The sequence below is a fragment of the Blautia sp. HCN-1074 genome, assembly GCF_037890165.1.
Lineage (GTDB): Bacteria > Bacillota > Clostridia > Lachnospirales > Lachnospiraceae > Blautia_A.
Genome location: NZ_JBBKBP010000030.1, coordinates 1 through 54,841, shown reverse-complemented (window position 1 = coordinate 54,841; position 54,841 = coordinate 1). Strand labels below are relative to the sequence as shown.

The 54,841-nt window shown below is 37.7% G+C and carries 46 protein-coding genes; 10 read left to right on the top strand and 36 right to left on the bottom strand.

The window, feature by feature from the left end; all coding sequences use genetic code 11:
• Positions 1-38: 38 nt before the first annotated feature.
• The 10 genes from WKT11_RS17895 to WKT11_RS17855 form a co-directional block, all read right to left on the bottom strand.
• Positions 39-1,055: a glycosyltransferase family 2 protein gene (locus WKT11_RS17895; protein WP_340285348.1), complete on the bottom strand. Its 1,017-nt coding sequence runs from the start codon at positions 1,053-1,055 to the stop codon at positions 39-41.
• The gene (gene mutY / locus WKT11_RS17890) at positions 1,052-2,110 is read right to left on the bottom strand and encodes an A/G-specific adenine glycosylase (RefSeq protein WP_340285346.1); all 1,059 of its coding nucleotides are present in this window, start codon (positions 2,108-2,110) and stop codon (positions 1,052-1,054) included. The genes WKT11_RS17895 and mutY overlap by 4 nt, the downstream gene beginning before the upstream one ends.
• Before the next feature lie 202 nt (positions 2,111-2,312).
• Positions 2,313-2,612 (bottom strand): DUF3784 domain-containing protein, encoded by a 300-nt coding sequence (locus WKT11_RS17885; protein ID WP_242986865.1) that lies wholly within the window; start codon positions 2,610-2,612, stop codon positions 2,313-2,315.
• A 144-nt stretch (positions 2,613-2,756) separates the two neighbouring features.
• Positions 2,757-4,322 (bottom strand): L,D-transpeptidase family protein, encoded by a 1,566-nt coding sequence (locus WKT11_RS17880; protein ID WP_340285343.1) that lies wholly within the window; start codon positions 4,320-4,322, stop codon positions 2,757-2,759.
• A gap of 249 nt (positions 4,323-4,571) precedes the next feature.
• Positions 4,572-5,912, bottom strand: a complete 1,341-nt coding sequence (locus WKT11_RS17875) for an MATE family efflux transporter (RefSeq protein WP_340285340.1) — start codon at positions 5,910-5,912, stop codon at positions 4,572-4,574.
• 569 nt (positions 5,913-6,481) lie between these two features.
• Positions 6,482-10,576, bottom strand: a complete 4,095-nt coding sequence (locus WKT11_RS17870; protein ID WP_340285338.1) for an NACHT domain-containing protein — start codon at positions 10,574-10,576, stop codon at positions 6,482-6,484.
• A 186-nt stretch (positions 10,577-10,762) separates the two neighbouring features.
• Positions 10,763-11,218, bottom strand: coding sequence for a hypothetical protein (locus WKT11_RS17865; protein ID WP_340285335.1), 456 nt, complete (start codon positions 11,216-11,218; stop codon positions 10,763-10,765).
• 31 nt (positions 11,219-11,249) lie between these two features.
• On the bottom strand, positions 11,250-11,726 hold the full coding sequence (locus WKT11_RS17860) for a hypothetical protein (protein ID WP_340285333.1): 477 nt from the start codon (positions 11,724-11,726) through the stop codon (positions 11,250-11,252).
• Between the two features lie 27 nt (positions 11,727-11,753).
• Positions 11,754-12,155: a DUF6431 domain-containing protein gene (locus WKT11_RS20110; RefSeq protein WP_445291955.1), complete on the bottom strand. Its 402-nt coding sequence runs from the start codon at positions 12,153-12,155 to the stop codon at positions 11,754-11,756.
• On the bottom strand, positions 12,156-12,464 hold the full coding sequence (locus WKT11_RS17855; RefSeq protein ID WP_138277178.1) for a helix-turn-helix domain-containing protein: 309 nt from the start codon (positions 12,462-12,464) through the stop codon (positions 12,156-12,158). It lies immediately after the preceding gene.
• 196 nt (positions 12,465-12,660) lie between these two features.
• On the opposite strand from WKT11_RS17855, the gene WKT11_RS17850 reads away from it, so the two are divergent.
• Both WKT11_RS17850 and WKT11_RS17845 read left to right on the top strand, forming a co-directional pair.
• Positions 12,661-14,085: an HNH endonuclease gene (locus tag WKT11_RS17850; protein ID WP_138277177.1), complete on the top strand. Its 1,425-nt coding sequence runs from the start codon at positions 12,661-12,663 to the stop codon at positions 14,083-14,085.
• 76 nt (positions 14,086-14,161) lie between these two features.
• Complete coding sequence (locus WKT11_RS17845) at positions 14,162-15,010, top strand: hypothetical protein (protein WP_138277176.1); 849 nt, start codon at positions 14,162-14,164, stop codon at positions 15,008-15,010.
• 129 nt (positions 15,011-15,139) lie between these two features.
• Here WKT11_RS17845 and WKT11_RS17840 read toward each other — a convergent pair whose 3' ends face one another.
• Positions 15,140-15,817, bottom strand: a complete 678-nt coding sequence (locus tag WKT11_RS17840) for a recombinase family protein (RefSeq protein ID WP_174235846.1) — start codon at positions 15,815-15,817, stop codon at positions 15,140-15,142.
• A gap of 63 nt (positions 15,818-15,880) precedes the next feature.
• Between WKT11_RS17840 and WKT11_RS17835 the strand changes: the two genes are divergently transcribed.
• Positions 15,881-16,288, top strand: a complete 408-nt coding sequence (locus WKT11_RS17835) for a hypothetical protein (protein ID WP_138277175.1) — start codon at positions 15,881-15,883, stop codon at positions 16,286-16,288.
• A 121-nt stretch (positions 16,289-16,409) separates the two neighbouring features.
• On the opposite strand, the gene WKT11_RS17830 is transcribed toward WKT11_RS17835, so the two are convergent.
• The 5 genes from WKT11_RS17830 to WKT11_RS17810 all read right to left on the bottom strand — a co-directional run bounded on the left by WKT11_RS17830 (position 16,410) and on the right by WKT11_RS17810 (position 22,665).
• A complete protein-coding gene (locus tag WKT11_RS17830; protein ID WP_138277174.1) occupies positions 16,410-17,513 on the bottom strand; it encodes a DUF4238 domain-containing protein in 1,104 nt (367 codons plus the stop codon).
• 126 nt (positions 17,514-17,639) lie between these two features.
• On the bottom strand, positions 17,640-19,271 hold the full coding sequence (locus WKT11_RS17825; protein ID WP_340285320.1) for a TnsD family Tn7-like transposition protein: 1,632 nt from the start codon (positions 19,269-19,271) through the stop codon (positions 17,640-17,642).
• The gene (locus tag WKT11_RS17820; protein WP_138277172.1) at positions 19,268-20,512 is read right to left on the bottom strand and encodes a TniB family NTP-binding protein; all 1,245 of its coding nucleotides are present in this window, start codon (positions 20,510-20,512) and stop codon (positions 19,268-19,270) included. The genes WKT11_RS17825 and WKT11_RS17820 overlap by 4 nt, the downstream gene beginning before the upstream one ends.
• A gap of 1 nt (position 20,513) precedes the next feature.
• Positions 20,514-22,331: a Mu transposase C-terminal domain-containing protein gene (locus WKT11_RS17815; RefSeq protein WP_340285314.1), complete on the bottom strand. Its 1,818-nt coding sequence runs from the start codon at positions 22,329-22,331 to the stop codon at positions 20,514-20,516.
• Positions 22,321-22,665: a TnsA endonuclease N-terminal domain-containing protein gene (locus WKT11_RS17810; protein ID WP_138277170.1), complete on the bottom strand. Its 345-nt coding sequence runs from the start codon at positions 22,663-22,665 to the stop codon at positions 22,321-22,323. The genes WKT11_RS17815 and WKT11_RS17810 overlap by 11 nt, the downstream gene beginning before the upstream one ends.
• Positions 22,666-22,736: 71 nt before the next feature.
• Between WKT11_RS17810 and WKT11_RS17805 the strand changes: the two genes are divergently transcribed.
• Entirely contained in the window at positions 22,737-23,003 is a 267-nt protein-coding gene (locus WKT11_RS17805; protein ID WP_138277169.1) for a hypothetical protein, read from the top strand.
• A gap of 117 nt (positions 23,004-23,120) precedes the next feature.
• Here WKT11_RS17805 and gpmI read toward each other — a convergent pair whose 3' ends face one another.
• The 3 genes from gpmI to WKT11_RS17790 all read right to left on the bottom strand — a co-directional run bounded on the left by gpmI (position 23,121) and on the right by WKT11_RS17790 (position 26,549).
• Positions 23,121-24,662, bottom strand: coding sequence for a 2,3-bisphosphoglycerate-independent phosphoglycerate mutase (gpmI, locus tag WKT11_RS17800; RefSeq protein ID WP_117845607.1), 1,542 nt, complete (start codon positions 24,660-24,662; stop codon positions 23,121-23,123).
• A 313-nt stretch (positions 24,663-24,975) separates the two neighbouring features.
• On the bottom strand, positions 24,976-26,271 hold the full coding sequence (locus tag WKT11_RS17795; RefSeq protein WP_118630557.1) for a homoserine dehydrogenase: 1,296 nt from the start codon (positions 26,269-26,271) through the stop codon (positions 24,976-24,978).
• Positions 26,272-26,324: 53 nt separating this feature from the next.
• Positions 26,325-26,549, bottom strand: coding sequence for a hypothetical protein (locus WKT11_RS17790; RefSeq protein ID WP_340285303.1), 225 nt, complete (start codon positions 26,547-26,549; stop codon positions 26,325-26,327).
• Between the two features lie 173 nt (positions 26,550-26,722).
• Between WKT11_RS17790 and WKT11_RS17785 the strand changes: the two genes are divergently transcribed.
• Both WKT11_RS17785 and WKT11_RS17780 read left to right on the top strand, forming a co-directional pair.
• Positions 26,723-26,914, top strand: a complete 192-nt coding sequence (locus WKT11_RS17785; protein ID WP_334295130.1) for a helix-turn-helix domain-containing protein — start codon at positions 26,723-26,725, stop codon at positions 26,912-26,914.
• A gap of 200 nt (positions 26,915-27,114) precedes the next feature.
• Positions 27,115-28,542 carry an NAD(P)/FAD-dependent oxidoreductase gene (locus WKT11_RS17780; protein WP_117676991.1) on the top strand — a complete coding sequence of 476 codons (1,428 nt, stop codon included), beginning with the start codon at positions 27,115-27,117 and terminating at the stop codon, positions 28,540-28,542.
• Between the two features lie 225 nt (positions 28,543-28,767).
• Here the strand turns inward: WKT11_RS17780 and WKT11_RS17775 are convergent, their stop codons facing one another.
• The 5 genes from WKT11_RS17775 to gap form a co-directional block, all read right to left on the bottom strand.
• Positions 28,768-29,241: a GNAT family N-acetyltransferase gene (locus WKT11_RS17775; RefSeq protein WP_117676992.1), complete on the bottom strand. Its 474-nt coding sequence runs from the start codon at positions 29,239-29,241 to the stop codon at positions 28,768-28,770.
• A 64-nt stretch (positions 29,242-29,305) separates the two neighbouring features.
• Complete coding sequence (rlmD, locus tag WKT11_RS17770) at positions 29,306-30,466, bottom strand: 23S rRNA (uracil(1939)-C(5))-methyltransferase RlmD (RefSeq protein WP_118137354.1); 1,161 nt, start codon at positions 30,464-30,466, stop codon at positions 29,306-29,308.
• 775 nt (positions 30,467-31,241) lie between these two features.
• Entirely contained in the window at positions 31,242-31,991 is a 750-nt protein-coding gene (gene tpiA, locus WKT11_RS17765) for a triose-phosphate isomerase (RefSeq protein ID WP_117676994.1), read from the bottom strand.
• Positions 31,992-32,020: 29 nt separating this feature from the next.
• Positions 32,021-33,214: a phosphoglycerate kinase gene (locus WKT11_RS17760; RefSeq protein ID WP_117676995.1), complete on the bottom strand. Its 1,194-nt coding sequence runs from the start codon at positions 33,212-33,214 to the stop codon at positions 32,021-32,023.
• Between the two features lie 184 nt (positions 33,215-33,398).
• On the bottom strand, positions 33,399-34,418 hold the full coding sequence (gene gap, locus WKT11_RS17755) for a type I glyceraldehyde-3-phosphate dehydrogenase (RefSeq protein WP_008704062.1): 1,020 nt from the start codon (positions 34,416-34,418) through the stop codon (positions 33,399-33,401).
• A gap of 411 nt (positions 34,419-34,829) precedes the next feature.
• On the opposite strand from gap, the gene WKT11_RS17750 reads away from it, so the two are divergent.
• Both WKT11_RS17750 and WKT11_RS17745 read left to right on the top strand, forming a co-directional pair.
• Entirely contained in the window at positions 34,830-35,648 is an 819-nt protein-coding gene (locus WKT11_RS17750) for a histidinol-phosphatase HisJ family protein (protein ID WP_178761711.1), read from the top strand.
• Positions 35,649-35,895: 247 nt separating this feature from the next.
• Positions 35,896-38,067, top strand: coding sequence for an alpha-amylase family glycosyl hydrolase (locus WKT11_RS17745; RefSeq protein WP_117845596.1), 2,172 nt, complete (start codon positions 35,896-35,898; stop codon positions 38,065-38,067).
• 237 nt (positions 38,068-38,304) lie between these two features.
• Here WKT11_RS17745 and WKT11_RS17740 read toward each other — a convergent pair whose 3' ends face one another.
• The 4 genes from WKT11_RS17740 to WKT11_RS17725 form a co-directional block, all read right to left on the bottom strand.
• Complete coding sequence (locus WKT11_RS17740) at positions 38,305-40,866, bottom strand: HAD-IC family P-type ATPase (protein WP_118137356.1); 2,562 nt, start codon at positions 40,864-40,866, stop codon at positions 38,305-38,307.
• A gap of 206 nt (positions 40,867-41,072) precedes the next feature.
• Positions 41,073-41,522 carry a Fe-S cluster assembly scaffold protein NifU gene (nifU, locus tag WKT11_RS17735; RefSeq protein WP_008704067.1) on the bottom strand — a complete coding sequence of 150 codons (450 nt, stop codon included), beginning with the start codon at positions 41,520-41,522 and terminating at the stop codon, positions 41,073-41,075.
• Between the two features lie 24 nt (positions 41,523-41,546).
• Positions 41,547-42,728 (bottom strand): cysteine desulfurase NifS, encoded by a 1,182-nt coding sequence (nifS, locus tag WKT11_RS17730; protein ID WP_117676999.1) that lies wholly within the window; start codon positions 42,726-42,728, stop codon positions 41,547-41,549.
• A gap of 17 nt (positions 42,729-42,745) precedes the next feature.
• The gene (locus tag WKT11_RS17725; protein WP_118137360.1) at positions 42,746-43,222 is read right to left on the bottom strand and encodes an RrF2 family transcriptional regulator; all 477 of its coding nucleotides are present in this window, start codon (positions 43,220-43,222) and stop codon (positions 42,746-42,748) included.
• 236 nt (positions 43,223-43,458) lie between these two features.
• Between WKT11_RS17725 and WKT11_RS17720 the strand changes: the two genes are divergently transcribed.
• Together WKT11_RS17720 and WKT11_RS17715 are read left to right on the top strand one after the other, a co-directional pair.
• Positions 43,459-44,802, top strand: a complete 1,344-nt coding sequence (locus tag WKT11_RS17720; RefSeq protein ID WP_118137362.1) for an oligosaccharide flippase family protein — start codon at positions 43,459-43,461, stop codon at positions 44,800-44,802.
• A 46-nt stretch (positions 44,803-44,848) separates the two neighbouring features.
• Positions 44,849-45,880: a 3-deoxy-7-phosphoheptulonate synthase gene (locus WKT11_RS17715; protein WP_118411339.1), complete on the top strand. Its 1,032-nt coding sequence runs from the start codon at positions 44,849-44,851 to the stop codon at positions 45,878-45,880.
• Between the two features lie 285 nt (positions 45,881-46,165).
• Here WKT11_RS17715 and xerD read toward each other — a convergent pair whose 3' ends face one another.
• The 8 genes from xerD to WKT11_RS17675 form a co-directional block, all read right to left on the bottom strand.
• Positions 46,166-47,050 (bottom strand): site-specific tyrosine recombinase XerD, encoded by an 885-nt coding sequence (gene xerD / locus WKT11_RS17710; protein ID WP_117677003.1) that lies wholly within the window; start codon positions 47,048-47,050, stop codon positions 46,166-46,168.
• Between the two features lie 512 nt (positions 47,051-47,562).
• Positions 47,563-48,144, bottom strand: coding sequence for a hypothetical protein (locus WKT11_RS17705; RefSeq protein WP_117677016.1), 582 nt, complete (start codon positions 48,142-48,144; stop codon positions 47,563-47,565).
• A gap of 157 nt (positions 48,145-48,301) precedes the next feature.
• Entirely contained in the window at positions 48,302-49,861 is a 1,560-nt protein-coding gene (rny, locus tag WKT11_RS17700) for a ribonuclease Y (protein WP_117677004.1), read from the bottom strand.
• A gap of 150 nt (positions 49,862-50,011) precedes the next feature.
• Positions 50,012-50,584, bottom strand: a complete 573-nt coding sequence (locus WKT11_RS17695; RefSeq protein ID WP_178762239.1) for a regulatory protein RecX — start codon at positions 50,582-50,584, stop codon at positions 50,012-50,014.
• A 2-nt stretch (positions 50,585-50,586) separates the two neighbouring features.
• Positions 50,587-51,648: a recombinase RecA gene (gene recA, locus WKT11_RS17690; RefSeq protein WP_117677006.1), complete on the bottom strand. Its 1,062-nt coding sequence runs from the start codon at positions 51,646-51,648 to the stop codon at positions 50,587-50,589.
• Between the two features lie 308 nt (positions 51,649-51,956).
• Entirely contained in the window at positions 51,957-53,411 is a 1,455-nt protein-coding gene (gene glgA / locus WKT11_RS17685) for a glycogen synthase GlgA (protein ID WP_117677007.1), read from the bottom strand.
• Between the two features lie 53 nt (positions 53,412-53,464).
• Positions 53,465-54,271 carry a sporulation transcription factor Spo0A gene (gene spo0A / locus WKT11_RS17680; protein ID WP_117677008.1) on the bottom strand — a complete coding sequence of 269 codons (807 nt, stop codon included), beginning with the start codon at positions 54,269-54,271 and terminating at the stop codon, positions 53,465-53,467.
• Between the two features lie 150 nt (positions 54,272-54,421).
• Positions 54,422-54,778, bottom strand: coding sequence for an HD-GYP domain-containing protein (locus WKT11_RS17675; RefSeq protein WP_117677009.1), 357 nt, complete (start codon positions 54,776-54,778; stop codon positions 54,422-54,424).
• Positions 54,779-54,841 lie beyond the last annotated feature (63 nt).

Here is a 54,841-nt window from a genome sequence, read left to right as displayed (position 1 = left end):
TCACTGAAGTAACGAGAATGCGACGCGCGGTCATTCAATTAATTAAATCCATAGAATTTCTGGCTGATCTTATAGGCTGCCACTGACATCTTTCTTCCACCCTTTCCAGGCAGGTTCATTACTCTTCCAAAAAGACTGTGGCGTAATTTTCTGTATACCAGTTTATTCTGCGTTTTAATATATTCCAGAAGTTCTTTCTTCTTCTGCAGAGATTCCTCTGTATTAGCACGTATCAGCATAATAGAAGAAATCGTTGTTATGATATCCAGATAACTGAACATATACGTTTTCAGGCGTTTATTGATATTTCCGCAATTAATATATGCGTCTACCATCAGCTTATTTACACGAATCTGCTGGTCAATTCGTTTGATCATTACTTTCTCGTTTACGGATTGGTCATCTCTGCCGATAAAGTAGCGGTAGAAATTAACGTCCAGATAATACAGGTTCTTAACATATGGAAGCGGCTCAAATGCAAACAGATTATCTACATAGAATGTATGCTTCGGTAATTCCAGTCCACACTCCTGAAGCAATTTGGTACGGTAGATCATGGAATGCATCAGGAGGTATTTTCCCTTTGGCATATGTTTTACTTCTTCCCATCCGAATACTCTGTCCTGAGGAAGACATCTGCGGTACTGCATTACTTTTTTATGTGTTGCTCCCTGTTTCTCATATACGAAATTGCTGATCAGAAGATCAACTGTCTGCGGTCCTCTGAGTAACTCGTATAAAGTTTCCAGAATCTTAATATACGCTTCTTTATTTACCCAGTCATCACTGTCTACTACTTTAAAATATAAACCTGTCGCGTTTCTGATTCCTGCATTGACAGCTTCTCCATGTCCACCATTCTCCTGATGGATAGCCTTTATGATCGTAGGATATTTCGCCGCATAGGCATCTGCAATCTCTGCAGTTCTGTCCGAAGATCCGTCATCTACTACCAGAATCTCTACTTCCTCTCCGCCTACTAATAATGACTCTATACATTTTTCCATATAATCCTGAGAATTATAGCATGGAATCGCAATACTTAACAGTTTCATCTTGTTGTATCCTCCTTGATATATTTTGCATACGCTCCAAAAGCAGATGGAATTGCGTATTGTTTACCTGACTGTTTCTTATTTGCAAAAATAATCTCTTTGTCCTGTGTTTTTTTCAGAGATGACACCTTTATCCTGTATGCCTGCATTCTCCACTCAATATGAGAAAAAATATGTTTCGCAGGTGGAAGTTTCTCTATATATAAAGGTTCAAGTCCAAGACTCTCTACATAGGAAAGGGCTTCTTTCCTTTCCAGATGTCCCATAACATTTGGCAATTCATATAATCCTGCCAAAAGTCCTTTTTCCGGTCTTTTTCTGATAGCTGTATATTCTCCATCCTGAATGATAAATACTGTTTTATCTTCCAGAGTTCTGGCTTTCTTAGGGGCTTTTACAGGAATACCCTCTACCTTGTCATGTCTACATGCCAGACAGGCAGATACAACAGGACATTCTTCACACTTTGCCTGACCATTCGGGACACATACTACCGCACCAAGTTCCATCAATGCCTGATTAAAATCTCCCGGGCATTCTGACGGCATGATCTGCTGTAACTGCTGCTCTATTTTCTTACGGACAGATTGTTTGCTGATATCTTCCGTACTCTCTGTAATTCTGGAAATTACACGAAGTACATTTCCGTCTACTGCCGGAACTGCAATCCCATATGCAATAGAAGCGATAGCACCAGCTGTATAACTTCCTATTCCCTTTAACGACAAAAGTGCCTGATAGTCTTCAGGCAATCTGCCATTATATTCATTTTTTACAGTACGAGCTGCTTCCTGCATATTTCGGACGCGATTGTAATATCCCAATCCTTCCCATAGCTTCAGAAGCTTCTCCTCCGGACACTCTGCCAGAGCTTCTATATCCGGAAGTTCTGTGATAAATCTCTGGAAGTATGGCTTTACTGCTTCCACCCGGGTTTGTTGAAGCATAATTTCTGATACCCACGTATAATAAGCATTATTCTTATCTCTCCATGGCAGAATTCTTTTATTTTCTCTGTACCATTCTACCAGAGGAGATACAATTTCTTCAAGCATAATTTAATAAGTTTCACCTTTCATTATCTCATTTCTCTTATCTTATCATAAAATTCTCCAGAACGCTAATACATAAAAAGAACCGCATTTGAGCCGGCACGATGCAAACCGGTTATAAAGCGATTCCTTTTATATTTGTTAAATATGTACAACCACTGAATTATTCGCTCTTCTGCCAAAAGTTATATGTTCATAACTTCGTTTATTTCTTACATTTTACTCTTAAGAAATACAAAAGGCCGATAATAATGATTAATAATACCACTATGTATGCAATTTTAAAGACCAGTCCTGTAGTAAACATATCTACCGCTGAAATAACGCCAATCAGAATAAGTGCTATTCCACATCCCTTTGCCATCTTTTTCTCATCATATAGTTTCTTACGGACATCTGCATTTCCACCTTTCATAAAAATGTCTCCATGTCCTGTCAGAAGCATTATGCCAACTATAAAAGCAGCTACTGTCAATATCAGATCCAAAGAATCCATATTACCCATAAATAATCTCCCTTCCGTCTCCAGCCCAAGAACATGTTAATTGCTGAAATGACTGTTTTTTCAAACATACTCTAATCTGGAGAACCATTTTCTTTTTATAAAAATCCGGGACTATTGCTTCTCACAACAGCCCCGAAAATATTATCAATAGAAACATACGATCGGTACATTATAATCAATGATATTATAAAGTTCTGCCGCTTTATCCGGAGGCATATTGATACATCCATGTGAACCACCTTCCATAAAGCGGTCACCGCCAAAATATGGCTGCCAGTTTGCATCATGGAATCCGATGCCACCGTTAAACGGCATCCAATAATTTACTTTCGCCTCATATTCATATTTACCATTTGCAAGCTGTTTACCTCTGAGCACATCAGGACTCTTTTTATAATAAAGTGTATAAATACCTGCCGGAGTCTGACGGTCAGCGTATCTCATATCACCGGAAACAATATCAGATTCAAAAATATCCTCTCCATTCTGATAATAGTACATATGCTGTTCGCTCAGATCAACTTCAATGTAAGTATTTCCAATATCATTATAACCATGTGCATTCGCTGTCATAGAATATACCGGTTCTCTGGTAGTCTGTATTCCTGACTGAATCTCCTGTGTCAGTTCTGCCACCTCGGAAGCCTGGTCTATCTGCCATCCATATGCAGAGCCGTAGACGCTGACTGTTCGTCCGCTTGTTGTCTGGAACTCTCTCTCTGTGCCCACTGTATCATGCGCCGCAGCAAGCTGAGCCACGTAATCTGCAATATGCTGCTGGAAAGATGCATCATCCATAATAAGCTGACCTTTTTCGTCAAAGTTCAGCCAGTCTTTTACTGTATTTCCATCCAGGGTCACCGTCTCATCCCCGAAAGTGTAGGTAATATTTGCTTTCGTAAAATTATTGCATGCATCAAGGGATGCCAGCAGATCTGGATCATCGCTCGTCACATCTGCCTTTACGTACACGTCAGGATTGCTGTCAAAATCAACAGATGCCTCATTTCCGGAAACAGCTTCTGAAAGTGCATTATAGGCTTCCCGAAGGTTTAATTCGCTTCCCTCTGTCTCAGGAACGATTTCAAACTGAGAATCTCCATATGCGACATATGCATTCTCAGGTGCAACCTGATTCTCTTCCTGCGCACAGTTAAGCTCCCTGACCTGTTCTTTCATTTTTTCTTTATCATATGTCGTATTCTCTGCTGTTGTGTAGCTCTTTTTTTCAAATAAGCCACGAATCCATTCGTATGGTTTCTGATCTTTTAGAAGTTTCAATACACTTCCATCGGAAACATAGCTATATCCAATCTGATCTCCGCTTATCGTCTGCGGATCCAGATTTCTTGAATCAACTTCTATGGAATAATTCTCCACTGTCTTTGCAATTAACTGTTCTGCCTCATAAGCAGTTTTTCCGGAACAGTTAATTCCATTGATTGAGGTTCCCTCAAAAAACTTATCTGAATAATAGTATGACATGCCCGCATATGCAGCACCTGCACTTACCAGGATCATTGCAGCAGTAATTCCTGTTATTTTTAAAGCTTTATGCTTCTTCCTGACAGGCGGTTCATAAGGTGCAAGATCTTCATCATTAATCGGTACATAAGTGATTTTTCCCGGCCTTGCAGATTTACGATGTCTGCCTGTTGTTTCTACATTGCCATCCGAGGCTTTGTTACTTCTTTCCTCTTTGTTGCCCATCTATTTTCTCCTCAATATAAGTATTACCGTTCATTTTATTCCGGAAAATACAGCATCCGAAACAAAACTTTTGAACAGTAATCTATAACTTGCCTGTATCAGCTTTCTCATTATAACATAATTCTTCCAGTTTGCATGTACTATTCACTTTTTTCTTAAATTTTTTTAATTTTTTTCTAAACAATCCTATAAAAAAAGATAACCGGAAACTGTTCAAGGTTTTCACAGTCACCGGTATCATTTTTTATTCTATAAATCAAGTCTGCGTTTCATGTCTTTCATGACATAGAAATACATAATGATGAGCAATCCTCCTGCCAATACCCATGCCATCGGACTGGCCATACATGCTCCAAAATAACTCTTATGTGCTGCCGCGATCATCGCAGTGATTCCACGACCTGCAAGCTCAGCTACACCAGCCAGCATAGGGAGCAGTCCGTATCCCATACCTTGGATACCATTTCGCAGTGCATTGACAAAATGTAAAGGAATAAAAAATACTGCAACACATTTAACATAAATATCAACCATCGGAATAACCTCTACTGCGTTATCTGAAATAAACAAGTATGAGAGATATTTTCCAAAGAAAAATATGATCACACCTGTCACGATCGCATAAATAATTCCAATAATATGCGCACAGTTAAATCCTTGTCTTACTCTGTCAAGCTTACGTGCACCGATATTCTGTGCATTGTATGTAGCCATCGTTGTACCGATTGCAACATATGCCTGGGTAAAGATATTTTCAATCTTATTTCCAGCCGTAAATGCGGCTACCGCATAAGAACCAAGAATATTTAATGCAGACTGAACCATCATCGTTCCGATCGCTGTAATAGAATACTGAAGTCCCATAGGAATACCGACAAGAATTTCGTTCTTGGCAATTCCAGAGCGGAATCTCCAGTCATCTCTCTTTAATCTTAATTCCGGCATACATTTTATAATATAAACCAGGCAAAGCAGTCCAGATACTCCCTGCGCTGTGATCGTGGCCCATGCAGCGCCTGCCACACCCATATGGAAAGCAATAATAAATATTAAGTCAAGTGCCACATTCAAAAGTGCCGCAAGTATCAGAAAATACAATGGTGTTTTACTGTTACCTAATGCTCTCAGAATACTTGCCAGAATGTTATATAACACCTGAGCAAAAATACCGCCACAGATAATCATGATATAAGTATATGCATCCTTAAAAATATCCTCCGGCGTATGCATTAACGTCAATAATGAGTGCATTCCCAACATACTGACTGCCGTCATGATAACTGAAATAATGATAGATAACAACGCCGCATTTCCCACAGACTGCCGCATCTCATCCATCTTTCCCGCACCGAATTTCTGTGAAGTGAGAACCGTAAACCCGGCTGTCAGTCCTGTAAGAAATCCTATAATGAGGAACATGATCGTTCCCGTAGAACCTACTGCTGCCAATCCTTTTGTTCCTACAAATTTCCCCACGATTATGGCATCTGCCATGTTGTAAAACTGCTGGAATACATTACCTATAAATACAGGTATCGTAAAATCTAGTATCATCTTCATTGGTTTCCCAACTGTCATGTCTGTCTGCATTCCAATAAACCCTCCAGTCCTTTCTTAAAATTAGTTTTTTCCTGTCTTTTACCTGATCGTTTATCAGATATCAGAGCGATTATAGTTGAAAAATTTTACCATTTCAAGATGTGTTTTCCAATTCTGTAATTTTCTACATAATCACAAAAAGACCCCCGGTAAAACGGAGGTCTTTTTCGTTATATTCACGAATTATTTTTTATCAGAGTCAGGCTGCTCTCTTCACCCTGATGTTTTTGAAAAAGTTGACTATCCTCGAAAGGACAATTCAAATTATCCTTATTCATTTTTCTCAAATCTGCTCCCTTTGCTGATTTCAGCAATCGGGAAACTAAATAAAATCAATATTTTATTTGAAAATCACCGTGTTTTCGGGGTTTTTACTATGTGGGAAAATTAAAAAACCTTGGGATATGAGTAAAATTCCCATATCTCAAGGTTTAATTTTTTCAGCTGGACGCTAATCATTTTTACCTTTTTCAGGATAATGAAGTTTGCCCTTTACATAGTATAAACCTTGCTATGATATTATAGCTAATTTTTATACAAATTTCAATGTTTTATCGCTTTTAATCATACAGCAAAAATTCCACACAATTAAGCATTATATTAAATGTTCTTATGCATATGTTCTTATTTTTCATTTCTCCAAATACCTTAATTAGTTCACTAAAGCCATCATGACCACCTCCCTGCTCCAGAAGATATCTCATCATACTTCCTTTTGCTTTCGGATTTTGTAATGCTGCCACAACCGTCATCCAAAAATTCATGCCATTTGCTGAACCATTTATAGAACTAGGATAATATTGCTTTTTCATCAGGTTCAAAATATCATTTATATTTCCGTTTAAATCAATGCATTTTTGTACAAGCATCTGATTGCTTTCTAAATTGTCAACTCTGATTTCTTGATTCATTTTTTCTATAAACGCTTTTAATTCATCAATGGATTTTACCTTTTTGATCTCATTCAAGCTGTTCAGTTCATTTCTTTTTTCTACAGAATCAAAACTATATTCTTTAGCCTTGTGTACATCATTTTCCATATCATATTTATTACACAAATCTACATAAATTTCATATTCCGCAGAACCTAGTTCTTTCTCCCATCCTTTCTCCTCTAAATGTTCTAATTCTTCACACACCTTTTTAAAACATTCATTTTTTTCATTTTCCGAATAAAAATCACACGTTGCAAGATAAAGATATATTCTTATTTTGTAGTCATTTCCTTCTTTTCCTAATTTACCAAAATAATTGTCATAAGAATCTACCATATTATAGAGAACATTCTCAATATCTTCTATTTTTCTACCTCTATATGCCAATCCTTCAGCAAATCGAAAATGGATTTCATTATAAATCCCTATCTTTCCTTCTATTTCTCTATAATAATATTCAGCCATTTCAAAATCATATTTTAAGAGCATTTCTATAAGTTGTCCATGAACATCATTATCTATATGATATATATCCATTTTATTTGCAATTAAAACAATTCGATCTAAATACTCTTTCAATTGTTGTTCCGAAAGCCAGTTATTTTTAAGAAGTTCCTCCAATCCTTCTAATAGTTTGTAATCTCCAATAGTATCTTTTCTTTCATTCATACGTAGCATTCCATTGCAAATTCCTTGCAATAATATTTCACAGGAAACTTTCTCATCAATTTCAGAAATAATAAATGCTAACATAAACATTACATCACTTGTGCTTTCGTAGCCTATATCCCGATAGTTTTCAGGATCATTCAACACCTTTAGTACAGAATTAGTTGCTAATTTTTTAAATCTGTTCAGATTATGTAACTTCATCATATGATAAACTATATATAATCCACCGTTTTTCATATTATAATTTAAATAATCCATTGTTCCTTTGATCAGAAGATCATCGTCTGAGCATACAGCTAACGCTTTGCCTAATAAAATCCGTATACAATAAATCGCATTCGATTTTCTATTCAAATAATCTCTTACCGCACTAACAAATCCTGAAATTGTAATCTTATTTTCCAACAGACTCATGTATTTCTTATACGCCTCAATATATTGTCTCACACTCGAATCGATCGGAACAATATCTATTAGATCATCAAATATTGATAAAATAAATCCAGTCGCATCAGAACATTCCTTCCAAAAGACGGAAGTTTCCCTAAAAGGATTTTCTTTTAAATAAGAAGACACTTCCGTTTTTTCAATCTCTGATAATGTACCTCCTAGCATTTTTTTCATGCTTAAACATAATGTTGTTCCTAACCCTGATCCTTCTATAACGCAATTCAATTTTTTAGTAAGAGCTTCTTTAATTTCAGAATTTTCATAAATTATAGGTAAGCACTCTGCTTTCACTGCTGCAAATATGAATAAACTTATTTGATTCATACTCATTCGTGAAATAATCTCCGTACATTTCTTTGGATGAAAAAGCAATAAATTATAATAGAATCCTCTTGCAGCATGTATTTCTGTACCTACATATTCTTTCATGATTGAATCTATTTCCCCATTGACATTCTCAATAAAGAAATCTGCATATTTATCTATACTCTCGCTATAGATAACGGTTTCTATATAAAAAATACTTTCCCACACTAAATTATTTTCTTTATTTGATGTAGTGTTGAAGAGAATTCCTTTTTCCATACAAATTTCTTTAAACTCATCATATTTCGCCAGCATTTTATTCAACCATTCATTCTTTTGGAACTTATGTAGTAATGAAATAAGAAGCACAAAATTCAAATAATATTGGTTGAAATCTGAATTGTATTTTGGTTTATCATTTTCTCTGGCGATAGAGATTAACTTTTCTGGCATCAAAGTAAAGAAATTAGAAATCGGAAGACTACTATCTTCTACTAAATTTTGAAAAATGTGATCTGGTAATGCAGCAATCGCATAAACAATCCAAATCGACCAATAGTAAAAATTCTTTTCTACTCCCCATGCCTTATCATTTCCCATATACACATTAAATAAGCCTGCTTCAAAAGATAAGGGTAAATCTTGATTTTTTATCGCCTTACTGTGCAAATATGGGATCAACATATTATCAAATAAATCCTGATTTATTATAATCTTTTTTTCTCGCAAGTAATTCATATTCTTCTGTATTTTATTTTCAATAGACAAAAGAGTGAAATACTCCAAAAATCGTCTATGACGATATGCATATGTCTGCATGTTATCTGTAATTGACGAATCAAAAAAATTATCTGCCAAATATCCAGCAATTTCATTTACTGATTTATAATCACACCTTGGAAATGTTTCACCTATTACTTTATTCAATTGCTGTTGATTAAAGCTAAATTGATCGTTCTCAAACAAATAAAATGCCAACTTTTTATTTAATTCTATAATTTCTGCTTCTTTTGGATTTGGTAAATTTAATGTATCTAAATTTTTTCTATGATGAATATCATCTAATGTAGCATTCACACTTAATTCCATCAGTTCGGGAAAAACATTCGCATCTGTTATTTGAAAAATATATTTCCAAAGCATCGCAAGCGTCAATATATCGGTTACATTGTCGTACAAATGAGGAATTTTTTTATGTAACTCCTTCAATCTCTCTGTCTTTTTTTCATCGTTCTTATTTTTAAAATATTCCTCAATTTCTTTCTGTTCCAGATTTTCAATTGTATATTCTGACACATCCGAAAATGTCGTTTTTAACACAATCTTATTATTACTCGACAATCTGCTAGATATAATAACCTTTTTGGTTGATTCTTTTTCCAGAAGTTCCTCGATAAATAATATTGTTCCCGTTATGGAACTGTTTGGAACTTCATCTAATCCATCAAGCAAATATATAAATTTATTATATTGATTATTAAGTGAATAGAAATTTTTATATGCATAAATAATATTCTCTAGTGAGTCCAACGACGTTTTGTTAAGGCTAACAAATATACATAATGCACCCGTTTCATTTATTACTTTTTGCTGTTCCTCTTCTTTTTCACATTCAAATCCACCATAAATATTAAATAATTTTCGCATACAAACACTTTTTCCCGATCCTGCTGCCCCAGAAAAAAGGTGCAATTTATATGCTGACTTCATTATTTCATTGCTGTAATCGCTTATTTTTATACTTTTAGTTTGCTTTTGCAATTTTAATTCAACATACTCTTTAGACTGCAACAATGTATTAAGTCTTATATCTTTACTATCAGATAATACTCGTATTGCATCTGTCTCACCAAAATAAAATTCTGCTAAATCTCGATTTTTCACATTATTTAAACTGATTTTAAAATTCTCTGGCAAAAACCATTCCACAGATACACCAGCTTTCAAACATCTTTTTTCTATAGCTTGTGCATTTTTACAGGATGTTTGCGCCTCTTGATTTAAATAAATAATTATATGCTTCAAATCCGAATAGTGTTCCAATGCCTTCCCTATAGATGAAGCAATATTATTATAATTTATTTTTTTATCAAAAAATTTTGATTGAAAGCCCCAGTATTCTCCATTTGAATCTTTCACCGGCTCTGTTTCCAAACCAACTTGATTAAAGTCTGTCCGAATTCCTTCTGTAATATTAAATTTACGGCAAAACAAAAAATAACACAATGTTTCAAATGCTTCTGTTGCTTTTGGATTCTTTATTTCAAACTTTTTCCAGTTAATTTCCCACATATTAGTCACTTCCTTTTAAATACAAAACTCTCGTTTTTAGCATATATTTTATAGTAACATAAATAACTATACCTTTCTACTAAATCCTTGCTATAGCATTCAATATACCTAGCCTTTCGCTCCTAACATTAAAAGGGCATACCAACACTGGCACGCCCTCCCTTGTATTATGCTATTTATTTATAATTAGTTCATCTCTCGAATACGAATATGGAATTCACAAGTTCCTTCATAATGTCCTGCTGATCCCTGCGCATCTGGACGTTTTCCCCAGAATGTCATGCTGCTTTCCATAGCTCCTTGCATAAACTGTGCAACTATAGGACTTCCGTTATAAGTAAGATCTGTATTAGACGTTACAATTTCCATATCCATCGGTGCTGCTTCCATATTATTTTTATTCGTCATTTGAACTGTTGGATCTGTATACACTTCTACAAGCTCATTTGATTTTATATCCATCATATTTGATGTGAGCTTATTTTCTTGATTCATGTTGATAGTAGCTGGAATAGATACTATATATGTGCTGTCGATATCGTAAGTCATTGTAGAGGTTGCTGTATCGCCAAATCCTCCATCTCCAAAAGAACCTATGTCCTGTGCATATGCTGTAGTCGATCCTACCACTAGCATACCCATACAAAGTATTGCCGTAAAAACTTTTTTCATGCTATTGTTCCTTCACTGTTAATTTAAAACTTACTACTGCGCTATTAAGCTGCGTTCCATCCTCTTTGTAACATTGGTACAGGAGTTTTCCGGCATATTCTCCAATATTCAACGGCTCATTTAGTTCAATATCATAATAACCATCATTTGGTTTAATGTAACCGGACTCCCATATTTGGCTATCATCTGCATAAAGTTTCAGCTTGAATAAGCAATCATTATTCTCTGGATTGTACAAGTTAACTTTTTGAGTTGTTTGATTTGCATAAAATACAAGGGTTTTAAATCCAAGAATTTCAATTTCTTTATTTTCCCCGTTACTCGGTAAGTCTTGATTTCCCTTCCAATTTTCTGCCAATTCATCAATTGGCAATAAAGGATTATCTATTTTTCCTTGCCGACCAAAGAAAAAAATGAATGCAAAAAGCAGTAGTAACAAAAAACAAACTATAATAAGGATAGATTTTTTTCTTTTCACAATGACACCTCCCAGGTTCATATCATATCAATCTGCTATCTCCTTGTCATTGCAGAACGGGTGTGTCCAACGATAGATTGTGCTTTGATCCATAATATAATAATCGCATTTTTCATTTACAACTATGTTTATAGCATTTCTTGAATATCTTTTGCGTGGAATTATGCAATCTGGTAATTCTAAGTGAATACTTTTGCATGTACTACATTGAAATCTCCTCAAACTAAAAATATATTTTTCTCCGCATTCATCTAAAATTATTCTTTTCCTGCTATCTCGCACTTTCATTTTTTCATTACAATCGGGGCAAGCATTACTTTCCTTCGTTTCTATATAATAGTAATTTTTTTTAATATAATTTCGTAATCCTGTCTTACAATCATATCTTCTCCCATAAAAAAAGAGCCTGAACAAACAGACTCTAATCATTTACTTATTCTTTTTCCGCAATGTATCAATCATATTTTCAATTATAGAAATTTCCTGCTTTGTTAATCCGCTTACATCAACCATATTGTCTGGTGACTTTTCCCTACCAAATAAAAAATCTATTGTCACATTAAATTCATCCGCATATTTTATAAACGTATCTGGCGAAGGTGCTCTTGTCGATTTTTCATAGTAATTTATATTCGATTTGGAAAGATGGAATATATCAGCCAACTGCTGCTGTGTGTAGCCTTTTTGCTTTCTTAATAATCTGATGCGCTCCTGAAAGCCACATTGATTAAAAGTCATCCTCTTACCTCCTTTCCGATAAATACTAATATTTATTATTTAGTTCAAAGATCTTGGACTAACATGTTGACTTAAGTTTATCACCAGATTAGAATTAAATAGTACAGACATAAGCACCATTGTTCTAACATACGCACTTTTTAGGCGAGATAGATTACTAAGCTATCAGCACAAATATGTAGGGGAAAACAGGGAAATGTATAATCAATTTCAAAAAGAACTATATTTATCAGAAATATCAAATTTTAATTCTCAAAGGTCAACGCAAAGAATTTTCAATGCTTCTGAATCCTTAGAGAATTATTATCAAAAGGATATCTGTGACTTTAATAAAGAAGAACTCATTGATTTTTTTGCCCAGAAAACAGGTACAAACGATATTGCTTCTGATAAAAGTTTATTAAAGACATATATAAATTGGTGTATTTCCAATGGAAAAACCATTTTTAGCATCAATTATATAGATCGGATTCATTCTTATGACATAGATAAAAGAACTATATTCCGTGAAAAATATTTATTAAATGGAAATGAATTAGATGACATGCTCAATATTGTTTACGAGGGAATTGATAGCTCCGAAAAAACAGTTGCGGCATCCAAAGAGTTAATCATACGTCTGTGTTATTTAGGATTAGAAAATGAAGAAATTGTACAATTAAAAAAAGAAATGGTTGATTATGAAAACCACATTATATTTAGTGCAATATATCCAGGTTTAAAATATTCTGCTAACGACAAAGTATTAGAATTATGTAAATATTGTTCTGAGCAAACAGAATATATTCTTTCCAAAAGTAATGGTCAAGTCTGCCATGAACCACTTTGTGATAATGATTATGTTATTCGTCGAAGAATTGGTACAGTAAAAAATAATATTTATAATGAACCCTTACGTTTTGGACATGTAATACATAAGATAAAAGAATTTTGCAACGAATATGAAAAAAAGAGTGGAAAAAAGAAGACCTTAACTGCTGATAAACTCCGTGATAGTGGTTTATTCCATTTAATTCACTCTGTAAACGATAAAGAATCTTTTTTATATAATGATTTAACTACAAAGCTGTTGCTAAAAGATCCCGATTTATCCCCTCGTAACCTGAGAGACAAAATAAATCGAATCAAAAAATCTTACGAAATATGGGTAAGAGCTTTTGAATATCCTGAATTTCAGTTCCAGCAAAATCGTCATACACTTAAAAAGCCAGACATATTTGAAGAAATATCGCAGATCTACGAGAAAGAACGTGATAAGGCAACAGTTACACAAGAACACTACACAAGAAATCAGCAAATCATTTCACGCCTAAAAAAAGAATATGGTTTTCGCTGCCAGCTCTGTCAAAAAAATAATTACTTTAACATAGAAACCTTAGACGGATATTATGTAGAAGTTCATCACATAATCCCTAATTCCGAAGGTGTGGACGAAGAAGGCTCTTTAGACCGTCCAGGAAACATGATTGTTGTGTGTCCGAATCATCATAGATATTTACATTGGAATAAAGGTGGAAATTATAAGCTGCAAAAAGAAAATGATTGCTTATATCTTGCTAATGATTCAGATAAACTTGCGATTATAACCGATCTGCATTTATCTAAATACAATAATTTATAAAATGTACGCTTTTTTCTTATAACTTAGAAAGTAATCCGTACAAACACGAGTATATACTAATGAGGTAAATAATAACATGCACAAAAAATCTTTTCTTTATTTTTTTATATTTTGTATAATCATTTCTTTGTCTGGATGTGGCACTTCTGATGCAGATTCAACACCAACAGATGTTGCTACTTCTGTAAGCGAAACTTTTTCAGAATCTACAGCCGACACAACTGCCACCGAAAGTAAAAATGAAATGATTGCATCTTCTGAACCTACTGCCGATCCCGAAGTAGAACTCACCATTCCTGATTTACCAGATGATTTTATTGAATGTACGAAATACATTGGTCAAAATATTTCTGAAATCGGACTAGATTTAACCCAATGGGATTCTAAATCATTTATTCAAGGTGTTGGAAAAAGTTCTTTATATAACAATACTGGAACTGTTTCCATTTTCCTCGGATGGGATAATTCAACAATCACTAATATTACTCTTTCTCTTGATGATAACGAATATATTCAGGGCGATGAGTATTCTAATATAAGTAATAAATTAGAAGAGCTATTCGGTGAAGCTATTCCCGTGTCAGACGGTATAACCAATTATCAAGGAAAAAGCGATTATGCCTTCAGATTACTTAGAAACGGAGCTGGTATAGCTTGGAATACAGAGAAACAAGAACAGTTTGACAAATCTAAGCCTAAAAATAATGAATCCAATGAAAAAGCGACTACCACAGAAGAGCCAAAGCGTGATCCCGAAATCGGAATGACCGCTGCCGAAGTAAAAAATTCCACTTGGGGTGATCCTTCCGATATAAATAAAACCACAACCAAATACGGTGTCAGAGAGCAATGGGTATATCGCTCATCCTCTAAAACTAAATACATATATCTGGAAGATGGACTTGTAACTGCAATTCAAGAATAAAAATTGTTCGAGATCAAAATTTTATATAGTAGACTAAGATAGACCTCGTAGCAAATTGTTCACGCCTAGATGCACTGCAAAAATGTAATTATATCCCCCGATATAAGAGATAGAAAAGGCAAGGTTGTTTTATCCTTGCCCTTTCAATTCCCTTTTGTATTTGTAATAGGTATTTCTTGACAACCCCGTCATTACCATGCACTCATTGTCATTAAGTGATCCACCAAAATCCCTACAATGTTTTCTTATGATTTCTTTCTTTTCAATACTTTTCTTGGTTACGAGCTTTCGTCCTTTTTCAATTCCAACTCTCTTTCCTTCTGCAATTGCACGTTGCACACCTTCTGACGTTCGCTTGTGTAAAAAATCCACTTCGTGCTGTGCAGTCTCAAACGCCGATTTGATTTGATTTTCAGCAAGTTTCATCAAATATTTATTAACGCCTTCTAATATCAAATCTACATCGGTATCAGTCATTGCAATCTGCGTTGTTTTTCGGAAATTTTCTGTATTTAATGTTGATTCTTTCAAAAATATTAGGTTTACTCCACGTTCATACAATTCTTTATATACTTTGAATCCTTCTTCTGCGTCTCTTGACATTCGACTTACTTCATCAAATATAATAGTATCATTGCACTTTACTTTTCTATAAAGATTACTCCATTTTGGACGATCCATCTTAGTTCCCGTAAATGCTTCTGCTATAATTACAGCATCAGGATTATATGCTTTAATATTATCTATCTGTCTTTGAACCTTCTGTTTAGCTCGGCTTACCCTGCAATATCCATACACTATACACATCTCTTTCCCTCCCGCTTTTTCAAATCTTTCCTTGCCATGAATGGATATACTTTAAAAGAGGTTGTGGAAAAGATGAATACAAACCACCCAGATACTCCTACTACAGCCCAAAACATAACAAATAAACTTGCCAGAGAAACAATAAAATTTTCAGAGGTAGTCGAAATTGCAGAACTTTTAGGATATTCCGTAGAATTCATTCCTCACAATCGGAAGGTGTACTTTCCTGCCAGTGAAGAACGAAACAATAAATTAGAGCAAATTGCAATAAAAGCTGAAGAGGATGTTATAAAAATCCCCAGTCCGAATTTCGGTGAAACGATTATCTATGGTACTAACGCACAAGCTGCTGCCGACCAGCTAATGAAACAACCCACTTTATCAAAAAGTGCCGAAATTTTACTGCAACACAGATTACAAAAAGAGTTGAATGTTCTTATCTCCGTTACAAACTCACATGTAAGTCAATGATTATACTTCACTTTAATAAGGCTGTAGAACAAAATCTGCAGCCTTATTTTTACCTTTATTAACTTAGTCAAATTCAGCCCTTATCACTTAGACGCTTAAACCACCTAAAAATGTTCTCGCTTTAGATTCTATCAGATATATTTTCTGATTCACTTATGACAATATTTTTTGATTCAGAAATAATTTTTCGATTTATACATTTAACCTCATCCGATGTAGCTTCAAAAAATTTTCCACTTCTATTATTCACACTGGACTTTCCGATAAATCGAATACAATATTTTGGCGATACTGGAAAAACCATTTCAACTTTAAACTTTCCAATCATTTTCATAACTACACACGGTGATGTAGATGTTATAAAAGAAACGCCGTCTTCTGCTTTAAGCAAATCCATAACATAATTTTGTTCTATCGAATCTATATACTTCTGAAGTCGTTGTTTCTCTCCCCTTGCAACATCCAATAATGTTCCATAAAAAAAGGATTCCGACGCTAACAACCCATCTTCTTTCATTTCCTCTAATTCAGGATTCTCAAACCCCATAGAAGAAAATACCTCTTTAAACATGTTTACTACCGGTTCAATATCATCCGTCATAAAATCATTCACTCTAAGATATTGAATAACAAAAAATTCTAGGAAATCCGCTTTATTACTTAAGCAAAAATCATCACCTAATTTTCTTTGTTTTTCTATTTCTTTCTTGATGTTATTCCATTTGGGTTCTAAATTATTTGCAAAATACGTTTCTTCAACAATTATCCCAATTTTTTCAAATAGATAATCATGTAAGTCCCTTGAAAACATATCATTTTCAATAGCTTTACCATCCGTATCTTTAATCATCCATTTATCTATATCTCTCCAACAACGCATAAGGTCATCATAATTTTTTATTTCAATAATTGGGTACTCTGCCTCTGCTTCCTTATCTTCTGCCAGAAAATCCGGGCATTCGATCTTATAATCTCGCTCTTGCAAAAAATCATTGATTTCATCTGATAGTTTATACAATAATCCAGGAACTTTTTTTATATCTAAATAATAGAAATCTTCTTCCATAAAGTAGGCGTGCTCCTGAGTTATGTTATCAACATCTTTGTAACTTTTACTATTTCCTTTTTTATTTACATCAGATTTATAAAAAACATAAAAACTGTGTTTTGTTCCCGGCGTTTTCCATGAAGAAAAATATGTTGCTGGAACTTTATGTGCTTTCATCCAATCCCTCCTATGCCATTTGGCAAAATTCTTTGTCGTGCTGGTAACTATTGTTTTATTATAGCACAGGATAACAGAAGCTATACTATGATTCTCTTCTGTTTTGATACTTTTTAAAATATTTCTCTACCTCGGACTGATTGCGTCAATAACTTCATCACCTAATTTTTCTCTGAAATATTTATCATGAGCTTGAAAATTTGATGCACTTATATGTGTTTTTTTATGTATATGATTCCAAGTCAACGCCTTTCCCTCTTTTTCAATAATAGAAATTGCCCAGAATATTTTTCTCGCCCAAAATCCTTCTTGAGTTTCTTCATACTTTTCAACTATTTTTCTGCATTTTTTCATGTTATATAAATCCCGATTATTCAACCCTGCTGCCCTATTTATTGCTCCTAACGTGATCCGCTTTGGCATCTCTCCATCCTTTTCCCTATATTCAGAAATGATAGTTTCCATTTTGGGATAATACTCATTATCCAATTTTTTAATCCGTTCGATTTTTACCCGACTCTCTTTTGCTTTCGGATAAAATCTCTCCGTCCATTCATAATCATTCCTTCTCAACCAGTGTAACTCTGATTTGTATTCTGACATATTACATATTTGTGTATATGTATATCCTGGATATTGTGCCATTGTCTTGATCCATATTTTTCTTAATTCAGTTACTTTCTGTTCTTTGTTGTTCCGTTTGTTTGTGACATATCTATCATCTTTATAATTCGGAACTCCGTGTTTGCTCCTAATTAAATTGATAAGTGCATTAGACACCCCTAAATCTCTTGATATTTGATATGCGCTTATATCACTACGAAGCATTTCAATAACTCTATCGTCAAAATCCTCTTCCGGCTTTTTAAATGGCAATCTGCATTCCATTAGCTCTTTTACCGGAATGCCCAGAAATACTCCTATTTGAATTATCTCATACGGATTTATTCTCTCTCCATGTAACACCTTTGAAATCTGCCACTTCATAGAAATCCCGTTATCCAGACTTTCATAAAATTCCATCATCTTTTCATATAGAATCGTTATATTTATAACTTGCCCTCTATTCGATAAATACGGCGTATTATTCATTTGCGACACAAGAAATTCGCCCGGCTGCAAATTAGCATATATTTTTACAGGTGTGCGAACCATTGCCTCAATATACTCTGCAAGTTTTGATTCTAATTCTGTTCCTTTCTCTGATTCTAAATTTGTGATTTCAGATTCAGCCGTTACAAAACCAGACACTTTATGCCTATCATATATAACCGTACTATTAAATAATCTGCATTTATGTTTTGGACATACTTTGATTTCCGGCACTTGATGAATCCGATTCCAGTATGTCTCTCCATATTTTTCTCTATGCTCCTTGACACACATCGGACAATACTTCAAATATTCCGTTCTGTCCCGAATAGGGGTAATCGAAAATAAATTAACATAATTCCCCTTTAGAAGCGTAAGTGCTTGCATTGCTTCCCTTCTTTTTGCAATTTTTAAGTATCGCCCATAATAATTACACAACGTATGATTCCGTAAAAAGGTTTCCCACTTACAATTTTTTGTCAGATAATCAATAATCTCTGTAGACAGATTATTGCAAAATACAAATTCCAGTCTTCTCTCATTCGGATTTTTTAGAAATTCTCCCAACGCCTGAATCTGTGATATATAACCGCCTTTTTCATATGCCCTTGAAAGATAACTGAACATTGTTTCGTCTTCATATATTTCCGACAAATATAAGATCATACGGACACCTCCACAACTGTCAAATTTTTCTTTAGCAGTTCAACTATATCTGCTCCACTCTCTTTTGCTTCTTTAACAAGATCTGCGATTTTGATGTTATTGTTTACGGAGAAATCGCCGTTTGATTGTTGCTTATTCTTTTTCTTTCTGGTTGTTTTCTGAGGCTTCTGTATCGTTGCGAATTCTACATAATCATGCAGTAGCTCCATACGATTGTTATATGCCTTTTCCAATAAATCCAATGTCAACTCTTTCTCACTTGCAAGAATGCCGATTTCCTGTGCATCATGCAAAATCGCTACCACCATAGATACATTGCCGTTTGAATGTTCATACAGCCATTCAATAATCTTATCTGTGATTTCTACATGTCTTTCCATGTACTGATACTGAAAGATTATCTTACAGAATGCAATAAACTCTATTCCATATTCCATAGAGCCATATTGCAGCCCCATTGTTCTTCTAGCAAGATGCATCGCCTTAGAAAAGAACTCTTTACATTCCGGCGTGCCGACAAAACAAATACTAATGCCGGAATTATTGACTAACTGTGTAATACTTCCAACCAAATTTCTTCCATTTTTTGAATTGCATACATTCTGTATTTCATCAAGTATCAATAAACCGATATTATTCAACGCAATCTGGCTCACACAACCAATCAAAGTATCTGTTGTTGATTTCTTTCTATGTGCGTTTTCATAGTATTTCGATCCCAGAATCTCATCAACTCTTCTCAAAATTTCCAGCATTAACCCTTTTGTAGATGCATCAAACGGAGTTTGCACGACCAAAACAGGAATAATCTTTGCATATGGATTTTCCGTTTCTATTACTTCGCTATCTGTCGTTACCTGAATCGCCCGGAAAACAGATGCACTTTTCCCTATCCCGGAACTTCCAATAATCGAAAATGAATCTGAACCGCCGATAATCCCACCGTTATAGGATTTATGCTGCATTGCCTTGAAATTTTCTCTTTGCTGTTGCATAACGGCACTTGTGCATTTTTTCTGCAGTGATCGTATTAAAGCAAGGTACAATTTACTGTATATTTCCTGCGACATCTTTGACGGAACATAGATTCTATATATATCAGATAGTGCCATTAACCGCTCTGCTGCACTTGCATTTACAATCTCTGGATTATACTCTGGCAGAACACTTAAAGCGGATATTAGCTCTTTTCCTGATAACATCGGCGGTAAATTGTCTGTGATATCTTCAATTTTTCTCATCTTATTCACCGTCCTTTACAAAGTTTATATGCGCTCTCTGTGTCTCATATTTTCGTGTTTGGCGAACATCCTTCACTTTTACGTCTGACTTATAGCACACATTATTTGCAATGGTTTCTATATAGCGTGCAAGGTCAATCTGGGCTTGCGTACTCTTTCTATTTTCGCCCGATATAAGCGTTTTCTGACTGCCCCTGAGTATTTGTGCTTCTTCTATATTTTTGCCGTTATATCGCCTTTCTACAAGGTCAAACGTCACATACTGACCGCCAATCAATGCCCACACTGTTGTTACATCATCAGGATTATATGCTACATTGATTTCGCCACCGCTCAAATATTCTTCTGTATATCCTTCACAATGATATCTCATTTTATTGACCTTCAGACCGTACCTGGTAAACTTACCGATTGTTCTAGGCAGCAGAGAATAAATAACCTCGTTCTTTTTAACGGAAATCATATTTGCACCAGGTTGATTTTTCCCCCATTCAAATATACGATTCGCATACGGCAATATATTTTCTTCAATCATCTGATCTGTATATGGGAAATTCTCTATAATACGTTTGGAATTGTAAAAGATGATGCAACGCAATATTACACGCTCAAAATCTTTTATAGTCAAACATGCATCTTTTCTATAATCGTGCGATCCTCTTTCCCTGAAATCCGGGTTTATAACGCCTTTTCCTTTGAGATGCTTTTTATAATATCCTTGCACCAAATCAAAGAATTTCTCCACTGATCCTTTTAATTCTGGTCGGTATGGTGGAAGATTCGTTATTGTAACTCCCAACTCTGCCAATTGTTCAAAGTTCTCTGATTTATATTCCGATCCCATATCCGTAACCAATACACCCGGAAGTTGGCTATTATTCCACTCGTTTTTATCTATGATGATTCCATGTTTTTTGCACCATTCCACCTTGTCTGTGACAACATTTATCATCAGATTTCTTAAACTGTACATGCCACCTTCCCATGTCAATGAATAACCGCAACACAAGCTGCTATAAGCATCTATGCAAGTTGTAAACACTGGTCTTCCTACAAGATTTCCGGCATCATCCACAAGATAAATGTCACAAATGGTTGCATCCAACATACCCACTCCGACATTCGGCGCAAACTGCTGTACACCATCGCCGGTTAATGGGCGGTTGTTCCTTTGATAGCTTTTCAGCCCATCCCTTGAAATATAATAGGTCTGCATACTTTTTGTTTTTCTGTAAAAATATCTGAATTGATTGAAGGTCGGATATTCTGGCAGCAGTTCTCCATTCACCTCACAATACTTCTGCTTCAGCATTAGGGTATATGCTGTCTGTAAGCTATTTTTATTTCTAGTATAGAAGAATTTGTTAAGTGCCCACCTCATGTTTTTCTCATCTTTGGAAAGCTCTTTTTCTTTTTTCTGTTTGGGTGCTAATACAGATATGTCCTGGTATATTAAATACAGACATAAATAATGACGTATCGTTTGTTTGCTTACATGCATTTCTTCAGAAATATTCTCAATCATCTGATTTCTCTTTGCGTTATCTGCAATGAATGGCAGAATTCCGGCAATCAAAGAAAAATGCGCATGAATGAATTTTCGACTATCCGCATCAAACGATTCCATAGATTTGATATTTTTATTTGTGATACTGAGTAATTCTTGTTCTGTACAAAGCAAAAATGAGCTGATGTTTTCGGTTTTTACCCATTTTGGCATTGTCTGTTTTATGCAGTCAATTATCAGTTTTTTATCTGGCTGCTGATCCAGTATTCTTATGATGTTGTTGTCGTTTCTTAAAAGGCAATTATTCTTCATTGATTACTAACCCCCAATCCTCAATACCCTGTTCTAACCAATAGTCTCTTGATATATCCAGTAATTTCACTGTTAATGGCTTCATTAAGTGTTTTCTTTGCACACACTCTCTTACCATTTTTTCGTTATTGGTTTTTGTACATAGGAAGTCAGACATGTACACTCCGTCTTCTAAATCTTCCAAAATGACATTACATTGAATTTCTACTATGTCGGGATCGTTTTCAAGGATTTCCGCATAGCTAGTTTGGATTGGATCATAAGTACGACATATGCTGCTGCACTTGGAAAGCATACGTTTTTCGCAACGTCCTTTGAATGATTTTTTCCGCATTTTCTTCCACCTTTCCCGATTTTACTTAGTTCCCAAAAATTTTCCCAAAAGTAAGATTTGGAGTCCCAAAAATGAATTTGGGAGTTGTTTTCGGGAAATGGATTTGTAGAAAAGTGCCATTTTTCAAGGATTTTGAGCTTCCCAAAAATGAACTTGGGAAATTTCTCTATGTTTTTGAAAAAGTTGACTATCCTCGAAAGGACAATTCAAATTATCCTTATTCATTTTTCTCAAATCTGCTCCCTTTGCTGATTTCAGCAATCGGGAAACTAAATAAAATCAATATTTTATTTGAAAATCACCGTGTTTTCGGGGTTTTTACTATGTGGGAAAATTAAAAAACCTTGGGATATGAGTAAAATTCCCATATCTCAAGGTTTAATTTTTTCAGCTGGACGCTAATCATTTTTACCTTTTTCAGGATAATGAAGTTTGCCCTTTACACCTGAAATTTTTTATTTCTCTACAAGAAGAGATTTGCCTGTCATTTCTGCCGGCTGTTCCATTCCCATAAGCTGAATGAGTGTAGGAACGATATCTGCAAGGCATCCATCCTCACGCAGTGTGTATTTCGGATCAGCGTTTACAAGAATGAACGGAACAGGATTTGTGGTATGTGCAGTCCATGGAGCACCTGTCTCATAATCGATAAGCTGCTCTGCATTTCCATGGTCAGCACAGATAAACATCTGTCCGTCAACTTCTTTCAGAGCTTCTACTGCTTTACCAACACATTCATCAACTGTTTCTACTGCTTTCACAGCTGCTTCCTGTACGCCTGTATGTCCAACCATATCAGGGTTAGCAAAGTTGATTACGATCACATCATATTTGTCAGATTTGATAGCATCTACCAGTTTCTCACAAACCTGTGGCGCACTCATCTCAGGCTGAAGGTCATAAGTTGCAACCTTCGGGGATTTCACAAGGATTCTATCCTCGCCTTTATTTGGCTCTTCCACACCACCATTAAAGAAGAATGTAACATGTGCATACTTCTCTGTCTCAGCGATACGAGCCTGAGTCATGTTGTGTGCTGCAAGGTATTCTCCAAATGTGTTATGAAGCTGAACTTTGTGGAATGCAACCAGTTTATTCTGGATGGTATCATCATACTCTGTGAAGCATACGAATGTGACATGTGGTCTTGCTTTTCTCTCAAATCCCTGGAAATCATCATCGCAGAATGCTCTTGTGATCTCACGAGCACGGTCAGGACGGAAGTTAAAGAATACAACAGAGTCTTTATCAGATACAACACCTGTTGGCTGTCCGTCTTTCTCGATTACTGTAGGAAGAACGAATTCATCTGTTTTGTCATTGTCATAGGATGCCTGAACTGCTGCTGCAGCGTCAGTTCCCTTTACACCTTCTCCGGATGTAAGAGCATTGTATGCAAGCTCTACACGATCCCAGCGGTTATCGCGGTCCATTGCATAGTAACGGCCGGAAACGGTTGCAATCTCACCTACACCGATTTTCTTCATCTCAGCTTCCAGAGCCTCTACAAACTCTTTACCTGATGCAGGAGGTGTATCACGTCCGTCAAGGAAGCAGTGTACATAAACTTTCTCAACGCCCTCTTTCTTAGCCATCTCAAGTAATCCATAGAGATGTGTATTGTGGCTGTGTACACCGCCATCAGAAAGAAGTCCCATAAAATGTACAGCGGAATTGTTCTCTTTTGCATTCTTCATTGCTGCAAGAAGTGCTTCGTTCTTAAAGAAATCACCATCCTGGATCTCTTTTGTGATTCTTGTAAGTTCCTGATATACGATGCGGCCTGCACCCATGTTCATATGACCTACTTCAGAGTTACCCATCTGTCCATCCGGAAGACCTACTGCAAGTCCACTTGCATTACCTTTTACAAAAGGATATTCTGCCATCAGCTTGTCCATAACAGGAGTCTTTGCCATATATACAGCATTGCCTTCTTTTTTGTCATTCAGGCCATATCCATCAAGAATCATTAATACGGTTGGTTTTTTGCTCATAATGTTCTCCTTTTATATGTGTTCATTATTGATTGCTGTATGTAACTGTACACAACTGTACATTTTAGCATACAGCAACTGAAATTTTTATATACAGATGCACTTTATCGTTCATTGCATGCCTGATAACACGCTTTTGTGCCCTCTTTATATAGTATCAAAATTTCAGGATTTTTCAATTCTTTTTTTTATGTATTTGGCTTCTTTGTTTAATTTCGTTTTACCAACTTATTAAGTGGATATTCATAATCTGCTTTTTTGCGCATCTCTGTATTGAATAACTACTTCGCAGTTTATAACAATAAACGATATCTTATTTTCCGTAAACACGAATGATTGTAGAAATCTTTCTTACAGAATCTCTGTTTCTCAGTTCCTCGATTGCAGTTCTGAAATCACCTTCTCTTACTTTCTCAGTGATCACAACTACTTCCGCACAGCCTTCTACCTTGGTGTCCTTCTGAATAATCTGTGCCACACTTACCTGATATTTTGCAAATATTGCCGTCATTTCGGCCAGAACACCACAGCGGTCTTCTACTTTAAGGCGGATAAAGTATCGGTTATGTGTATCTTCCATCTTCTTAACCGGAATCTCTTTATAACAGGTGCATCCGATTCTGCCACAGCAGCCGATCAGGATATTTCTTACAATGTCAAATACATCACCTACTACTGCACTTGCTGTAGGAAGTTCTCCTGCTCCTCTTCCGAAGAACATGGCATCTTCTACTGCATCTCCATGAACAAATACAGCATTGTATGAGTCATTTACAGTTGCAAGCGGATGAGAACTTGGAATCAGCATCGGGCATACATAGGCTTCGATTCCATCCTCTTCATTTCTGGCAACACCGAGAAGCTTGATATCACGTCCCATTTCTTTTGCATAATTAATATCCTTAGAAGTAATCTTGGCAATTCCTTCTGTATAAACATCATTGAATACGACACGTGAATTAAATGCTACGGAAGCAAGAATTGCCACCTTACGTCCGGCATCAAGGCCTTCAATATCTGCGGTAGGGTCAGCTTCCGCATATCCAAGTTCTGTGGCAAGTGCCAGGGCATCCTTAAATTCCATGCCTTCCTGAGTCATCTTTGTAAGAATAAAGTTGGTAGTTCCGTTCACAATACCCATAACTTCTGTCATATGGTTTCCTGCCAGACACTGTTTCAATGGTCTGATAATCGGAATTCCTCCAGCTACTGCTGCCTCAAATAAAAAGTCTACTTTATTCTCATGTGCCGCTTCCAGAAGCTCATGTCCATGAACCGCGATCAGGTCTTTATTTGCTGATACTACATGCTTTCCTGCTTTCAACGCAGAGAGAATGTATTCCCTGGCAGGGTTGATTCCCCCGATCAGCTCAATAACGATCTCAATCTCCGGATCATTTACGATTTCGTCCCACTGACTGGTAAGCATAGAGGTATCTTCAAGTTTAGCTGCTGCTTTTTCTATATTTCTGACAAGGATTTTCTTGATTTCAACTTTACAGCCAATTTTAGCTGTCATTTCTTCTTCCTGATTCTTCAGTACCTTATATACACCTGTTCCTACTGTTCCAAATCCTAACAGTGCGGCTTTGATGACTTTTTCACTCATTTCACAGGATTCCCCTTTCTTATTCGTTGATTTTTATACTAGGGCAGAATCGGCTATTTGTCAAGTTTGTCTGCGTTTTTAATCAAAATCTCCACCATGTTTTCGAGTTCTGTTTTCTTTTTGCGAAGCCATTTTATATACCAAATTGTTGTCATCACTGCCGCCCAGACTGAAACGCAGAAAATGCCTGCCAGGATCATATAAAACAGTCTCTCTGTTCCCTGATGCGGAGCTCCGTTCAGAAAACAATAATACATTGCCGCTGATAATACAGCCATACAAATTTCCGTAGTTATCTTTTTAATCAACTTCATCATTATCACTTTCCCTCTTATAGTGTCGTTATAACGACACTGTTATAACATTCATTTTAACCCGATAATAGATAGTAATCAAGAACAAATTGGACGGTTATTACAATATGATAAGTTATAGGAAATTATGGAAAACTATGAAAGAGCGCGGAATCAGTCAATACGCTCTGTATACGCGTTATGGCATCAGTACTTCTTTTCTGGATAAACTCCGCCATAATGAAAATGTAGAGATTCGCAGTCTTGATATTTTATGTTCTATACTCAAATGCGATTTTGGAGATATTGTGGAACATATTCCGGATGAGACTGAATCCAAAGAACAATAATTCAGATTTATAATATAAGATTTTCTGTTTATATATCTGAATTCGCAAAGAACATTTTGTTCTTCATTAATTTATTGCAGAGAAAAGACTCAATAGAATGTTTATTTTTCTTCCTTATTTATAAATCTAATCTATAAATCATTCATAAAAAATAAAAGATTTTTCGCTCAATTTGTGTTATACTTTTATCGAGTAAAGTAATGCGCAAACCAACATACCTGAGCTCAGGAAAATCACGTGAAAGGATTGTAATATATATGAAATATGACGTAGTAATCATTGGCGCCGGACCTGGCGGCATTTTTTCTGCCTATGAATTGATGAAACAGAATAAAAATCTCAAGATTGCTGTTTTTGAAGAAGGAAATCCATTGGACAAAAGACATTGCCCTATCGATGGTAATAAGGTAAAAACCTGCATCAAATGTAAGACCTGCGCTATCATGAGCGGTTTCGGCGGTGCCGGTGCATTCTCTGATGGTAAATACAATATCACCAATGACTTTGGCGGAACACTCTATGAACATATCGGAAAGAAAGAAGCTCTTGAGCTCATGCGTTATGTAGATGAGATCAATGTTGCCTACGGCGGTCAGGACACAAAAATGTATTCTACCGCAGGAACTAAATTTAAAAAGCTTTGCATGCAAAATAAATTAAAATTGCTGGATGCTTCCGTTCGTCATCTCGGAACAGATATTAACTATGTAGTTCTGGAAAATTTATATGCCAAATTAAAAGAACATGTAGATTTCTATTTCAACACTCCTGTAGAGCGCTTGGAACTTCTGGATAACGGTTATCGTATCGTTACCAAAGACAGCACAACTGACTGCAGTAAATGTATCGTATCTGTCGGCAGAAGCGGAAGTAAATGGATGGAACAGGTCTGTAAAGATCTTGATATCCCTACTAAATCTAACCGCGTGGATCTCGGTGTCCGCGTGGAGCTTCCAGCTGTTATTTTCTCCCACCTGACAGATGAACTTTACGAGAGTAAAATTGTTTACAGAACAGAGAAATTCGAAGATAATGTAAGAACTTTCTGTATGAATCCTTACGGTATCGTTGTAAACGAAAACACCAACGGCATCGTTACAGCTAATGGACACAGCTATGAAGATCCCTCCAAACAGACAGAGAACACAAACTTTGCGCTGTTAGTTGCTAAGCACTTCTCCGAGCCATTTAAGGACAGTAACGGATACGGCGAAAGTATCGCCCGTCTTTCCAATATGCTTGGTGGTGGTGTAATCGTACAGCGTTTCGGCGATTTAGTACGTGGAAGAAGAAGCACTGTTGCCCGTATTGAAGAGGGTATGGTACGTCCTACTCTTGCAGCTACTCCTGGCGATTTAAGCCTCGTTCTTCCAAAACGTATTCTTGACGGAATCATCGAAATGATCTATGCTCTGGACAAAATTGCTCCGGGAACAGCAAATGATGATACTCTTCTTTATGGTGTGGAAGTTAAATTCTATAACATGGAAGTTGAGATTGATGAAAATCTGGAAAGCAGATACAAAGGATTATATATTATCGGTGACGGAAGTGGCGTAACTCATTCCTTGTCTCACGCTTCTGCAAGCGGTGTTTATGTAGCACGTCAGATTACTGAAAATATGTAATTTTTCTCTAATAAAAATATACAGGTAAGTCTCCCTTGCTGCTTATTGCTTTTCGCAATTAAAGCAGGGAATTTCCTTAATTTGTTTAAAAAAGGATGGCGTAACTTACCTGATTCAATAAAAAACAGGATTATTTTGAGGAAATCTCCCGCTTTTACTATAAATCAGTAGGAGAAACATCCTGTCCAAAATGATCCTGTTTTTTTATTTACCTATGTTTTCTTTTTATTCTTTATGATATGCCATCCATTTGTCTGTTCCCAGGCGTTCAAATGAACCACAATATTGAAATCCACATTTTTCCAGCAGTTTTTGCATGGGGATATTGTCTTTATACGTGTCCATTCGAATATTAGGGAACTGAGTATACACCCAGTCAAGGCAGTAAGATGCCGCACCTTTTACGATTCCTGTAGATGCCACTCTGTGAACTACTGCATAAGGCTTTTCATTTAACCATTTCCCGTTGATTTCTCTATAGTCCTCATCCTCTTCTACTGCATAGTAGAAGACACAGGCAATCTGTTCCTCTGAAATACAAAGATACATCTTATCTATATCTTCCCTTATCAATTCTGTCGAAGGATAATCATCTCCCCATTGTTCTTCATTTCCATTTTCGCACATAAATTTCCTTGCGTTTTTATAAACATGCATAATCTGTTCCAAGTCTTGCATAGATGCTTTTTTTATTTCCATAAATCACTCCCACCTTTACTTCGTATCCTATAGTATGCTTTATGATGTATCGAATTTATAATATTTATTTTGTGAATTTCTTTGTCAAAAGACAAACATTTTCGCAGTGATCTGTAAAACTGAACATATCTACAGGCTGTATTTTTCTTACTTCATAACCATATTTTGTAAGATACTCCAAATCTCTGGCAAGTGTTTCCGGACCACAGGATATATAGACGATTCTGGACGGTCCAAGTTTAATTACGGAAGACATGAACTTCTTATCACTTCCCGTACGTGGCGGATCCATAAATACAACGTCTGCACACTCTCCATTCTCTGCCATTTTTTCCATAAATTCCCCTGCATCACCCTGGTAAAAATGCGCATTGGTAATCTTATTTTCTCTGGCATTGATTCTGGCATCATGGACTGCATCCGAATTTAATTCTACTCCAATAACATTTTTCGCTCTTTTCGCCGCTACCAATCCGATCGTACCAATTCCACAATATGCATCGATTACGGTTTCCTTTCGTCCCAGACCCGCATATTCGATTGCTGTCTTGTACAGAATTTCTGTCTGCACAGGATTCACCTGATAAAAGGACTGCGGAGAGATGCGGAAAGAACATCCACAGAGTATATCCCTGATAAAACCTTTTCCATAAATGACTATGTCACGTTCACCCAGTACCATACTGGTTTTCTTGTCATTAACGTTCAATACCACTGTAGTAATCTGCGGATATTTTTTCCGCAGGGCTTTTACAAAATTATTTTTCGAAGGGAAAACCGGAGATCCTACAACGAGAACTACCATAATTTCATTTGTTGCAAATCCTCTTCTTACCAGGACATGGCGTAAAAGTCCATATCCCGTATCCTCATCATAAGTTTTTATTTTAAAAGATTTCAGCATATCACGGATTGTGCGAATAATCTCCTGACTAATCTTATCTTCGATCATGCAGTCTTCCACTGGGACTACTTTATGCGTTTTCGCCTCATATGTTCCGCAGATGATATTTCCTTTTCTATCTCTGTCAAATACTGCATGAACTTTATTTCTATAATAAAAAGGATCCTCCATGCCGATAATTGGTTTTACATTTCCAAATTTCTTCAGGAGTTTGCTCATTTTCTTCTGTTTCGCTACAAGCTGTTCTTTATAGGGAACCCCCTGATACTGACAACTTCCACATTTTTTTGATACACTACATTTTTTTATTTTTTCTTCCATGAAACTCTGACCTGCTTTCTATTTTCACTTATTGTTTACTGTCTGTTTTCTACATATTTTTACATTATAACAGTGAAAACAGGTTCATGCAATCAGATAGCTTCAATTATTTGCTTTCCAGCTGTTCACCGATGATTTTCACCTTAACACCCAGTATTCCCATACACCCTCCCTAAGATATATAAATCTACAGCAATTCCATTATCGCAAACAGTTTAGAATGTTTTTTCAAAACATTTTTAGTATAAACTAAATTATTACTATAATATCATATTTATAGTTCTTATACTATCAGTTTTTTGTAAAATAACAGTTAAATATATAGGCATAACCGGCTATACTGACTTTATTCATTCAACAGAATGTCGAATAATAGAAGTTATTGTCGAAATGTTTTAACAGATTCCTGTTGAATTCTGTAGACGAATGTAGAAAAATATGCTATACTTCGTATGTACAAAAGAAACAGATTTGGAAAGCACCGACGGATCGGTAGTAGAAATACAAAAGATAAATATTTAAAATTCAGATTAAAGAGATACAAAAGATTTATTCTCCAAAATACAAAAGATATTTTTCCAAAGTACAAAAGATGTTTTCACACCAGATAAAAAATAATACACTATAAGATGAAAAGAGTAGTTTCACAAAAACTACTCTTTATTTTTGTTTAAATAATAGATAAAAACAGACACCCTGACAACTGAAGCGGACAGGGTGTCTTCTGTTTGGACACAAAGATTATCTATTTATAATCAGTTTTAAATTTTTATTCTTATTTGTAGTTTACGATCTTACCGAAATCAGCTTTCAGGGAAGCTCCACCAACAAGGCCGCCATCGATATCATTCTGAACGAATAAGTCAGGAGCTGTTGCAGGATTTACAGATCCGCCGTACTGAATACGGATTGCTTCTGCTGTTGCTTCATCATAGATTTCAGCGATGCATGCACGGATACCAGCGCATACTTCCTGAGCCTGCTCAGTAGTAGCTGTTTTACCTGTTCCAATAGCCCAGATTGGCTCATAAGCGATAACTGCTGTCTTAGCCTGATCTGCTGTAACGCCCTGGAAACCAACTTTAACCTGCTGACGGATGAAATCCATTGTCACGCCCTGCTCTCTCTGAGTAAGAGTTTCGCCACAGCACATGATTGGTGTGATTCCATGTTCGAAAGCTTTAAGGATTTTCTTGTTAACGTCTTCGTTTGTTTCTCCGAAGTATTCTCTTCTTTCGGAATGTCCGAGAACAACATATTTAACACCAGCGTCTACGAGCATTGCAGGGGAAATCTCTCCTGTGTATGCACCTTTTTCTTCAAAGTACATATTCTCAGCACCAACCTGGATGTTTGTTCCTTTAGCAGCCTCTACAACCGGGACAATGTCGATTGCAGGTACGCAGAATACTACATCTACTTCGTCATTTACTACTAATGGTTTTAATGTTTCTACTAATTTAACGGCTTCGCTTGGTGTCATGTTCATTTTCCAGTTACCAGCGATAATTTTCTTTCTTGCCATGATTCTGTATCTCCTTCTTATAGAATTACTTATTTATCGTTTGCTGCTGCAACACCCGGGAGTTCTTTTCCTTCCAGGAATTCAAGAGATGCACCGCCACCTGTGGAGATGTGTGTCATCTTATCGCCATAGCCAAGGATGTTAACAGCTGCTGCAGAATCACCACCACCGATGATAGTTGTAGCATCTGTATCAGCAAGTGCTTTGGCAACAGCTTCTGTACCATGAGCAAAGTTAGGCATTTCGAAGCAGCCCATCGGTCCGTTCCATACAACTGTCTTAGCATCTTTTACAGCCTCAGCAAAAAGCTTCTCTGTTTCCGGTCCGATATCCATTCCTTCCCATCCGTCCGGGATCTCTCCACGTTTTACAACCTGAATATTGCAGTCATTGGAGAAGCTGTCACCGATTCTGTTATCTACAGGAAGAAGAAGTTTTACGCCTTTTTCTTCAGCTTTCTTCATCATGTCTAATGCATACTGAAGATAATCATCCTCACAGAGAGACACACCGATATGTCCTCCCATAGCTTTGGAGAATGTATAGGACATACCACCACCGATGATAAGAGTATCTACTTTATCAAGAAGGTTATTGATTACAGAGATCTTGCTGGAAACCTTAGCTCCGCCAAGGATAGCAACGAATGGTCTCTCAGGATTGTTTACGGCGTTTCCAAGGAAATCGATTTCTTTCTGCATTAAGTAACCAACAACTGCTGTATCAACATATTTAGTTACACCAACGTTAGAGCAGTGTGCTCTGTGTGCTGTACCAAATGCATCATTTACAAATACATCACAAAGGGAAGCGAGTTCTTTGCTGAATTCGTCTCCGTTCTTTGTTTCTTCTGCACGGTAACGTGTATTCTCAAGTAAGATAACGTCTCCGTCTTTCATCTCAGCTACTGCTGCTTTTGCGTTTGGTCCTACTACTTCCGGGTCTGCTGCAAATTTAACTTCCTGTCCTAATAATTCGGAAAGACGTTTAGCAACCGGTGCAAGAGATAATTCTGGTTTCGGTTCTCCCTTCGGTTTTCCAAGGTGAGAGCAAAGAATGATCTTTCCACCGTCAGCGATCAGTTTCTTGATTGTAGGAAGAGCTGCAACCAGACGGTTCTCATCTGTAATCTTACCATCCTGAAGCGGAACATTGAAGTCACATCTTACAAGAACTTTTTTACCTTTTACGTTGATATCATCAACAGATTTTTTATTCAGCATTTGTGGTGCCTCCTTAATAATATTCTTTATGTGTTACTGCATTGTCCACAGTAACATAGATTCCTCGAGCGTCCTGTAAAATCTGCTATGGCAGTTTTTCGGATGCTCAGACAACGCGAAAAGGATCCGGTCCAAATCAGACCGGACCCTTCCTTGGAGTCTATTCTTCTACACTTACTGAAAATTAAGCGTTCAGCAGTTTACCAAAATGTTTGATTGTACGAACCATCTGGCTTGTGTAGGAGTTCTCGTTGTCATACCAGGAAACTACCTGTACTTCTGTTGTGCCATTCTCAAGTGGAAGAACCATTGTCTGAGTAGCATCGAACAGAGAACCAAATCTCATACCAACGATATCGCTGGATACGATTTCATCTTCATTGTATCCGAAGGATTCGTTAGAAGCTGCTTTCATAGCTGCGTTGATCTGTTCTTTTGTTACGTTACCTTCAACAACTGCTGTTAAGATTGTTGTAGAACCTGTTGGGGTAGGAACACGCTGAGCAGATCCGATTAATTTGCCGTTCAGTTCTGGGATAACAAGACCGATAGCTTTAGCAGCACCTGTGCTGTTAGGAACGATGTTAACTGCAGCTGCACGAGATCTTCTTAAGTCACCTTTTCTCTGTGGTCCATCAAGTGTCATCTGATCGCCTGTGTAAGCGTGGATTGTGCACATGATACCAGATTTGATTGCAGCAAGGTCATTTAATGCTTTAGCCATTGGAGCTAAGCAGTTTGTTGTACAAGAAGCTGCAGAAATGATGTGGTCTTCTTTTGTAAGAGTTTCATGGTTTACATTGTAAACGATTGTCTTAAGGTCGTTTCCAGCCGGAGCGGAAATGATAACGTGTTTAGCACCTGCATCGATATGAGCCTGAGCTTTGTCTTTGGATGTGTAGAATCCTGTACACTCAAGAACTACGTCTACGCCGATTTCTCCCCATGGAAGTTCAGCAGCGTTAGCTTTTGCATAAATTTTGATTTCTTTTCCGTCAACTGTGATGGAATCTTCTCCTGCTGTTACTGTGTCTGCAAGAGCATATTTTCCCTGTGTTGAGTCATATTTTAATAAGTGAGCAAGCATTTTAGGAGATGTTAAATCGTTGATTGCTACGATTTCAAATCCTTCTGCTCCAAACATCTGACGGAATGCAAGACGTCCGATACGTCCAAAACCATTGATTGCAACTTTTACTGCCATGATAAAATTCCTCCTATGAATTAAGTGGTTAATTATGGTAATCCTTTTGTTTGTTAAAGAATCATCAACCTGTATTGTATTGTACATAATTCTAAACAAAAATTCAAGACCATTTTCCAAAAAAACAAATAAAAATTAAGTAAAAAATGTAAATTCTATGCTATACTTGGTATGTGGTATGCTTTAAACATTACTGTCAGAAGCAAATTGATACTGTTTTGCATTATTTTTTCATTATTCTCAATATATAAATGTCCAATTTTCAGGATTCTGGTACTTTCATGTCAAAGTACTTTGAGGAATAATAATGTGTGGACAGTAACTCGATAAAGGCTTTGGATGTTTACCACATATATACAGCACGATCATCACCACATTATATTATTTATAATAGAAGAAAGGACTGAACTTATGGACAGACAGATATTATGGGATTGCCATATGCATTCTTCTTTTTCCGCTGATTCTGATACTCCTATGGAGTCTATGATACAGCGTGCTATCGAACTCGGTATTCAGGGGATTACTTTTACGGAGCATCTTGACCCTGATTATCCGGCTACTCCTGATGGTCTGGATTTTTCTCTGGATATTTCATCTTATCAAAAAAAGCTTATAGAAATGCAGTCTTTATATAAGGATAAAATTCATCTGCGTTTTGGAATCGAATTGGGGTTGCAGATGCACCTGGGAGATTATTTTAACTCACTTCTCTCTCAGACACCTTTTGATTTTGTCATAGGATCTTCTCATCTTGTTCATGGATACGATCCTTATTATCCTGATTTTTTTGAGGGACGCAAGGAATTTCTGTGTTACATGGAGTATTTTGAATCTATTCTTGAAAATATTTCTGTATATGATGATTTCGATGTTTATGGTCATATTGATTATGTTGTCCGTTACGGTCCTAATAAAAACCGCCAGTATTCTTATGGCCGCTATAAGGATATCCTGGATGAGATTCTTAAGAAACTCATTTCAATGGGAAAGGGAATTGAGCTTAACACAGGTGGATATCATTATGGACTTGGCGAGCCAAACCCTTGTGTTGCGGTAATAAAACGTTACAAAGAACTCGGTGGAGAAATCATTACGGTTGGCGCAGATGCCCATACACCGGATAAAGTAGCATATGCCTTTGATAAGGCCGCTAATGTACTTGAAACTTGTGGTTTCAAACATTATACCGTATTTAAAGACCGTAAACCGAAATTTATTTCTTTATAAAGTATTTGAATACTTGCCTATATGGCAGTCTATGTAATATAATATCTCATGATATCAGGGTTAATAATTCAAAAAGTCATATGTACATGCATGATAATACTTTTAACCCTAGTACAGCGAATATTAAGTAACTGCTTTCCGTAAATCAACCGATTGGTACACCAGAGCATTTCACATGATTTCAGAGGCGCAGTTTTAAGGCTGCGGCTTTCTGTATATATTTTTTCATAAACCAGGGAGGAATATTATGGCTAAAAAAAGACTCCAGAAGAAGCATTCTTCAGCAACAGTCAGAAAACAGGAAACTGAAACATTAAAGGTAACTACCTCTAAAACAGAACCTGTTAAAGTAGAAACTTCTAAAGTTGAACCAATCAAAGTGGAAACTTCTAAAGTAGAGCTTGTCAAAGTGGAAACTTCCAAGGTAGAGCCTGTTAAGGTGGAAACTTCTAAGACAGAACCAACCAAAGTGGAAACTTCCAAAACTGAGCCAATCAAAGTGGAAACTTCTAAAACTGAACCGATTAAAGTAGAAACTTCCAAAACTGAACCAGCTAAGCTGGAAATGCCTGCTGATCTCGCTGTATATAATGAGCGTTTCCAGAAGCATTACGATGAATTAAAATGGTTATACTGTGAATTATATCAGGATCGCGATGATGTCATGACATATCTCAATGACCTCACATCTAATATGAAGACCTTTTATAATGGAAGAAATGCAGCATTAAGAGCATCTGACAGCAAACGTGAAGCAGATCCTAATTGGTATAAACGCAATGACCTGTTAGGTATGATGATGTATGTAAATAACTTTGCGCATACTTTAAAGGGTCTGGAAGAGAAACTGGACTATGTACAGGAATGCAATGTAAACTATCTGCATCTGATGCCTCTGCTCGCATCACCGGAAGGTAAAAGTGATGGTGGCTATGCAGTTGCTGATTTCCGTACCGTTCAGCCGGAACTTGGCACTATGGAAGACTTTTCAGAGTTAACAGCCAAATGTCACGAACGAGGCATTAATATCTGCCTTGATTTCGTTATGAACCACACATCCGAGGATCACGAATGGGCAAAACGCGCACGCGCCGGTGAAAAAGAATATCAGGATCGTTATTTCTTCTTTGATTCCTACGATGTTCCTGCTCTCTACGAGCAGACCTGTCCTCAGGTATTCCCGACTACTGCGCCTGGCAACTTCACATGGCTGGATGATGTACATAAACATGTTATGACCACATTTTATCCATATCAGTGGGATTTAAATTACAGAAATCCTGTTGTATTTAATGAGATGGTTTATAACATGCTGTATCTTGCCAACCAGGGCGTTGATATTGTACGTCTTGATGCAGTTCCTTATATCTGGAAACAACTTGGCACAAACTGCCGCAACCTGCCTCAGGTTCACACTATCGTGCGTATGATGCGTATGATCTGCGAGATCGTATGCCCGGGAGTTCTGCTCCTCGGAGAAGTTGTTATGGCTCCTGAAAAAGTAGTTCCATACTTTGGTACACTTGAGAAACCAGAATGCCATATTCTGTATAACGTTACGACAATGGCAAGTACCTGGCATACTGTTGCCACTAAGGATGTATCTCTTCTTCGCAGACAGCTGGATATTCTTGGTTCACTTCCTAAGGAATATGTATTCCAGAATTATCTGCGCTGCCATGATGATATCGGCTGGGGATTAGATTATGATTTTCTTAAGAACTTCTCTATCGATGAAGTGTCCCATAAGAAGTTCCTTAACGATTTCTTTACAGGAAAATATCCGGATACATTTGGACGTGGTGAACTCTACAATGACGATCCTCGCCTGGGTGATGCAAGACTTTGCGGAACTACTGCTTCTCTTTGTGGAATCGAGAGATTCGGATTTGAGGGAAATACTGCGGGTGTGGACAGAAGTGTACGTTATGATATCACATTACATGCGTTTATGCTTTCCCAGTCCGGTATTCCGGTTATCTACAGTGGTGATGAGATCGGCCAGTTAAATGACTATGCTTATAAGAATAATCCAAATAAAGCAGCTGATTCCCGTTATCTCCACAGAGGAGAATTCAACTGGTCTCTTGCTCCGAACCGAAATATCGCTGACACTGTACAGGGTAAACTTTTCCATGCACTGGATCATCTGGAACATATCAGAAGTGAGCACAACGTCTTTGATACAAATGCATCTCTTCGCACTATCGATACATGGGATTCTTCTATCCTTGCACTTGTTCGTGAAAATGATGATGAGAAATTTATCGGTATCTACAACTTCAGTGATCAGGATAAGGTTGCATGGATCAATGAAGATGATGGTATGTATACAGACCTTATCACAGGTCACGAGATGGAAGCTAAGGGCGTTATGATTCCGGCATTTGGATGCTTCTGGCTGTGTAGAAAAAAATAATATCAGATTTGTATCAGTTTAGTTGACAAAGGCGATATTAAACCATCTGTTATTTTCATATGTAATAACGCAAATAAGGACAACCCGTATTTTTCGCGGATTGTCCTTATTTTTTAACCCATATACATTTTATTGCAAGAAAGAATCCTGTTTGCGGAATTCTCCGTCTGTGTTGGGTTGTTTTAGCAACATAATTCCTCTCCGTCGCAGTGCGATCCTTCCCGGAGGACTTCTGTCTTATTTCTGTACTCTTTCCAGAAATCTTGCAAAAAATCCCCTATCCTTATCTTCTTTATCCAGAGATTTCTCGTAAATTCTTCTGATCCATTCTGTGATTGTTTCAATCAGAATCGGAGAAAATGTCATCAGGACGAATACAAGGATAATCATTCCGAATTCCAGTGATCCCAAGGTCAATAGTTTCTGTAATACTACAGCACTTATAAAAAATGCAAATTGCATTCCATAAATGATTACTTTTCTATATGTGTTCAACGGCGAGTAAACTGTACGCAGAGCAGACATATAATTCCATCCGGTAACAAGAACACATGCTGTATTTAACATTACATTGGAATGATATACATTCTGGCAGACCAGCATGATCGTAAATACGCATCCGGTGATTGTAACAGCCGCCGGGAAGGCGTTCATAAATACATGTCTTAAAAATGTATGGTCAATTTTATTATAATTGTTTTCCTGTGTCAGAAGAAATGTCGGAATGCCTACCGCGCAGGCACTAATCAGAGACATCTGTATCGGCTCAAACGGATATGCATCTCCAAAGAAAATCGTAATCAATGCTAAAAGTACAGAAAAAATTGTTTTTATCAGGAACATAGATGCCGCACTTCGGATATTATTTACTACACGTCGTCCCTGATTCACAATATGCGGCATTGCTCCAAAATTAGAATCCAGTAAGACCACATTTGCGATATTCTTGGCTGCATCACTTCCTGCTGCCATGGCAATGCTGCAGTCTGCCTCTTTTAATGCCAGTACGTCATTTACACCATCACCGGTCATAGCTACTGTATGTTTCTGAGCCTGAAGCGCCTGAACCATCTGTTTCTTCTGCTGTGGTGTCACACGTCCGAAAACACTGCATTCTGCAACTGCACGCTGCATTTCATCAGGAGTAGTAATTGTTGTCGCATCAATATAATGATCCGCATTCTTTAAGCCTGCTTTCTTTGCAATCGCTGAAACTGTCACCGGATCATCTCCCGAAATTATCTTAAGGTCAACTCCCTGACTGTCAAAGAAAGCCAGCGTATCTGGTGCTTCTGCACGAATCACATCTGTAATAAGGAATAATCCCATCGGCTCCAGTCCTGCCGGGCGTTCAGTTCCTTTCGTTTCCTGCTCGCTGTATGCCAGAACAAGGATACGAAATCCTGCTTCTGCATATTTGCTGCAATACGCCAGAAGTTCTTCATTTTCTTCCGGAAACAGAAACTGTGCAGCTCCCATCAGGTAAGTTCCTTTTCCTTCAAATACGGCTCCACTGTATTTTCTGTCCGATGAAAACGGAATAACATGAACCGGTTTTAAGTCAGACTTTGCCGAAAATTTCTCTCTAAGGGCATCTGCTGTTGCATTTTGGTCATGCAAAACTGACATAAGATTTCCCATAATATGGTTAATCTCCTGGAGTTTCCGTCTATCCTCCTCTGTGATATCCTTATTTAAATCGTCTGATTGTGACATTTTCGCATCAACTTCTGAGTCAGCCACTTGTAATATTGTTTTTTCACCTTCAGTATTTACTGTTGCTGACGCTTCCGCTTTCAAATCAATTATCTGCGGCTCTGTTTTTTCAAGAGAGACGGCTTTCACTCCAGCGTTCTGTCCGGCGGTATACAACTGTACATCTTCGACGCGCATAGTTCCTTCTGTGATCGTTCCGGTCTTATCCAGACAAAGTGTATCAACTCTTGCCAGGGTTTCTATACAGTAAAGCTCCTGTACCAGGGTCTTCTTAGTTGCAAGAACCATAGAACCAAGTGTCAACGCCACACTTGTCAGCAGCACAAGTCCCTCCGGAATCATTCCAAGTACAGCTGCCACCATATTTACCACGGAATCTTTCAGCGTATCTCCCACGATAAAATACTGTTTATAAAACAGCATCGCACCTAAAGGAACGATAATAATACTGATTACTTTCAAAATCGCATTCAGAGAGTTACGTAATTCTGAATTATGGCGTTTAAATTCCTTTGCTTCACTTGTGATCTGTGCGGCATAGTTATCCTTTCCGACGTGAATTACCTGACAACAGGCTTCTCCAGATGTCACAAAGCTTCCTGAAAAAAGTTCATCTCCCTGGTTCTTGGTCAAATTATCTGACTCACCAGTCAGCAGAGACTCATTTACTTCCACCGCTCCTTCCAGTACTTTCACATCTGCCGGTACCTGATCACCTGTCTTCAGGAAAATCAGATCATCAATCACCAGCTTCTCTGTGGAAATACTCCATTTCTTTCCTTCACGCAAAACAACTGTTTTACTTTCCGTAAGGATTGCAAGCTTATCGATTGTCTTCTTTGCCCTGATCTCCTGAACAATACCGATTACCGTATTGATCAGGATAATTCCCATAAACATGGAATTCTTATAAGATCTCACAAAAAGGACCAGCACCAGAAGTACAAGGTTCAGAAAGTTGAAAAACGTAAGTGTATTCTCCAAAATAATCTGCTTGTACGTCCTGGTATTTGGGTTCTCGTTGACATTAACTTTTCCTTCTGCAATCCTCTCCTGCACCTGTTCATTCGTAAGTCCTGTCATCTTTACCTCCTGCAGAAAATAGATAAATTGTTAATGAGACCAAAACGAACAGTAACTGCCCGCTTTGTAATGATATCAGGGTCAAAAGACCTTTTGATCCTAACTTCACAATATAAAACACAGGGCAGATGATGAGTATCATCCGCCCCTTCTTTTAATATAACGATTTCAAATCACAAACAGATTCAGCTTTCTGAAAAAACTGATTAATATTCTTCCTCTTCTGCTTCTTCACCTTCGTGAATATCAGACTTCGGTTTCTTAAGACCTTTAATCTCAATGTGATGTTTCTGGGCATAGTCCCATAAAGCAGCATGGATTGCTTCCTCTGCAAGCAGAGAGCAGTGAACTTTTACTGGCGGAAGTCCGTCAAGAGCTTCCATAACAGCTTTATTTGTAACTTCCATAGCTTCTTCGATAGTTTTTCCCATTACCATCTCTGTTGCCATGCTGCTGGTTGCTACTGCTGCACCACATCCAAATGTTTTGAATTTGCAGTCTTTGATGATATGTGTCTCATCATCAATATCAAGGAAAATTCTCATGATATCACCGCATTTTGCATTTCCTACTGTTCCTACGCCACTTGCGTTCTCTATTTCTCCAACATTACGTGGATGCTGAAAATGATCCATTACTTTCTCACTGTAAGCCATTTGTATTTCCTCCTGTTATCCTGCTTATTTCTGTTTTTTCATAAAGTCTTCATATAATGGAGACATGCTTCTTAAATGTGCTACAATTTCTTTCAGTCTGTCTACTGTGAAATCTACATCTTCCATTGTTGTCTCTTCGCTGAGAGTCATACGCAGAGAACCATGTGCGATCTCATGCGGCAGACCGATTGCCAGAAGTACATGAGACGGATCAAGAGAACCTGATGTACATGCAGATCCGCTTGATGCACAGATTCCATAATTATCAAGCATCAGAAGAAGGGATTCGCCTTCTACAAACTGGAAGCTGACATTTACATTATTTGGAAGACGTTTTACACGATCTCCGTTTACTTTTACATATGGAATTTCTGTCTCAATTCTGTGAATCAGATGATCTCTGATAGCGATTTCTTTCTCTGTACGCTCTTTCATAGAAGCGTTCGCGCGAGCTGCTGCTGCACCGTATCCAACGATTCCCGGAACATTTTCTGTACCGGCACGACGTTTACGTTCCTGTGCTCCGCCATGTACGAAAGAACGAATCTTCACACCTTTACGGATGTATAAGAAACCGATTCCTTTTGGTCCGTTAATCTTATGTCCGCTGGAACTTAACATATCAATATTGCATTCATCTACATTGATCGGAACCTGGCAGAATGCCTGAACAGCATCTGTATGGAAAAGAACGCCATGCTCTTTTGCGATACGGCCGATTTCTTTAATTGGCTGGATAGAACCAATTTCATTGTTTGCAAACATAACAGAAATCAGGATTGTCTCTGGTGTGATAGCTTTCTCAAGTTCATCCAGTTTCACAATACCATTCTCATCTACATCTACATATGTGATCTTCGCGCCGCGTTTCTCCAAGTATTCACATGTATGAAGAATTGCGTGATGCTCAATCTTTGTTGTGATGATGTGGTTTCCTTTTGATTTATATGCTTCGAAAGTTGCTTTCAAAGCCCAGTTATCAGCTTCAGATCCACCGGCTGTAAAATAAATTTCTTCTTTCTTTGCACCAAGAACTTCTGCGATCTGCTCTCTTCCTTTTGTGATCGCTTCTTTGCTCTTGCCTGCAAAATCATAAATACTGGACGGGTTGCCATAATATTCTGAAAAATATGGCAGCATTGCCTGGACAACCTCCGGTGCTGTTTTAGTTGTTGCTGCATTGTCCAGATAAATCATTTTTCCCATTTTCTTGTCCTCCTGTTTTATTTAAGTATGTCTGACACCGTTTCCTTTGTGTTCAAACTTTCCATTTTTTCTTCATGTACTCTTCTGCTTTCATTGATCAGCTGACCAAGCATCAGGGTATCCACAGCGTTTGTAATACTGTCGTTAATTCTCTTCCAGACGAGTTTCGCCACACAGACATCGCTGCCATGACAGGTTCCATCGTTCTCGATCCCAGGGCAGGCTGCTGCTTCCAGGCTGCCTTCCAGCACTCGCAGGACTTCACCGACCGAGATCGCATCTGCCGGCTTGCCAAGCTGATAACCGCCATAGGCACCTCTGCTGCTCTTTACCAGACCAGCTTTCTTAAGCATGGCCATAAGCTGTTCGAGATAGCTTGTGGAAATATCCTGTCTTTCTGCAATGCTCTGTAAAGAGACTGCTTCATTTTCGCTGTGTAATCCCAGGTCTATCAACGCTTTCAAACCATAACGTGCTCTTGTTGACAGTTTCATTTTCTCACCTCGTTTTTTAATTCCCAGTGTTTCCCTCGGATTTCATGATTACTTTACCAGAAACTATTTGTTCTGTCAAGGCTGTTTTGTACATATATTGCTGTAAAAGCGTTATTAAGGTTACTGTTCACTCCGTGCCCAGTAACACGCTTCATGATGCACAGACCTTACGGGACATCAGTAGTGAATAGTAAGCATTATTACGCAGCAAACTTAAAAGGGCTGAAAACTTTATTATGTCAAAAATGCTTTTTATAAAGGGGACTTTACTACTTACTTTTACCGGACTGCTTAGCAGACTTTTAGGCTTCTTTTACAGAATATTCCTTTCTCATACGATCGGTGCACATGGACTGGGACTTTTCCAGCTTGTTCTTCCTTTGCAGCTTCTGGTAATGGCTGTTTGCGCCTCAGGTATACAGTCAGCGATTTCCCGCCTTACAGCTTCAGAAACTGCCCTTCATACCCCCAGACACGCCGGTGATTATTTCATCATTGGCACGATATTTTCTATTATGTTTTCTTTGTTCCTTTCCTGGATTCTTTATGCTCATGCGGATTTCTGGGCTACACAGATTCTCAAAGAGTCCCAAACTGCCATTCTGATACAGATACTGTCTTTTAGTATCCCTTTAAGTACACTTCATACTTGTGTTAACAGTTACTATTTTGGCAGAAAAAAAGCAGGTTTTCCGGCAGGGGTACAGCTTCTCGAACAGATTTTTCGTGTAGGCGGCTGTTATGTTCTCTACCTTATTTTTGAATCACAAAAACGTACCATTACTCCGGCGATAGCGGTTGGCGGAAATCTTATCGGGGAAATCGCCTCTTCTTTTATTTCTCTTTTTGCTGTCAGTATGCATTTAAAGAAAACAGATTATACTTTTTCACATATAAAAAATTCTGGCCGGATTTTAAAAAATCTGTTTCAGATTTCTATGCCTCTTACTTTAAACAAAATACTTCTGACCGTTCTCAGCAGTATGGAAGTCATTCTCATCCCTGCCAGATTACAAATGTCTGGATTAAGTGCTAAAGACGCATTAAGTATTTACGGTATTTTTACCGGTATGGCTCTTCCTCTCATCCTGTTTCCTGCAACGATCACAAATTCAGCCGCTGTTATGCTGCTTCCTTCCATCACAGAACTCCAGACACTTGGTTACCAGAAGCGGATACAATATGTGGTTCACCAGATTTTCAGATATTGCCTGCTGTTTGGCGGTTTTTGTATGATCCTGTTTTTATTTTTCGGAGAATTTTTCGGAAACTTTTTGTTTCACAGCCAGACTGCCGGTACTTATATTCACACTATGGCATATATCTGCCCTTTTTTATACCTCAATACGACTCTCACCAGTGTATTAAACGGACTTGGCAAATCAGGAACCTGCCTGATTCACAGTATGATCAGTATCTGTATCCGGGTATGTTTTGTATTATTTGCTATTCCAGTTTTCGGAATACGTGGATATCTGTATGGAATTCTCTGTGGAGAGCTTGTTCTTACCCTGCTTCATATGTATGCATTATCCGAAAAATATTTTCCCTATCGACATTCAGATAAGAATGGTTTATAATAAATGCCGAAAAAGCGACACAAAAAGACACAAAGGAGATACAACCATGGGATTCGATTTTATCAAAAAATTACCAACCCCTGAAGAAATTCGCAATCAGTATCCCATTGATGCTGAAATTCAGGCCATTAAAGATGCAAGAGATAAGGAACTGCGTGATGTTTTTACCGGAAAATCCGATAAATTTCTTGCAATCATCGGTCCTTGTTCAGCAGATAACGAAGATGCTGTTTTGGATTATCTTACCAGATTACGCAATGTTCAGGAAAAAATAGCTGACAAGGTTCTGATTGTTCCACGTGTTTACACAAATAAGCCGAGAACAACAGGAGAAGGCTATAAGGGTATGGTTCACCAGCCGGATCCCGAAAAACAGCCAAACCTTCTCGAAGGTCTTATTGCAATCCGTAAAATGCATATTCATGCAATTCAGACCAGTGGAATGACATGCGCAGATGAAATGCTTTATCCAGAGAACTATCGTTATCTTTCCGACCTGCTTTCTTATGTAGCAGTAGGTGCACGTTCCGTAGAGGATCAGCAGCATCGCCTTACTGTCAGCGGTATGGAAGTTCCAGCAGGTATGAAGAACCCTACCAGCGGTGACCTTGCAGTTATGCTTAACTCAGTTGTTGCAGCACAGGGCGGACATCGTTTCATTTACAGAAGCTGGGAGGTAGAGACTACCGGTAATGAACTTGCTCATACGATTCTTCGTGGTGCTGTAAACAAACATGGCGAAGCAATCCCAAACTATCATTACGAAGATCTTCGTCTTCTCTGGGAAAAATATCAGGAAAAGAACCTGAAAAATCCGGCTGTTATTGTTGATACTAACCACTCCAATTCTAATAAACAGTATGACCAGCAGGTTCGTATTGCCAAAGAAGTTCTTCACAGCCGTCAGGTTAATCCGGAACTTCATACTCTGGTTAAAGGTCTTATGATCGAGAGTTATATTGAGCCAGGCAATCAGAAGATCGGATGTGACCATATTTATGGAAAATCCATCACAGACCCATGTCTTGGATGGGAAGAATCCGAGCGTCTTCTGTATACAATCGCTGAAATGTGCTAGTGTGCCGACAAGTTGATTCTTGAAACAATCTTGCAGGATAAATTTTCTTATTTCAAGGCGGAGGAGAGAGGCGTAGCGGTGGCTACGGCGACCGACGACAACGCGGAAATAAGAAATTTAGACGTAAGATTGTTCAAGAAATCAACTTGTTGACACACTACTGTGCCATTTCGTAATTTTTTTACGCAAAAAGCTTCCACCAAATACGGCGGAAGCTTTTTATTTTTAAATAGACACTATCATCCATTTTTCTTTTTTAACATTTATAGATACGCACTGTGTATATCAATGACGTGGGTGTGTTTTCATATACACATCCCGCATCTTGTTCATATTCATACCCAGATAAACCTGCGTAGTAGAAATATCTGAATGTCCCAGCATTTCCTGAACACTTCGTATATCTGCGCCATTCTGAAGCATATGTACTGCAAAGGAATGGCGCAGCGTATGCGGCGCAATATCTCTCTTAATCCCGGCATCATCCGCATATCCTTTCAGCACCTTCCAGAATCCCTGACGACTCATCGCCTTCCCGGAACAATTTGTAAATAATGCAGTTTCTTTTTCATCTTTTACAAAAGTAGTTCTGGATGTCTTCAAATATCGTTCCATAGCCTTTTTACACGGAAGTCCGATAGGAATAATCCTCTCTTTTCCATTCTCATGGCAGACTACATATCCAAATTGAAGATTCACATCAAAAATCTGCAGGTGTAGCATCTCGCTTACACGCATACCTGTAGCATATAATAATTCCAGCATTGCAGAATCTCTTATCCCTTTTGGTGTATCCAGATTCGGCTGCTGAAGCAGTTTATCTACCTCTTCTATCGTGAGTATCTCCGGTGCTTTTTTCTCAACCTTCGGTGGTTTCAGATTTTCTGCCGGATCTTTTGTAATTACGCCTTCTTTCCACAAATACTGAAAAAACGCTCTCATAGATGCAACACTTCTTGAAATAGAGGATGATGCAAATTTCTCACGTTCCATATAACTTATGTATCCTTCAAGTTCAAGTTCTTTCACATCTTTATAATTTCTGATTCCCCGTTCTTCCAGAAATTCTGCCATTTTTTTCAAATCTCTTTTATAAGAAATTTCTGTATTTGTAGATGTTTTCTTTATATCATGCAGATATGTGATAAATTCCCTTATTTCTATATCCATATTCCCACGCTTCCGTTCCCTTTTATTGTTTATCCTATGTAGCAGATAATGACATCCCCAACATTTTAGCTAAATATCAAAATATATCCAAACACAAAATACACATCTGATTCATCATTGAAATAGTAAGGAAATAATGTGTATTTATTTAATCGAATCAAGTAAGTCCCCTGCTTCAATTGCGAAAAGCAATAAGCAGTGGGTGGGGACTTGCTTGTATCAGGAGGAGTGCAAGCTCCTTCTGATAAACTGCGGAGCAGTTATTCGGTGTAGAGCTACGTAGCGAAGCGGATTGCGAATATCCGCTTGACCATCACCAAACCATAATAATACTCGTCATAGCACTTCTGATCCGTTATTATTCTAAAATGTATATGTATTATACTGTTTATTTTACATAAAATCAAACCCTTTTTTTGCCTTAAAGCGCGGTATTTCAAGCCTTTTCAGCATGATATACTATATCTCGGAGATTTTATGACAACCAACACTAAATATGGTAAATATATCATTCAAAAAATTTTAATATATTCCAGAATTTTACTGATAATCCAGGGATTTACGAAACATTCTACAAGGATTCCCAGAAAATATAGCAGAAAAGCAAACATCATTCTACGTAAATACATACTTATCTTTCCGAAAATTAAACCTTTATTTTTCCATATTTCCGATGACATTATCCATTCCTGTTCCATAGAATACAACCAGACCGGAATATAAAATAAATATTGGGGAAGCAAAAGTCCCATACCGATCACTCCGCCCGCAAATCCAAATTCCAGTATGGATGCAGACATTATAATACCCGTATAGAGTCCGGAAGCTATAAGTGTTATAACAGAAAGAGGCTCGCCAAAAACGGAAAATCCGCAGATTACATTCAGTAGATAAAAGCATCCTCTATACTTCATTATCTCTTTCAGATATTCTATTCCTGATATATCCTTTCCTGCAAATGTACTTAAAAAATAAATTGACGCCCAGGTTTTCTGCTGCCATTTTATTTTCCAGATAATGTTTGGTATCAGGTTCCCTGCCAGAAATCCTAAAAAGAATAAAAGCAAAACGGGAAATTTTCTTTTTCTTTTCATTCTCTCACCCTGTACCAGTTTACTTATCTTTCTTTTAAAATATTCCTGTGGAATTTCTTGCTGCACAAAAAAACTGTGCAGACTGTAATAATACAATCTACACAGTTTATATCTGCAAAGAACTATTTATTGCTGTTCACTCTCGTGTCCAATAATATTATTTAGCATAGTCAATTGCTCTGCTTTCGCGGATTACATTGATTTTGATCTGACCAGGATATTCAAGTTCTGCTTCAATCTGTTTTGCAATATCTCGTGCAAGGAGAACCATATCTGCATCATTTACATGCTCCGGTACTACCATTACACGAATTTCTCTACCTGCCTGAATAGCAAAAGATTTATCAACGCCCTTAAACTGATTCGTAATATCTTCCAGCTGTTTCAGACGATTTGTATAAGTCTCCAGCGTCTCTCTTCTTGCACCAGGTCTTGCAGCCGAAATAGCATCTGCTGCCTGTACGATACATGCGATCAGAGATTCCGGTTCTACATCACCATGATGGGATGCGACCGTATTAATGACGATCTGTGATTCCTTATACTTCTTACAGAGATCCACACCAATCTGAATATGAGATCCTTCAACTTCATGGTCAATTGATTTACCAATATCATGAAGAAGACCAGCTCTCTTAGCCATACGGACATCTACACCGACTTCACCAGCTAACATACCAGATAACTGAGCTACTTCGATAGAATGTCTCAAAGCATTCTGTCCGTAGCTTGAACGGAATTTCATACGTCCAAGAAGTTTCAGTAATTCCGGATGAATACCATGAACGCCAACGTCCATAGCTGCATTCTCACCATCTTCACGAATCTGCGCTTCTACTTCTTTCTGAGCTTTCTCAACCATCTCTTCGATTCTGGCCGGATGGATACGTCCATCTACGATCAGTTTCTCAAGAGCTACCCGCGCAATCTCACGACGAATCGGATCAAAGGCAGACAATACAACTGCTTCCGGTGTATCATCAATAATAAGATCTACACCTGTAAGTGTCTCAAGGGTACGGATATTACGACCTTCACGACCGATAATTCTTCCCTTCATCTCATCGCTTGGAAGCTGAACGACTGAAATGGTAGTCTCAGCTACATGATCAACCGCACATTTCTGAATGGCGTTGACTACATATTCCTTGGCCTTCTTACCAGCTTCTTCTTTTGCTCTGCTCTCCAGTTCTCTGTAAAGTCTGGCTACATCCACTTTTACATCATCTTCAACGGATCTGAGTAATTCTTCTTTTGCCTGTTCGGAGGTCAGACCTGAAACACGTTCCAGTTCCTGTACTCCTTTTTGCTCAAGTTCTTCTACTCGTTTTTCTTTTTTCTGCACCTCAGCTGCTCTCGCTGTGCATTCCGCTTCACGCTTCTCCACTGCATCTGCTTTCTTGTCAACCGCGGATTCTTTGGCTAATACACGGTTTTCATACTTCTGCAGTTCGTTTCTTCGTTCCTTGGTTTCTTTCTCCAGTTCATTTTTTGTACGGAGAGATTCTTCCTTCACTTCCAATAAAGCTTCTCTTTTTTTAGTCTCGGCTGTTTTCAGAGCTTCATCTATGATGCTTCTTGCTTTGTCTTCGGCTGTTCCAACGACTTCTGCATCCTTCTGGATTTTGTTGTTTACAGCGACTTTGCAAGTAACAGGAACCGCAATAAGTAGCGCGACTACCACAGCGACAATTGCAACAATAATTGTTGTTGTCACAGGAGCACCTCCTTATTTAGTTTTCATTGTACAAATACAACAATACAAGTTTATCTTTTTTTCATACTTATGTCAAGTTTTTCTAGGTAATTGTTTGAATATTTTTCCGATTTTGCTTACTGTCCAATACGTTTGCAGCGAACGATTTCGTTACCAGGCAGTCGTCCGGATATTCATATCTTCAAGCACACTTTTTATATCTGAATAGCTAAATCCCCTTCTTAACAGATACCCCTGCAACCGGCGCATTTCTTTTTCATCCAGTTCGGTATCGGGAGAGTATTTCTTCTCCACAGTCCGATACAGGATTTTCCTCTCATCAGGCATATTCAGCGCAGCCTCTTCTTCCCATGCAGACTCTGCTGTTTCCTTGTCTATTCCCTTGCTGATAAGTTCCTGTATAATCTTCTGGCGGCTCTTTGTATCCATTCTGTATGCAATATAAGTTCTGGCATATCGTTCATCATCTATGTATCCATAGGATTCTACATATGCCAGCGCATAATCTACTGCCCTCGGACTAAATCCTGTCTGGCGCAGTTTCTCTCTCAGCCCCCGTTCAGTGCGGTCCATATGTTCTAAGAGACGCATGGCTTTACGCCTTGCGTCTCTGTATTCCTCGGGTTCTTCTGTTAAATTTTTCTGTTGCTTCGTTGCAGACCTTCTCTTCAGCCTCTCCGCATTTTCAAGAAATTCTTTCAGATCTCCGAATGCATTTCCCATAATTATTCCTCAGAATCATCCTGTACGGAATCTGTTGCCGCAGTCTCTTGTGTATCGCCTTCTTCATCCGGCAAAAGATGATATTGGATTCTTACTTTCTTCTCAATCTCATCACAGATGTCAGTGTGCTCTTTGAGGAAAAGCTTCGCATTCTCACGCCCCTGTCCGATTTTATCTCCATTGTATGCATACCATGCACCACTCTTATTTACGATACCGCAGTCAGCTGCCAAATCAAGAATATCTCCCTCTTTGGAAATACCAGTTCCGAACATGATATCAAACTCTGCCTGTTTAAATGGCGGAGCTACTTTATTCTTCACAACTTTGATTCTGGTATGGTTACCTACCATCTCGCCACCCTGCTTCAGTGTCTCAACTCTGCGGACATCCAGACGAATGGAAGAATAGAATTTCAGGGCACGTCCACCTGTTGTTGTCTCCGGATTACCAAACATTACACCGACTTTCTCACGAAGCTGATTGATAAAGATAACAACGCAGTTGGATTTGCTGATAACTGCTGTAAGTTTACGGAGAGCCTGTGACATCAGTCTTGCCTGAAGGCCAACATGGCTGTCACCCATATCTCCATCAATCTCTGCTTTCGGTACAAGCGCTGCTACAGAGTCAACGATTACAATGTCCACAGCACCGGAACGTACCATAGTTTCTGTGATTTCAAGCGCCTGTTCTCCGTTATCTGGCTGTGATATGTATAAATTATCAATATCTACGCCGATATTCTTGGCATATACCGGGTCTAATGCATGCTCCGCATCAATAAAGCCGGCAATTCCGCCCCTCTTCTGCACTTCAGCTACCATGTGGAGCGCAACTGTTGTCTTACCACTGGATTCCGGTCCGTAGATCTCGATGATACGTCCCTTAGGTACGCCGCCTACTCCAAGGGCGATATCAAGGCTTAATGAACCGGTAGGAACTGTCTCTACCTGCATATTGGCTCCTGATTCTCCAAGTTTCATTACAGAGCCTTTCCCGTACTGTTTCTCAATATGTCCAAGTGCTGCTTCCAGCGCTTTCTGTTTTTCTTCACTTATCATTTATATAATCTCCTTATACGCATTCAGAACTTATGTTCGTTTTCTATTCATTATAGTATTATACTTTAAAGCGGATGTCAAGCTTTTTTGTTTTCTCTGAAAACAATTAATTTTTTTATGGTTACTGAGAACGGAGTGAACAGTAACTTTTTTATAGTTACTCAAAATCAAAGACAGCAAAAGCAGAGAATGCGCTTCTTTTGCATCCTCTGCTCTTTTGTGTTATTAATATGCATATTTTCTGCCTGATTCTCTTATAAACTATGGTGTATCATTCACTTTCAGCAAAATAATACAAAATGAATTTTTTATTCCGGTTTATCGCCGATCAGCCAATTGTACATTTCTTCATACTGGCGTGCGGAGTTGCCCCATGAGAAATCAGCTGCCATAGCGCGGTCAACCATTTTATTCCACTCACGTTTCTTGTCGTAGAAAATTTTCTCTGCATTACGTACAGTTGCAAGCATTTCATGTGCATTGTAATTTCTGAAAGAAAATCCTGTTCCTGTTCCTTCATATTCGTTATAAGGTTCAACTGTATCCTTAAGTCCGCCTGTCTCTCTGACAATTGGAAGCGTTCCATAGCGAAGACTCATAAGCTGGCTGAGTCCGCATGGTTCGAATAAGGACGGCATCAGGAATGCATCAGCAGCTGCATAGATACGATGAGACATTGTTTCATCATAATAAATCTGTGCAGATACCTTTCCATGATATTTCCAGTCAAAATGACGGAACATATTTTCATAACGTTCATCACCGGTTCCAAGAACTACAAGCTGGATTGCATCCTGACAAAGTTCATCCATAACATATGCAATCAGATCAAAACCTTTCTGATCTGTCAGACGGGATACAATACCAATCATCATGGCCTTTGGATCTTCCTGAAGTCCAAGGTCTTTCTGAAGCTGAATTTTATTTTTTACCTTTTCTTTTCTGAATGTAGTTGCGTTATATGTCTTTGTGATATATGGATCTGTCTCAGGGTTGAATACGTTATAATCAATACCATTTACGATTCCTCTCAGGCTGTTAGCCCTTGCGCACATAAGACCATCCAGTTTTTCACCATAAAATGGTGTTTTAATCTCTTCTGCATATGTATTACTTACAGTGGTGACTGCATCAGCAAATACGATACCACCTTTCAGATAGTTGGCATCTTTGTATGCCTCAAGTTTATCTGCTGTGAAATAGTAATCTGAAAGTCCTGTAATATTCTGAATTGTCTTAACATCCCATACACCCTGGAATTTAAGGTTATGGATCGTCATGATTGTCTTTATATTCCAGAAAAATTCATTCTGCTGGAAACTGTCATGCAGATATACAGGTACAAGTCCTGTCTGCCAGTCATGGCAGTGAATGATATCCGGTCTGAACCCGATAACCGGGAGAACGGACAATACTGCTTTTGAGAAGAATGCAAATTTCTCCAGATCCCAAGTTCCTCCATCGTATGGTTTCGGTCCGCTGAAGTAATATTCATTATCAATAAAGTAGAACTGAATTCCTTCATACTCCATATGCATGATTCCCACATAGCAGTTCTTGTATCCAAGATCCATGTAGAAATGTGTGATATAGTCCATTTTATCTTTCCATTCCTGTTTCATACAGGCATATTTCGGTAAAATCACACGAATATCAAAATATCTTTTATCAAAATATTTCGGCAAAGAGCCCGCTACATCTGCCAGACCTCCTGTCTTGATAAACGGAACTGCTTCAGATGTTGCAAATAAAATATTTTTCATGCGAAAAACCCTCCTTGGTAGCCTTTATTGTATAATTATACTCCAAAATATGTCTATTGAAAAGAGCGATTTTTATATTCCAGTCTGATTTTATCTGCAATCAAGGCAATAAATTCTGAATTTGTAGGTTTTCCTTTTCCGGTACTTACTGTATATCCAAATAATTCATCTATCGTATCCATTTTGCCTCTGCTCCATGCAACTTCTATCGCATGTCTGATAGCCCGTTCTACTCTGCTGGCTGTTGTCTGATGTCGTTTCGCAATCGTAGGATAGAGTATTTTCGTGATAGAATTCAGCATTTCCATGTCGTTCACTGACAAAATGATCGCATCGCGCAGATACTGGTAGCCTTTTATGTGTGCCGGCACTCCAATCTCGTGAATGATATTGGTCACATCTGTCTCAAGATTTCTTACCGGTACCTGTTTTTCTTCTGTTCTCTCCGTCTGGCGGCTGATTTCTCTCATTCTTCTCTCGCCTGCTCTGCGCGCATGTTTAATACGGTTCAGAAGCATTTTATTGTCAAAAGGCTTCAAAATATAGTAGTCTGCCCCAAGGCTGAACGCATCTTCTGTAATGCGTTCCTGGCCAACAGCAGAAACTACAATAAATACCGGCGCTTTTTTGAGGCTTTTGTCATGAGCAAACTTTTCCATAACAGCCAGACCATCCATTTTCGGCATAATGATGTCCAAAACAACAACGTCAGGTTCTTTTTCACGTATAATATTGCAGATTTCCTCTCCATTATGAGCCTTTCCTACCAATTCCAGGTCTTTATCTTCTTCTATGATCTGGCCAAGTACTTCCACCATTCTCTCATTATCATCTGCAACTGCCACATTTAATTTTTCCATGAGGCTATCTCCTCCCTGATTCTTCTACAAATAAAGTTTTTTCTCAACACATCTCATATTATAGAGGAATGAGAATGGAAAAATCAAGCTACGCAGAGTATTTTGTCCTATTTTCTGTCGACTGATTTGGTGTTTTTTCTTTCCTAATTATTATTTTTCGCTAAAGTTTGAGATTTTTGGACAGCAATCGAATTTTATTCCATCTGGCATCTGGCATCCAAGTTCTCTTTGGATTCTGTTCTGTCCGTCAAGCAGGCATTCCAGCAAAAGCTGATTGAACGCTCCGCTCTTTCCCTCAAGGATATTTCTAATTGCCTCTTTATGAGGAATTCCTTTCCTGTATGCGGATTCACTGACCAGAATATCATATGCATCCGCCAAAAACACCACCTGCGTTGCGATTGGAATCTCTTCTCCCTTTAAACCATCAGGGTATCCATTTCCATCATATCTTTCATGATTCCAGAATCCGTGTTCGCCCTTCCATTGTATTTCCTGCGTATTCATCCATTCTATGATTTGTCAGTGGCAAATAAAACTGATTTAACAGATAGCCATGTGCCGCATGTA

Excerpts from the sequence above, each read along its gene's own strand:
- WKT11_RS17895 (WP_340285348.1), bottom strand. The coding sequence starts at position 1,055 with ATGAAACTGTTAAGTATTGCGATTCCATGCTATAATTCTCAGGATTAT.
- mutY (WP_340285346.1), bottom strand. The coding sequence starts at position 2,110 with ATGCTTGAAGAAATTGTATCTCCTCTGGTAGAATGGTACAGAGAAAAT.
- WKT11_RS17885 (WP_242986865.1), bottom strand. The coding sequence starts at position 2,612 with ATGGGTAATATGGATTCTTTGGATCTGATATTGACAGTAGCTGCTTTT.
- WKT11_RS17880 (WP_340285343.1), bottom strand. The coding sequence starts at position 4,322 with ATGGGCAACAAAGAGGAAAGAAGTAACAAAGCCTCGGATGGCAATGTA.
- WKT11_RS17875 (WP_340285340.1), bottom strand. The coding sequence starts at position 5,912 with ATGCAGACAGACATGACAGTTGGGAAACCAATGAAGATGATACTAGAT.
- WKT11_RS17870 (WP_340285338.1), bottom strand. The coding sequence starts at position 10,576 with ATGTGGGAAATTAACTGGAAAAAGTTTGAAATAAAGAATCCAAAAGCA.
- WKT11_RS17865 (WP_340285335.1), bottom strand. The coding sequence starts at position 11,218 with ATGGGTATGCTAGTGGTAGGATCGACTACAGCATATGCACAGGACATA.
- WKT11_RS20110 (WP_445291955.1), bottom strand. The coding sequence starts at position 12,155 with ATGATTAGAGTCTGTTTGTTCAGGCTCTTTTTTTATGGGAGAAGATAT.
- WKT11_RS17855 (WP_138277178.1), bottom strand. The coding sequence starts at position 12,464 with ATGACTTTTAATCAATGTGGCTTTCAGGAGCGCATCAGATTATTAAGA.
- WKT11_RS17850 (WP_138277177.1), top strand. The coding sequence starts at position 12,661 with ATGTATAATCAATTTCAAAAAGAACTATATTTATCAGAAATATCAAAT.
- WKT11_RS17845 (WP_138277176.1), top strand. The coding sequence starts at position 14,162 with ATGCACAAAAAATCTTTTCTTTATTTTTTTATATTTTGTATAATCATT.
- WKT11_RS17840 (WP_174235846.1), bottom strand. The coding sequence starts at position 15,817 with ATGTGTATAGTGTATGGATATTGCAGGGTAAGCCGAGCTAAACAGAAG.
- WKT11_RS17830 (WP_138277174.1), bottom strand. The coding sequence starts at position 17,513 with ATGAAAGCACATAAAGTTCCAGCAACATATTTTTCTTCATGGAAAACG.
- WKT11_RS17825 (WP_340285320.1), bottom strand. The coding sequence starts at position 19,271 with ATGATCTTATATTTGTCGGAAATATATGAAGACGAAACAATGTTCAGT.
- WKT11_RS17820 (WP_138277172.1), bottom strand. The coding sequence starts at position 20,512 with ATGAGAAAAATTGAAGATATCACAGACAATTTACCGCCGATGTTATCA.
- WKT11_RS17815 (WP_340285314.1), bottom strand. The coding sequence starts at position 22,331 with ATGAAGAATAATTGCCTTTTAAGAAACGACAACAACATCATAAGAATA.
- WKT11_RS17810 (WP_138277170.1), bottom strand. The coding sequence starts at position 22,665 with ATGCGGAAAAAATCATTCAAAGGACGTTGCGAAAAACGTATGCTTTCC.
- WKT11_RS17805 (WP_138277169.1), top strand. The coding sequence starts at position 22,737 with ATGAATTTGGGAGTTGTTTTCGGGAAATGGATTTGTAGAAAAGTGCCA.
- gpmI (WP_117845607.1), bottom strand. The coding sequence starts at position 24,662 with ATGAGCAAAAAACCAACCGTATTAATGATTCTTGATGGATATGGCCTG.
- WKT11_RS17795 (WP_118630557.1), bottom strand. The coding sequence starts at position 26,271 with ATGAGTGAAAAAGTCATCAAAGCCGCACTGTTAGGATTTGGAACAGTA.
- WKT11_RS17790 (WP_340285303.1), bottom strand. The coding sequence starts at position 26,549 with ATGGCTGTATTATCAGCGGCAATGTATTATTGTTTTCTGAACGGAGCT.
- WKT11_RS17785 (WP_334295130.1), top strand. The coding sequence starts at position 26,723 with ATGAAAGAGCGCGGAATCAGTCAATACGCTCTGTATACGCGTTATGGC.
- WKT11_RS17780 (WP_117676991.1), top strand. The coding sequence starts at position 27,115 with ATGCGCAAACCAACATACCTGAGCTCAGGAAAATCACGTGAAAGGATT.
- WKT11_RS17775 (WP_117676992.1), bottom strand. The coding sequence starts at position 29,241 with ATGGAAATAAAAAAAGCATCTATGCAAGACTTGGAACAGATTATGCAT.
- rlmD (WP_118137354.1), bottom strand. The coding sequence starts at position 30,466 with ATGGAAGAAAAAATAAAAAAATGTAGTGTATCAAAAAAATGTGGAAGT.
- tpiA (WP_117676994.1), bottom strand. The coding sequence starts at position 31,991 with ATGGCAAGAAAGAAAATTATCGCTGGTAACTGGAAAATGAACATGACA.
- WKT11_RS17760 (WP_117676995.1), bottom strand. The coding sequence starts at position 33,214 with ATGCTGAATAAAAAATCTGTTGATGATATCAACGTAAAAGGTAAAAAA.
- gap (WP_008704062.1), bottom strand. The coding sequence starts at position 34,418 with ATGGCAGTAAAAGTTGCAATCAATGGTTTTGGACGTATCGGACGTCTT.
- WKT11_RS17750 (WP_178761711.1), top strand. The coding sequence starts at position 34,830 with ATGGACAGACAGATATTATGGGATTGCCATATGCATTCTTCTTTTTCC.
- WKT11_RS17745 (WP_117845596.1), top strand. The coding sequence starts at position 35,896 with ATGGCTAAAAAAAGACTCCAGAAGAAGCATTCTTCAGCAACAGTCAGA.
- WKT11_RS17740 (WP_118137356.1), bottom strand. The coding sequence starts at position 40,866 with ATGACAGGACTTACGAATGAACAGGTGCAGGAGAGGATTGCAGAAGGA.
- nifU (WP_008704067.1), bottom strand. The coding sequence starts at position 41,522 with ATGGCTTACAGTGAGAAAGTAATGGATCATTTTCAGCATCCACGTAAT.
- nifS (WP_117676999.1), bottom strand. The coding sequence starts at position 42,728 with ATGGGAAAAATGATTTATCTGGACAATGCAGCAACAACTAAAACAGCA.
- WKT11_RS17725 (WP_118137360.1), bottom strand. The coding sequence starts at position 43,222 with ATGAAACTGTCAACAAGAGCACGTTATGGTTTGAAAGCGTTGATAGAC.
- WKT11_RS17720 (WP_118137362.1), top strand. The coding sequence starts at position 43,459 with ATGTCAAAAATGCTTTTTATAAAGGGGACTTTACTACTTACTTTTACC.
- WKT11_RS17715 (WP_118411339.1), top strand. The coding sequence starts at position 44,849 with ATGGGATTCGATTTTATCAAAAAATTACCAACCCCTGAAGAAATTCGC.
- xerD (WP_117677003.1), bottom strand. The coding sequence starts at position 47,050 with ATGGATATAGAAATAAGGGAATTTATCACATATCTGCATGATATAAAG.
- WKT11_RS17705 (WP_117677016.1), bottom strand. The coding sequence starts at position 48,144 with ATGAAAAGAAAAAGAAAATTTCCCGTTTTGCTTTTATTCTTTTTAGGA.
- WKT11_RS17695 (WP_178762239.1), bottom strand. The coding sequence starts at position 50,584 with ATGGGAAATGCATTCGGAGATCTGAAAGAATTTCTTGAAAATGCGGAG.
- recA (WP_117677006.1), bottom strand. The coding sequence starts at position 51,648 with ATGATAAGTGAAGAAAAACAGAAAGCGCTGGAAGCAGCACTTGGACAT.
- glgA (WP_117677007.1), bottom strand. The coding sequence starts at position 53,411 with ATGAAAAATATTTTATTTGCAACATCTGAAGCAGTTCCGTTTATCAAG.
- spo0A (WP_117677008.1), bottom strand. The coding sequence starts at position 54,271 with ATGGAAAAATTAAATGTGGCAGTTGCAGATGATAATGAGAGAATGGTG.
- WKT11_RS17675 (WP_117677009.1), bottom strand. The coding sequence starts at position 54,778 with ATGAATACGCAGGAAATACAATGGAAGGGCGAACACGGATTCTGGAAT.